Origin of the sequence: Phascolarctobacterium succinatutens YIT 12067 (genome assembly GCF_000188175.1) — a bacterium.
GTDB lineage: Bacteria > Bacillota > Negativicutes > Acidaminococcales > Acidaminococcaceae > Phascolarctobacterium_A > Phascolarctobacterium_A succinatutens.
Map to the genome: position 1 here is coordinate 106 of NZ_GL830879.1, position 47,730 is coordinate 47,835.

Here is a 47,730-nt window from a genome sequence, read left to right on the forward strand (position 1 = left end):
CGTCCCCTAATTTGGGGTTATCTCTGAAATGAAAAACGAGGATTGATTTTTGTGTAAACTTGCAGGGTTTCCGTCCCCTAATTTGGGGTTATCTCTGAAATCCTGTCCCTGCAAGTCCGCCTATCATAAGGTCTGCGCCCGCCATTTGCGGCGCAGGCCTTACCAACAGACCACTTGCCCTAAAAACAACCTGCCTCACACCCTCCAAATCCACTCTGCAAGCGGTGCGGCGCAGTTTCACTCAAAATCTTTCATTCAATGATGTTTTAACTGCCCCCATTCCCAAGGCAGTCTTAATTCCTATACCGCTATAATTAGCATATTCACCCAACATAGCGATAATCCTGTTGCACATCACATTATTTTTCATGCCTAACACATATAAGCCTCTAAATGCCGGTATACGTGCGCCATCTACACTAAAGGAGTGCAAGCTAAGTTTATAATCAGCAACGTATGTTTCCTGCGCCAAGTCTTGTGCTAATCCAAGCGCATCCAGTCTTTCCTTATCAGCAAAGCTGTTCCAACGCTTTATAAGACTGCCAAGCAGAAATTGCGGTTGAGGGAAAATTACATATTGCCCTTCGCTCTTAAAACTGCAGGATGTCAAAAAGCTGCAGCTTAAATATTTTCCTGCTAACGGCTGTGCAAAGCATTTTTCTGCAATTTCAGCATAGCTGGTTTCCTTCAGATATTCCTTGCTCACAAGCTGTACTTCCATCTGTTTTTTCTTCAGATAAACAGTCGCCGGTAGCGAAAATGCTGCTCCCAATAACTCATCATCTGCTTGCTTATTCAGCGCCGTCAAGCGCCAGTAAACACCGGCACGTTCCTTATCAAAATAAAGATACTGGCTATACGGGCGCAAGCTCTGTTGATGCAAAAGCTCTGCATATGTGCTGTCAATATGCTCCATCAGCACGCCGTGCAGCAATGAGCAGGCAGACTGCGTAAGCTTTGCGCCTGTCGGAACAGCTATCCTTATTTCCAATGAACGAATCATACTTTGCGCACCTCTGCAACTCCCATCAGCATCAGCTTGCCATTATAATTTGTACATTTAAGAGTACGCGGTGCAATAACTTTATCGCGCAGTAAATGCTTGTGAGTTTTAAAACTTTTGTCCAACAATACCTTGATAGTATTTTTTGCAGTATCTTTATCCGGAGCCAACATAGCTAAAAGAGTTTTACTCAAAAAGCCTGTATTACCGCCAAGAAACATATTGCCGGCTGCTACACCTTGAAATGCTTCCTGATACTCTTTTTCAAACGCCTGTTGCAGCAAATCTGTCACCGCCGCAAAAAAGCTGTGCGTTGCCTTCAACAAATCGTCAACGGTGTTAATGCCAATGGTACTCATAACAGCCTTTTCAATCTTTACATCAAAGAACAGCTCTGCTTTTGGAAGCATGCATTCCCTAAAAATCGGAAGTTTTTTAGGAGAAGCCTTGCCAAATTTATCAAATCCGCCATCAACTTTTTGTAAAATAGCTGTCTGCATATTCCGGCTAGCATAGGTATCACTAACCTGTAAGCCACGCATTGCGCTGCAGACCGCATTATTACTACGAATATTGCCATCCACCAAACGTAAAGTATGCAAGAATTCATTTTCCAAATCACTGATCAGTTTATTGAAATCTCTATAAGGTTTAAAATAATTGCTGCTAATTTTTTCCTGAATCTGCCGCCAATATTTAACCTTAATATCCTGTCTTTTCTGCAAAAGACTATACAAAATCGCTGTTCTGAACACGCCTTTTATGCTGCTTCCCGGAACATATAGGCTTCCCTCAGGCTGCTGAATATGTCTGTTAATATCATTGAGTGTTTTCTTTTTTTCGTTATCCATCAGATTAACTGTTGCCTGTGCTTCTGAAGTTATAACAGTACGAACATCATCTATATCATATCCCTGCATCTGAAGCCATTCCAACAAGCTCTGTTTATCCCTGAAGTTTGCAAGATAGCTTTCATATTTTTCCAACAGCATATGCTTATAAATAAACATATGCCATTGATGCAGATTTAAGAAAAACACCTTCTGCCTTCTGCTATCATACAAATAATCCTTAGCTCCCAACACTATACCGTCAGAAATATTTATAGGTGTAACTACCTTCAGGCACATTTTTGCTGTTTCAAATTGTTTGCTATTCATTTTTTAACCCCACAAACATTCCTATTCCATCACGGTAAACATCATGTGCTAAACCGTCCACAGTCTGCTGCAGCATTTGTCCGCATAATCTTTCAGGAAAGCATGAGCCTTCCTGCAGCATGTAAATACTATTACGCTTAATATTATCTTTCGCCGCAGATGAGGTAATAAAACCCCCACGCTTAATCAGCTTATAGCGTCCCTGCTTAACCACTGCCAATTCATCAGCCTTGGGACAAACAGGAGCAAGACACATTTGGTACTTACTTTTTTCGTTATACAGCATCAGTGCGATGGCAGTATCATCGTCATAGACACCACCATCATCAAACAGCTCCAATTCATCATCAGCCAGTTCGAATTTACCATAGCCACTGCTACGCTTGCCACCTATGCCACTATAGCCAAGACTAAGCAACAACTCCTTGATCAAAGTAAACTCTTCTTCATGCTCAACACCCAGTATGAAATACAAGCCGGAGTGCTCACTGAATACGTAACTGCCCACATAATATGGAAGCGGTTTTTCCTCACGCAACGCAACTCTTCCGGCAACAAGCGGCGCTGCAAACTCAGGCACAGCAAATTGTCTATCACTGCTACCGGACTCCAGCAAACTATTAATCTGCGAAGCACGTATATATGTTGATTTTTTTTGCTTTTTCAGCTTAGTAGCTAATTGTTTGATTTCCTCAAAGCTTTTTGCGGACTGTTGCTCGTCTTGCTCTAGCTTTAGCAACGGTTTGGGTAAGTAAAAATATAAATCATCATCAACAGTACGACAATAGGGAAATAAGCTGGAAAAAACTATCTTCCCTTCTGCTGTTTTTTTCACTAACGTTTCTACTGCATCACTCCCTTTATTTGCAGCTTCATTACACAAGGCTGCAAATAATGTATCCGCACTGCATTGAAGCGAAAACTTATCCAAACTGCCACCATTGGCAGTGTCACCAAAATGTACCGGTGTCAAAAATTTTAAGGTAAAAATATAATACATCATCATGCATCAATCCTTAAACAAATCCTCATAGGCTGCTAAATCTATATCCAGCTTACCAATAACCCGCAGCTTAATATCATGTAATCTTACCCTGCCATATCCGCGAGAACCATGTCCGCCAAGATAATCGTTAGCCAACAGTTCAAAACCTTCAGCCAAGGTTTCTAAATCTTCTTGTACATCCTGCAGATTTTCAACGTTATACACCAGCTTAAAGTCAAACTCCGCTCCTGCCGGTACACGTTCAATCTGACGTGGATTAGCTACACCACTGGCTCTGTTAATAGTATTTTCGAATTTAACCTCACCAATGTAAGTGTCTGTTTCTATCGCATTGAAATTGTTTTTAGTATCCTCCGTTACAAACAAGTCAAAAAACTGCAGACGAGCCGGCATAGCATAATTTTTGCCGCTGGCACCAAACAAGCGTGCTACAATTTCATTATCATCAGCAACCTTATTTAAAACATAACCATCACAATTTATCTTTGCCAGCAAAGTTCTAATCTTGCCTTTTAAAGAGCTGCCAGGAATAATTGGCGCATGACTAAACGGATCACGGATAAAGGGGCTGTCTACTGCACCAATCGGAGCAAAGTCACTGCTTCCGCCAATATGCATACCTGTCAGTACCTGTAAAATACCTGATAGAACTATTTTTCCCTGCAATGGCTGTTGTTGTCTTTTCTGTTCTTCCATCATTAATCCCTGCCTCCTAAAAACTTATGATATGCAACGAGTGCTTCTACATATTTAGTGAATTTCACAAATCTAGCTAAACTATCACCAATACCATCGATAATAATATTCAGCTTTGAAACTGTCATAAATTGTTTTACAGCGGCTGTTCTTCCGGCCTGATAGAGCAAATTAACCTTTAAAAATTTAATTTCAGCAGTCAATTCTTTAGATAAAGCTTCAGCACCTTTGTTTTTTGCCTTATAAAGGTCAACTTTATTGCGCACAACATTTACTGCTGTCAAAAACTTTCTGATTTGCGAGGTGGTAACATCAATTTTAATATTATCGTATCTATCTTTATATTGCAGCCCTTTAATTGCTTTTTCTGCCTCAGTTACAACATCAAAATTATCAAAATCAAATTGTTGTCCTTTTTTCTGCATATTAGGTCTGCTATTCTGCGCATACCCGGCTTTGACAAGTTGTTCCCGCATATTATTAACCATCATGCATCCTCCTTCGTATCACGAATATAATAAATAATTAAGTCTAGAGCTGTCCGTAACTGTTTTCTGGCATCAGCATCTTTAAACCATTTATACATCTGCTGACTGAATTCATTGTAGCACTGCTGCAACTGTACCGAGGCTTTTTCCGGTTGCATACGTCCAAGCGTATAGGCAAATCTTGCCAGATTCATGTTGTCATCCTTTTCTTCCAGTAAATTCAGCAGTCTATAAAGCATAGCTTTGCCAGTCTTCAATTTATTGTTGTCTACAGTATCTATATTCAGGTGCTGTAACAGAAATTGCAGCTTTTCCTTACAAACCTTGTCGGTAAACGTTGTCCAATCATAGATATGTTCACAGCATAAACAGCTTCCCGCATTTTTCTGTTCCGTTTCAAAGCCAAATAAAGCAATGCTGTTTTTCATTTTGTTGCTGCTCTTAGCTGCACTCTCCAACATACCGGTAATTTCAGCCATCTTGCTTATCGGATATCCATGACTGAACATTGCCAAGCCTGCTGAAAAACTCAATTTGCCATTAGTAAACCTTGTAAAAGCTCGTCTTATATCTACAGCAAGCTCTATAAGCTCATCCCATGCTCCCACAATGAACATATCATCACCGCCGGAATATACAACATGAACTTTTCTCTGCACCGGCTTTTGTAAACCATATAAGCTGAATTGCTGCTGATTAATGTTGTCAAAGCCATTCAGCTCACCTCTGCAAAGCTTACTTACTGCCAATTTAAAGAACATACCTAAATCTCTGGATAAATCAGCATATCTTGACAATGTAGCATATTTTTCCGGTTCTTCTTTACCATAACGGATAAAGCCACCGATAAAAGCGGCACCTAAATTATCTACATCCGCACGTAAAACGCCTAAACGCTTAATACCATGCCCACCATCGCAACATTGTTCAGCTAAATCTTCAAACTCCATAACAGCACCTTTATCATTAGTACTGTAATAATCAGCTAACCATAAGCGAGTCCCGATATTTCTACCTGTCAAAGCTTTATTTTTACTGTAAATACGTACCAGGCTACTGCTGTTTTCTTCCAGCTCCTTTTCATCCATGACAGCTAAAAACAGCGGTTTATTGTAACCAAATAAATCCAGTTCTTCACCAACAGCTTTGCTTAAAACAGCAAAATGTCTATTAGCTTTAAAAAGCTTTTCTCCCAACTGAAATAGCCCTTTGCAAGTCGGACAAATATCACCTGCATCACCATTCGCAATTAATTTTTTACTGGACATATGGCAAACAGCGCATTCTCTGCTGCCATCAAGATTTTTATTATAACTGCTATCACTATCAAAGAGCTTTGCCAAATTTTGAATATCATAGCGACATAGCTTATCTTGATTTAATTTTTTACTTACAGCAGCAAATACATTACGTTGCATGCCTGAATTCTGTAAGTCAGAAGCACTGCAGGGAGCAAAACCCATAGCCATATACAGCTTTGTACCAAATTTTTCCAATAACCATTCATTGCAAGCATTCTGTATTTTCTTCAAATTGTCTTTTGTAGTATCCGTATTAGCAGCTAAAAGATAGAAATGCCCACCGCCTGTATATAACAGATTAGCTCTGCTCAAGCCAAGCTGCTGTAAAATCTCATCAATATAATTCTCCATAAAAATTTCTAAATAGAAAGAGCGACCTCTTAGAGATTTTAAAGCACCCTTACTTGGTACAGTATAAATAAAATCTTGTATTCCAGAAAAATCTCCTGATACAAGTAAAAACGCATCCTGTTTTCTAAATTCACTATTACCGGATTGATCATAGCAGTATTTTTTATAATCTTTAATCTTATTTTCTGAAAAATATTCATACATACAAGAGGCAAGCGCTGCTGTTACCTTAGAATGAATATATAGCGAAATATCACAAACTTCATTTTTATTCGTACTGGATGGTATGTAACTCATAACATCCTCCAAAATGCGCAAAAGTTCGCCATTACTCATATCAAGTACACCGGCACGTTGAAAATTACTTTCCAATACATTTACAAGCTCTTCATACTTGTCATCTGAAGCATAGCACATTTCCGTTGTCGGATAATTAAATTTATCAGAAGGATTCAGCCCACGTAAATAATATTTGCTAACCGGATTACTGGTTTGTTCTCCAAAAATATTAAACACACTTTGCAAGCAAGACTGTGCATCAAAGCCACGGTCAACACCCTCATCTTCACGCTCGCGTCTGTCGGCTGCAGCAGCAATATTATCAGCCTCATATACAATATAGCTAAAATCATCAGCTAAAAGTTTTGCTGTTTTCAAAGCTTTAGCATGGTGTAACCGCAAACAACGTGAAACCTGCTCTGCTTCCAGAGAATTATCCATATACTTTTTTAAAAAATTTGCTCCGGCATTAGAGTGATTCCCCAAACTATGGTCAGCACGCAAACACATCTTTCCTATGTCATGCAACAAGGCAGCCTTAATTAATACATCTATTTCCGCCACTCAAAATCCCCCTTTCGGAAAATCAACTTTATATAACAAACGTAAGAAAAAACTATTTATATAATTCTACAATATTTTTTAAAATCCTTCTAGGAAATTTTGGTGCGCATTCTCTTCATAACGAAAATTTAATACTTTCAGGTGTTTCTTCTATATCTATTAATCTTAGCTCCGACATTTCTCAATCACTCTTCTAATTTGTTTTATCATCCTCACCAATATCCGCATACACTTCTCTTTATATAAAACTCTGCATTTGCTATAACTTTAGTTTTTAAAGTTATTCTTTTATACATTGTTGCATTTGCAGTTGACAAGAAGAATTTTCGCTTTGTAAAATAAATTAAGAGGAGTATTTTTATTTTTATTGCTTTGACGGAGGTGAAGCCATGTTACGAAAATTATCAGCCGTTTTTTTACTCATACTGACCTCACTTGGATTTATAGCAGGCAATGTCAACGCCGCTAATGAGCAAGCAAAGCAAGAGGTTGTTTTCGCCGACGCCGGCTGGGACAGTGTCAAATTTCACAACGCCGTTGCTGGTTTCATCGGCACTCACGCCTATAACATCACGCCTAAGATTATCAGTGGCTCTACACCTATCATCCAGACGGCGCTGCTCCGTGGCGACGTAGATGTGCATATGGAGCTGTGGACCGATAACGTGCCTACCTTTAAAGCTGATATGAAAACCGGCAAGCTGCTCAATCTGGGCATCAACTTTGATGATGATAAGCAGGGCCTTTATGTTCCCCGCTATCTTATTGAGGGTGACGCCAAGCGCGGCATCAAGGCACTCGCTCCGGATTTGAGAACCGTCAAAGACCTGGCACGCTATGCACATCTTTTCACGGATCCTGAAGATCCCTCCAAGGGCCGTCTTTACGGCGCTATCCCCGGCTGGAGCATTGATAAAATACTTTATTTAAAATATGAAGCTTACGGCTTAAACAAAAATTACGTCTACTTCCGTTCCGGCAGCGAGCCGGCGCTGAACAGCGCCTTCCTCGCCGCCTACACTAAGGGCGAACCGATTGTAGGCTACAACTACGAGCCGACATGGCTCACCGGCAAGCTGGACCTCGTTCTGCTGCAGGACGAGCCCTACAACGAAGTCGGCTTTCAGCGCGGCCTGACGGAAGCACGCTCCGTTCCCGTCTGCATCGTTGCCAACAAACAGCTGCAAAGCAAAGCACCGGAGTTTGTTGCCTTCCTGCAAAAATATCACACAACCAGCGCACTCACCGCGGAAGCGTTGGCGCACATTGCAGATACCAAATGCACCTATGACGAGGCTGCCATCTGGTTCATGCAGCGCCACCCCGAGCTGCTTGCACAGTGGCTGCCTGAGGATAAGCTGCAAAGCATCAACAAAGCACTCAAAGGAGATAATGCTGCTGCAGCCAACTGGCTTCTTAGCTTTCCCGAAGAAGTTCAGGTGGACTGGACTAAGCCCATCGACAATTTCGTCAACTACATCAACACCACCTACGCCAGCTTCTTCAATAAGGTGAAGGATATTCTTACCTGGTGTATTCTTTCTATCGAACGATTGCTGAACTTTATTCCCTGGTGGCTGACTATCATCGCTATTGCTGCCTTGGGCAAGGTGCTTACCGGCAAGCTGTCGCGCGGTATTATCTATGGGATAGGACTGTTCGCCATCGGTGCCTTCGGCTACTGGAGCATGATGAACGAAACACTGGCAGTAGTTATTTCCTCGGTTATCATCTCGCTGCTTTTAGGCCTGCCCATCGGCATTCTTGTGTCCACCAGCAGGCTGGCAAACAGCCTGCTGCGTCCTCTGCTTGACGCTATGCAGACTATGCCCACCTTTGTCTATATGATTCCCGCGGTTATGCTGCTCGGTCCCGGCAAGGTGCCTGCTGTTCTTGCTACGGTAGTTTATGCCATTGTGCCTGTAATCCGCTTAACCAGCCACGGTATTCAGCAGGTTGACCCCAACGTTGTCGAAGCCTCCGCTGCCTTCGGCGCTTCGCGTTGGCAAACACTGTTCAAGGTGCAGATTCCGCAGGCCATGCCCACGATTATGACAGGCATCAACCAAACTATGATGATGGCTGTAGCGATGGTTGTAACCTGCGCGATGATTGGTGCCAACGGCCTCGGCATGGAGGTGCTGATTGCCATCAACCGTACCGAATCCGGTCGTGGACTCATCGCCGGTATTTCTATCGTTATTATCGCGATTATCATTGACCGCCTGACGCAAAGTCTGGCTGACAAGAAAAAGGAGGGAAAATAAATGACTGTACCCGTATTACAAGTAAAAAACCTGTACAAGCTGTTTATTCCTCTGGAGCATTCGCAAAACGAGAAAAAAGCTATGGCCATGCTGGAGCAAGGCGCATCCCGCACCGAGGTGCAGGAAGCCACCGGCATCACCGCAGGTCTGATTGATATAAATTTTACGGTCAACAAAGGCGAAGTATTTGTCCTCATCGGTCTTTCCGGCAGCGGCAAATCCACGCTTATCCGTTGCCTGAATATGCTTAACCCACCAACCTCTGGCACAGTTTACCTTGAGGGCGATAACATTACCGATTTCAGCAGCAAACAGCTGCAGGAGCTGCGCCGCACTAAGGTTGCCATGGTGTTCCAGAACTTCGGACTTATCAGCAACCGTAATGTTTTGGAAAACACCTATTATGGTTTGGAAATACGCGGCGTACCGCTGAAGGAACGTACCGAAAAGGCTATGCAGATGCTGGAAATGGTTGCCCTGCAAGGCTGGGAAAAAACTCGCATCAGTGCGCTTTCCGGCGGTATGAAGCAACGCGTCGGCATCGCCCGCGCACTTGCCAACGATCCCGATATCCTGCTGATGGACGAAGCATTTTCCGCGCTCGACCCCTTGGTACGCAACGATTTACAGTTCGAGCTGTTGCGTATTCAGGAAAAAACAGGTAAGACCATTGTTTTTATCACGCATGATATCAACGAAGCCTTCCGTCTGGGAACACACGTCGGCATTTTGCGCGACGGCCGCATGGTGCAAATCGGTACGCCGGAGGAAATGATTACCAATCCCGCAGATGACTATGTGCGCAGCTTTATCAATAATGCCGATTCCAGTAAGATCTTCACTGTACGTAACGTAATGAGTACGCAGACATGTATCGTGCGCAATATCGACGGTGCTGCCGTTGCTCTGCGCAATATGAAAAACAGCGGCGTGTCCAGTGCTTACGTAGTTGACGAACATCTGCGCTTTATCGGTATCATTACCTTGGATAGCGCTATGCAGGTGCTTTCCGGCTATACAACCTTTGATAAAAGCATTCTGCGCAATGTGCCTGTGATAGATAATCTTGATACACCCGTGGCAGATATTATGCCGCTTTCGGCAAGCACGCCCTTCCCTCTGCCTGTAATTGACGATAATAAACTGTTTTGCGGTATTGTCACCAAAGCTTCCGTGATATCCTCCTTTGTCACCAACTGAACTCTCATCCTCCCGCAAACAGCAAAAAAGCTGATGCTCCGGCAGTTCCCTGCCTTAGCATCAGCTTTTTATTTGCATTTATTATTCAACATGTACAACGTTAGTTGCCTGTTCGCCACGGTCGCCCTGGATAACGTCAAATTCTACGTTCCAGCCTTCTTCCAAGGTTTTAAAGCCTTCGCTTTTAATACCGGAGAAGTGAACGAACAAATCCTTGCCGCCTTCTCTTTGGATAAAACCATAGCCCTTTTCTGCATTAAACCATTTAACTTTGCCTGTCATCTGTAGGCCTCCCTAATTACTATTTGAGCCTCTAAAACTCACTTAGCTTATTATAGCCTATATGTACAGGAAAAGCAAATATTTGTCTGAATCTTTATAATTTTATTCTGCAATGCGAGCTTGCCATGTCTGCAGCAAAGCGAGCTTCTGCTCCCGGCGCAGCTTTTTTATGGCACACTCGCGCCGCAAAGCAGCTTCCTTATCCGGCAGCTCTTCGCTGTAGACCAGCTCCAAAGGACCGCGTCCACGCGTATATTTGGCGCCGCGTCCGCTGTTATGCATTGCCAGACGGTGCTCCAGATCATTAGTCCAGCCTGTATATAAGCTGCCGTCCTTGCAGCGCAGCATATATACAAACGCCGCCATTTATTTTACAACCTCTACCTTTTCCATGGTCACAGCTTCGCGCGGACGGTCACGGAAATCAGTCGGTACTACGCCGATCAGGCGAACAACATCCATGCCTTCAACAACTTTGCCGAAAATTGCATGGTGGCCGTTCAGCCAGGGAGTCGGTGCCAGAGTGATGAAGAACTGGCTGCCGCCGGTGTTCGGGCCTGCATTAGCCATGGACAGAATGCCCTCGTCATCATGCTTCAGTCCTTCACCGAATTCGTCTTTAATCTTGTAGCCGGGGCCGCCCATACCGGTACCGGTCGGGTCGCCGCCCTGAATCATAAAGCCGTCGATTACACGGTGGAAAATAATACCGTCGTAGAAGCCTTTTTCTACCAGCTCAATAAAGTTTTTAGTAGTCAGCGGAGCCTTGTCCTCAAACATTTCGGCAACGAAAACACCTTTATTAGTCGTAAATTTAATTTTTCTGTTTTCACTCATTGATATTTACCTCCAGAATAGCTTTAAAATACTTCATGCTTCAGCAGCGCAACAAACAGATAGATACCGCAGCCTGCCGCAGCACCTACAGCCGGCATTAAAGACGGTACGATAGCATTGCCATGCAAAAAGGTCAGACTGAACAGCATCATGCAGAAATAACCCTGCATGGTCTGCAGACGCTTCGGCAACAGACGCTTGCCGTTTTTATCACCCTTGGACTTCACGTAGTCTGCCACGCGGATTTCCGGCAGAAAAAGAATGAAGGCCAGTGCCATGATAATAATATTGCTCATGGACAGCTCATTGGCAACAATATCATACTTCGCAAAAAGCAAGCAAGCCAGAGAAATACCTGCCAGATAAAGACTACGGAAATAGCCTGCCTGAATCTGGCTTTCCAGAATATAGGCAGCACCGGTCAGCAGCGGGAATACCCACAAGCCTTGCAGGCCAAGCCAGGCAGCACTGCCAATCATAATAACGTTATCAATCAGACGATGTCTGTCACCGGAGCTGCGGTTCAGCATACGCAGGATAAAGAGCAGCCACAGCATTACCAGGATATTGCCTTCACCCATAAAATAGGTTGCTACCAACGTCAGACCGCCGCCGATGAAACCGCCGAGCTGACGGTCAGGGTCAAGCTCCAAAGCCAGCATATAGCTGAAGAGGAAGGATAAAGCATAGCCCAAAGCACTTACAACAGCAGCGCCTGAATCCATACCGGTAGAGCATTTCCACAGCGTTACCACAACGGAAATAGCAACAGCGCACATCATAGCAATACGCACCGGCTTTTTGTCAAAGTCAATTGGGCGTCCCAGACCAAGATACTCGCTTATGCCCGTAGGATCGTAAGCGGCAGGCTGATCACCTGCATATTTATTACTTTTTTTCGACATATCATCACACCTTATCTGTAAGATTTTAACTATTTTATTATACCACAAGTGCAGTGTCTAGTCATTATGTAAAACAGATAAAGGTCGGCAGAAAGTCAGAATATAGCAAAAAAGTTTCCCCGACGCACATTCAGTACGCGGGGAAAGCTTTCAGCTCATTATGAAATTTTTATCAGAAATTTTCTGCCAGCTCCGCCAGTGTCAAAGCAAAGGCTGTCGTTCTGGGAACTGCGGTGTTCAAATCTACAGATTCATGGTCGGTATGCTCATCATAGTTTTCTACGCCCAAAGCATCCAGCGTCGGTACGAACTTCGCTGTGCGGTTACCGTCGGTAAGGCCGCCTGCTACCCATTCGTTTACCTCAGCGCCGTATTCCTCTTTGACGATGCGCTTATATACATCAACCATCTTCTGCGCCTGTGCGGTTTTCTGCATCGGTCCGGTAACAATGCCGCCGGTAATTTTAATGCTGGTACCGGGGATAACAACCTTATCTGCCAGTGCCTTAACCTCAGCATCAATGCGCTGTTGTTCTTCAATCGTAAAGCAACGGATATTTACCTCGCAGAAGGCATCACCCGGAATAACGCTGATTTTATCATTAGTAGAACCGATTACACCAACATTTACGGTATTCTGCGGAATGAACTGGCCTGCATCCACAATGCCGCGCGCCTTCAGCGCTGCTGCCGTATAATCCTCCGGATTTCCCGGCATGGGGCTGGCAAGCTTCTGCAGCTCGGTAATCGTGTATGCCAGCTGGTGAATAGCGTTAGCGCAGGATTGAGATGCGTTGCCGTGGTGTCCGCCCTTACCGGTAACCTCAACGCGATATTTGGCATTGCCCTTACGCTGGGTAACAATGCCCCAGTTCGGACGGGCAACGTCCATAATAATCGCAAAGTCGGACTGCTGTGACAGCTCTGCCACGATATCCTCGGCAGTCTTGCTGCCACCCTCCTCTTCACCGTTAGTGTAATAAATAATTTCCTTGAAATTATCAAAGCCTGCAGCCTTCAAGGCTTCCAAGCCATATATAACCTCTACAACAGTAGCCTTGTCATCGCCTACGCCCGGTCCCCAGGCAAAGTTATTTTCGTCAACATGGAACGGACGACGTGCAGCTTCACCCTTTTTAAATACTGTATCAACATGGGCAACAAGCAGAATCGTGTATTTGCCTGTTCCCTTTAAGCGGGAAATCAGGTGGCAGGCTCTGTCATTATATCTGAACTCCGTGGTAGCACCGATAGCTGTCATTTTTTCAGCAACAAATTTATTTGCTGCCTCTGTGCCTTCTCTGTCACCATTACCGGAGTCAATATTTGTCAAGGCTTCCAAATCCTTCACATAATCCTCATAATGCTCGGCAATATACTTTTTTACGGCTTCTCTCATTTTATTACCCCTTTCGTATTTGGAATCATATTTATATTTATTCGTTAGAACGGTTAAAAAATCCTGCCACAGGAGATTTTTTTAAGTTGATAAAGTGAAAAGCAACAGCCATTGCTGACTGCTGCTTAACAAAATACTATATATTATATTAGTGAGTGCCGTCTACGATGGTAATGCCTGCTTCCTGCAGTTCATCGATAATCGCTTTAATCTTGGGACAGAGATGCTTTTCACCATTAGCATCCTTTTTGTGCGTGCAGTGGCTGATATGCAAAGCATCCAGTTCCAACGCCTTCATACGCTCTATCTTCTTGCGGATGCCTTCCTGGTTTTCCAGCATGGAATCACCACAACCATTACATGTCCACATCGCCATCAGGCGCAGCTCTTCATCTCCATACTCTGCAAAGGCTTTGTCCTTTTCATAAAAAGCACGCAAGCAGCCTGCTCCCGCACAGGATGCGGAGGTTTTCAGGCAGCGCAGAATTGCTATTTTCTTCATAATATATTCCTCCAAAAAATAACTTGCAGGCATTGTAAGCCTTGCTGTTCATTTGATTTTATCATTATTGAGGAGGGTTGGCAAGCAAATCATACTTAAACCGTGTGCTTTGTTGCTTGGCGCACACGCCAAAAAGAGGACGGTGCGCACCGTCCTCTTTTCATTTATGCATATGCGATTTTTTGCTTTTCAGCGGTTTGACATAAAGTCAAATTAGAAAGTGAATACCAGCTGGCTCCACAGAGTTTTGAGATCGTTGCTGTTCCATTTGTCTTCCAAGTCATAATATTCAACGGCACCAACGATGTTCTTAGCGAAGGTGTAGTTAGCGCCTACCATATAGCCTTTGAAGCCATGAGTGCCGTATTCACCGTTCATGGTGTGAGCAACAACGGTGGAACGAGCTTGGTCATAGTAGTTAGCATAGATGCCGAAGGAGCCTGCTTTTGCAGCTTTAGCGCCAGCATAGGACAGACCAACAACGATTGCATCGTCGTCATCAGTTACATATTTTTCGCTGGATTTCATGTAGTTAGCAGACAGATTCAGGTTTTTAGCAACGTCAAATGCTACGCCAACATTCCAAATTTTGTTGTCATCAAGGTCAACACTTTCAACCAATTCAGCTTTATCGTTAACGTATTCGTAACCGTTAAGAGCAGCATCTTGGAATACAGTATAACCAGCGGTTGCAGTTACAACGCCGAATTTAGCGTCAACTTTTGCACCATATACATTGTCATATTCTACTTCAATTTTGTCAATTTTAGGTGTATCAGCCAAAACTTTACCTTGGTTGGTCGGTTTAGCATAGAAACCAGTTACTTTAACGTCTTTGCCATAGGAAGCAACGATGCCGTCAGCACGGGTATCATACAGGTTACCAGCAACCAGGTTCAGAGGCAGACGACCAGCTTCAACAGCTACGCCACCGATTTTACCATCAACATAAGCACGTTGGAATTTGGTGTCTTCATCGCCAGCATTGTTGGTGAAGTCTTGGTTGTTTTCCAGCATACCGGTGTAAGACCAGTCATCGTTTACTTGGCCTTTTACCCAGATACGGGAACGCAGTTTGTTGGAGAAGCCATCAATGTCGCCATCTTTTTCAGCATAGCTGTAACGGATGTTACCGGTGATTTTAACGTTGTCAGCTTTTTTCTCCAAGTTAGCAACGCGAACACCCAGGTTGTCCAGTTCGTCAGCGAATTCAGCAGCCAGTTTGTCAACGTTAGCGCCTTTTGCCATTGCTTTAGCAACGATTTGAGCCATTTCATAACGGGTCATCAGCTTGTCGCCACCGAAGGTGGAGTCGCCGTAGCCTTCGATTACGCCAGCAGCAGCCAGTTTGTTGATGCTGTCATAAGCCCAGTGGCCAGCAGGAACGTCAGAGAAGGGGTTAGCAGCGTAAGCGGAAGCGGTTACGCCAAGAGCCATTGCCATTGCGAGAACTAAAGATTTTTTCATTTTCTTTTCCTCCCTTAGGAAATCCGGCAGTATAGTCGACTGCCAATTTTTATTTTTACAAATCACCCTAAGGGAAACTTCAGTAAAGTCTGTGCAAGAGTTGCCTTGTTTCCTCTGTACTTCTTTACCGTCATCCACCGTGGGCAATTTATAAACGCATTCATTGCAGCAAGAGGAGGAAATGCAGATTACAAAATCCTTAGTACTGTCATAAAGCAATCTGCAAACTCTTACTGTTTAGTTTATTATAATACAGATGTCCCCCCCCGTCAAGACTTATTGTCTGAAAAAATTTTCAATTTTATTGCACTTGACGGGCGTAGTGAAGAGAAGAATAATGAATCATTTTGTTACTCAAAAACTCACAGATATTTCTATAAAAAAACTGCAGGCAGAACTTCTGCCCACAGCTTAAAAAACATATTAATCTCTTTTCACCCGTGAATTGATTACATCAATAACAACAGTTCCATACAAGCCATGTGCATCATAAAACTTGATTTTCCCCTGCTGTACATGGTACTTTTGCAGCTGCTCCAGCGAAAAATACAGCTCAGCACTCACTGACATCTGTCCCTTGTACTGCTTTATCATCTCATCAGGCGCCAGCTTTTTCCACAAGCCTTTTTTGCTGCTGCGCGACAGCAACATCTGCAGGCCTTCGCCCTCGCAGCGCAGCTGCGCTTGCTTATCCTCCGGTAGCAAGCGTAAATATAAGGTATAGATATTAGGCTGCAGCAAATATTTCAGCTCGCCCTCCTTGCCCAGGTCTATTTGGCAATGCACCTCCTGCCCCCGTGCCAGCTTGGCACGGAAATAGTGCTTGTCGTAATTATTTTCACTGCGGAAAAACACCAGACCTACCATTACTGCCGCCATCAAAAGAAAGGCAACTACACGCTTCAACATTTGCTTATTCATGCTGCATCACCTCGCCATGATAACGTTTGTAAATTGCCTTGCCTGCCAAAAGCAGTAAAGCAACAATTCCCGGCGCGCAATTCAAGCTGCAGCTGCCGCAAATCCCTGTACAGCCGGCTCCCTGCGTGGTAATGCCGCTTACAGGAATTCCCATTGCCGCAATAAAATTTATCAGCTTATTTTTCATACGCGTTTCCTCCCGTAGCTGATAGCCTGCACCGGGCAAGCATGCTGACATACACCGCAGCAGATGCAGTTATGTTGGTTAATCTGCGCTTTGCCTTCAGCAAGCTCAGCGGATTCCATAGGGCATTTCTTTTCGCATAAGCCACAACCTATGCATTGGTTTTTGTCTACACGCATGCGCAGTACAAACGGCAGCTTGCAGCCTATGGCATGCATCAATCCCTGCGCAGCACCTACCGGGCACAAAAAATTGCAGAAGCCGCGACCACCTTTTGTGAAGATACCAAAGACGAGCACCCACATAATTGCTGTCAGCAGCAGACTGGATGTCAGCGAAATAAAGTAACCTCGTGTATAATAGTTGGCCAGTAAATCGAACAAAAAGAAATTGCAATAGGAGCATGCCAGAATGCCACCGAAAAAGGGCACAAGGCAAAAGCCTGCCAGCATTCCGTAACGAATAGGTGCAATTTCTGTATAACGATGCCAGCTGATTTGAAATTTTGACGGCATCAGCTTCGACAGATATTCGGTAAACGCACCCGCCGGGCACAACCTGCCGCAAAAAACAGGCCCCAGGAAGAAGGCTGCTGCCAATAGCAGTAATGTGCTCAGCATGCTTATCGGTGTCAGTCGCCAGATTATTCCGTCCAACACATGCTCTATCGGAATACGAAAGCAAAGGCCGTGAATACTTTGCGGCTGCCAGCTTCCGTAAAGCAAATAGAACAGGCAGCGCTGAAAGAGCGCCACCGGCGCATAAAACAGTACAAAGCCAAGAGCGTAACCGGTTAAACGTTTAAGGTTATATAACATAGGCAATCACCTCGATAACAAATAGGGATAGGGTAACTCAAACACCCTATCCCTATTTTAAGCTATTGAAAAACGTTAAGCAAGTAATTAGAAGTCAAAGTCGACGCCTAAGATCCAGCTTCTACCAGCTGCTTTATACCATTGCCAGTAATCGCGATCGAAAATATTATTAACAGCAAAGCTAAGTGTAGCATTTTTCATAAATTTGTAATTTATGCCAGCATCAGCAGTAAAGAATGCATCATCTGAATATAACTTACCAGAAATCTGACCATCATAAGTTCGACTACTTACATACTGTCCATCAATATACGCACTAACATCACCATAGTTGTACTTTAAGCCAGCTTTTAGAATTTGTTTTGGAATTGAATATAACTTTGACCCGGTAGTATCATCAGTAGCATTTTGTAATGTTAAATTTGCAAATGTACTAAACTTATCATCCATTTTATAGTCAAGCATTAATTCAATTCCTTGACGTTTTACACTGCTGAGATTCATATACTGCTTCTTGCCATTATCAAGATAATCATAATCAATTAAGTCTTTTGATTTTGCTTGATAAACACTTAAACTACTATAAAGCTTCGGGCTAAACTGTTTCTTTAAGCCTACTTCTACAGTATCTGTAGTTTCAGGTTTCAAATCAGGATTAGCTTCAAAAGAACTATTGCTTCTGTATAATTGATAAAGCGTTGGTGGATTAAAAGAGTGTCCGTAAGAAGCATAATAAGTTGTGTCATCATCAGGCATATATCTAAAAGCAACTTTAGGACTCAATTCTGTATATTTCTCTGTTGGTCTTTCGATATTGTCTTTACCATGTTCATTATAATATCCATCTTTCTTTTGATAATAGTCAACACGCAATCCCAAATCCAAAGAATAAACATCGCTCAACTTGATTGCATCTTGAACAAACAACGCTCCAACTAAATTTGTTCCGCCCATTGTATAGTACAAATAGTTGGCACTGTCTTTATCTCCCCAATGTTCTAAATATTTCTGCGAATAGTCCATTGAGCCCTTTTCAATGTCAAAACCAACTACAATATTATTTTTGCTTCCTTCCCACACTTTTTGGAAATCTGCCTTATAGGTTTTGTTAGGATAATTTGTATCATACCCTCCACCTTGACCAGCAAGGTCATCACCTGTAGCATAGCCAAAATCTTTAACATTTGTAACACCAAGTTTGAAATCAATCTTATTAGCGGTATCTTTATACGCCAAAGCATGTCTGTCCGTAGTACGACGTCCATCATAATCGGTAAAATCATACTCATTGAAATCTAAATATTTGCCATTAGGTAAAAGTACACTGCCTTCAAACATTTTATTACCTTGAGAATCTTTAATAAATGTCTCAGGATCTGTAGCAAAATACTTGTACTTGTCATGCGTATATCTATAAGTCAAAGATTGAGCATCATTAAATTTGTATTGTAACTTAAAATTATATGTATCATCTTCACTTCTGCCACCACCAGGGTTACCCAAAATATACATATCTCTGCCATTGCTGTGTTGATTTAATATAGCGCCAGTACCAATTTTATCAGGATTACCTGGTTTGTCTTTCGCATTATAAGCATATTTATAAATCAGTTTTTTATAATGACCATCAGTCTCTTTATTCTCATACCCAAGTCCCATAGACCACTTATCTGAAAGCTTTTTACTTAAGTTAATTCCCTGCTTTTTAGTCTTATCAGAACCATATTTAGCATAAGCATGTACGTGATCTTTATCCGGGCTCTTACCAATGATATTAATTACACCACCAACAGCATGACCACCATAAAGAGATGAAGCAGCTCCTTGCAATACTTCAATCTTTTTTACATCATCAATAGCAATTACGCTCCAATCGGCTTTGCCATTAAAACCATCATTAAGCGGCATGCCATCATATAATACCAAAATATCAGCTTCGCCAAAGCCACGCATTTGAATACCATTTGCTGTATCGGACATACCTCCGGGCCTGCCGTCATAAATACCAGCTACCTCTTTTAATGCGTCGGTGATGGTCAAAATATTCTTCTTTTTTATATCATCCGCAGTAATAACACTGACAACAGAAGCAACCTTAATATTGCTTTCTTCTGTTCTAGTAGCAGTAACAACCATTTCATCTAATTGATAATCACCAATTTCTTCTGCAAATACCGTTGTTCCTCCTATGAACAAATTACCGCAAATCAATGCGCTCATCAACAACCCTTTTCTACTCAGATTATTCACAGATATACCTCCATTCACTAATCAAAAAATCAGATAATACATAAATCAGCCCAAACAACAAATCAGATTAAGTCTTAATATGCATTTCCTCTTTTATATGTTATAATACTGTGTATAGCAGCTAGACAGTCAAGGGGGAAATGCTAAAAATGTCAAAAAATATACAAAATTACTTTACGACCGGTGAATTATCACAGCTTTGCAAAATTCCCCGCAAGACTTTGCTTTATTATGATAAGCTGGGATTGATTACGCCAGAGCTTGTCGACGAAAACGGTTACCGCTATTACAAGCGCAGCCAGTTGTTTTTATTGCAGCTGATTCTTACGCTACGCCGGCTGGATGTGCCGATTGCACGCATCAAGGATTATCTTGCTAACCGTTCGCCGCAAAACTATCGTGATTTATTTAATGAGCGCATAGATTTCTTCACGCAGGAAATAGCTCGTCTGCAAGCCATGAAAACGGAGCTGCAAAGCGAATTAAGCAAGCTTGACCATATTGCGGACATTACTTTGGATAAAATTATGCTTGTCCATGAGCAGGCACATTATCTTTATCTTAGCAGCATTGCCGAAGAAAATGAATGCTTCAAAAAGCGTTCTACCCATATTGCCCAAATGTTTACCAATCTGCAAAACGATATTACCTTAACAACCAACGGCTTTGGCTATATTTATGATGCGGAAATTCTGCAGGATTTTGCAACAAAGCATCTGAAGCATTATTTTTATACGCTTCATGACAAGCTCCCTACCCCGCATTGTTATCAAAAGCCCGCAGGCGATTATCTGACGCTTTATTTTCAGGGTGTCTACATGTTTAACAACAAAAAGTATCTGCAAATGCTGGCAGAATATTGCAGGGAACATCAGCTCACACCAATATCACCGCTTTATGTCACCTCGCTGTGTGATTACTGGCTGACAGGTGATACCGATAAGTATATTTACAAGCTGGAGCTGCAGATAAAATAGCATATCCAAGGCACGCAAAAACCCCGTGGCAGACGCCACGGGGTTTTCTAATCATCAAAGCACTGAGCAGGCTTTGCTCTTTTTTATTTTTACAGCCTTAAGCTAAAATCAGCCTAAGGTTACGGCATCACTGTTCAGCATTGGAATAGGCTTGCCGTTTTTATTATTGCGGTACAGTCTAAGACGCTCAATATCGGCCATCTCAACAGGCAGCGCCAAACCATACTGCTCATTCAGTGCATTCAGCAAATCTACTGCCTTCATGCTTCCTGTCGGCGTAATTTTACAGTCAAAGCTGAAGATTGTTTCCGTTTCGGTCTGTTCCGCAGTAAGCTGCGGGATGTAAAACTTAACGTCAATTTCCTTGAACTTGGCCTTCGTCTTGGGTGCAGCTTTTTTGAACAGCAGCTCCGGCGCCGCATTGAACTCCGCAACAGCAGCGCTCACGTCTTTGCTATAAGGCAGCGTTATGCGATAGCTTGCACCTGCCGCCTGACTCATCAGGGCAGCGTGATGCGTATCAACAGCATCGGCAGCCAGCACGCGAATACCGCGCGGCAAAGCAGCATCAAGAGCCAACGCAGCCTTTTCTATCTCCATCGGCTCGGCAAGCTCGATTTCTACGAACTCTGTATAGCTTACAACGCCTACACCCAGCGCAGAAGCCAGACTGAACTTCAAATGCGGATTAAAGCCTTCGGAATAGGCAGCAGGCAGCTTGGCACGGCGGATTGCGCGGCCGATGGTGCGCACATATTCCAGATGGGAGATAAAGCGGATATCCTTATCCTTGGTAATTTGCATACGCAGTTTCATTATGCCTGTACCTCCCCATTGTTTTGATACTCTTCTTTATAGTCAACGATTTTTACGCCCAATGCCTGGCAAACACCGCAGCCGGTACAGCTTGCGCGACGGCAGTCATGCGTAAGCTGCTGAGCGTAAGCCTTACGCCATTCGTTCCACAGGAAACGGCGGCTGACACCCGGAGAGATATGCTCCCACGGGAAAGCCTCCTGCTCACCGCGCTCACGTGCAGCGTAAAAGTCTTTATCAAGACCGGCATCGCTGATAGCCTCCAGCCAACGCTCGTAGGAGAAGCAATCACTCCAGCCATCAAAACGCGCTCCCTTTTGCCATGCCAGCAGCAGTGCCTTGCCTACACGGCGGTCACCGCGGGCGAAAACAGCCTCAATCGTACCGGTTTTGGCATCATGGTAGTTTAAGGTGATATTCTTATATTTTTTGATTTCATCCTTCAGCAGGAACTGCTTACGGCGAATTTCTTCCAAATCATTCTGCGCAAACCATTGGAAAGCAGTGTACGGCTTAGGTACGAAGGACGAAGCACTTACGGTAACCTTGCAACCACGCTTACCGGTAATCTGGAAATATTTATACTGTACCTTGCGTGCCAAATCAGCAATCGCCAGTACATCCTCATCGGTTTCATAGGGCAGACCGATCATAAAGTACAGCTTAACGCTGTTCCAGCCGGATTCAAACGCCGCACCGACAGCATTCATCAAATCCTCTTCGGTAACGCCCTTGTTGATAACGTCACGCATCTTCTGGCTGCCTGCCTCCGGAGCAAAGGTCAGACCGCTCTTACGCACTGCCTGTACCTCTTTAGCAATAGCAACACAGAAGCTGTCGATACGCAGAGAAGGCAGAGAAACGCTAACGCGTTCATCTTTAAATTCGCCAATCATCTTATGTACGAGCGGAGCCAGGCAGGAATAATCGGCACTGGACAGAGATACCAGACTGATTTCGTTATAACCGGTATTATCTACCAGCTTACGCGACAGGTCCATCAGCACCTCCGGCTTACGCTCACGCACCGGACGATAAACCATACCTGCATGGCAGAAACGGCAGCCACGGCTGCAGCCACGGAAAACCTCCAGCATGATGCGGTCATGAACGATTTCACCGAAAGGAACAATCGGAGAGGTCGGGAAATCTACGCTGTTCATATCCTCCATAACACGCTTTTGGATAACAGCAGGAATATCCTCGCGCAGCGGCTTAATTGCCTTAAAGGTGCCGTCCTCATTATATTCTGCTTCATAGAAGGAAGGTACATAAATACCCTTGATTTTTACCACACGCTGCAGAAATTCTTGTCTGCCGCCGGGTTTGCCTTCACGCTTCCACTCCTTGTAGCAACGCATTACCTCGATCAAAACCTCTTCGCCTTCACCGATAACAGCAAAATCGAAGAAATCAGCCAAAGGCTCAGGGTTGTACACACAGGGGCCGCCTACAATAACAAAGGGGTCTGCATCAGTACGGTCCTTAGCCAGCAGCGGCACGCCACCCAAATCAAGCATATTTAAGATATTGGTATAGGAAAGCTCGTATTGCAAAGTAAAACCTACAATATCACATTCCCTCAAAGCCTTTTTGGTTTCCAGAGTGCAAAGCACAATTTCACGCTCACGCATCTTCGCCTCCAGGTCAATCCAGGGCGCGTAAACACGTTCTGCGGCAATTCCTTCTTCCTTGTTCAGCAAATGGTATAAAATTTTAAATCCAAGATAACTCATACCTACTTCGTATACATCCGGGAAGGCCAGAGCAATAGTTGCCTCTACTTCTTCAGCAGGCTTAACAATGCTGGCGAACTCGCCGCCAGTGTAGCGAGCAGGCTTTTGCACGCTGCTTAAAATATCAATAGTTAAATCCTTTTTCAAATTCATATTCTCCTCTATATTTAATGATTGAAGGGTTTATTCAAAACAGTTTTCGTCAATATTTATCTGATATGATGCTTTAGCGTCGACCGCTCCCTCTAGTTTTTTATAAAAAGGTTGACGAGAAAGTATCAGAGGCGAAGCGACGGCGACGACGGCGTACTAAACGTACTCCTAGGAGTCGTTGCTAAGCATATGGCACTTTAGCGTCGACCGATTCCTATAATATTTTATAAAAAGGTTGATATCATCATCCTTAGAACTGTAAGTTCTGTTTTTTCACCTTAATATTCAACAAAATCGCCACCAACATCAGGTTCGTCGTCAGCGAGCTGACGCCATAGCTCAAAAATGGCAGCGGTACGCCGGTTACAGGCATAATACCTGCAGTCATACCAATGTTGACCATAACATGGAACATAAACATAGACGTTACACCGGTTGCCAAAAGCATGCCGAAGGTGTCATCTGCATCAAGCGCAATCGCAATACCTCGCCAGATGATAATCATATACATAGAAATGATAAACACCGTTCCGATAAAGCCAAACTCTTCACCGGCAACAGCAAAAATAAAGTCCGTATGGTTTTCCGGCAAAAAGTTCAACTGGCTCTGCGTTCCGGCCAACCAGCCTTTGCCAAGAAATCCGCCGCTGCCGATAGCAATTTTAGACTGAATAACATGATAACCGCTGCCGAAAGGATCAAGCTCCGGATTCAGAAAAACACGAATACGGTTCTTCTGATAATCCTTCAGAATCATCCAAAAGGCCGGCATCAAAGCCACAAAAGCCAGTCCCATGCGGAAGAACCATTTATACTTGAAGCCGCTGACAAAAATCATACCTATAAGGATAGCAATAAAGGTCAGCGAGGTTCCTAAGTCCGGTTGACGCATAACAAGTATAAACGGCACCAGAATATATGCAAAAACCGGCAGGTAATCCTTAAATTCCTCCAACCATTCAATTCGCTTATCCATAAAGGTAGCTAAGCAGATAATGAGAAAAACCTTAGCAAATTCACTGGGCTGAAAGGACATAGAGCCTATTTGAATCCAGCGCTGTGCGCCCAATTGACTTTGTCCTACAAACATTACCGCTAAAAGCAGTATGATATTAATTATATACAGCTTGGTGGCATAATTTTTGAGAACACGGTAATCAAAAGCCAACGATACAGTAACAATAGCCAAGCCAAAGACCATAAACATACTTTGGCGCTGCACATGCCAGGCCTTACCGGTGCTGACAGCAAAGGAATGGGTAGCACTGTCGATAAGTCCCAAGCCACAGCCCATAAGAATCAGCACAGCAGTAATCAGCCACCAGTCAAGATTTTTCAGGATACGTTTTAAATCCACAATGTACTCCTTCCTGCATTATTGGATGGTGTCCTTTTTCGGGGCAGCCTTATCAGGGCGGGGCATATAACCCTTTTCCTGGAAAAATTCTTCAAATGCTTTATAAACAATAGGACCTGCCGCAACAGAGCCGAAGCCGCCCTGTTCCACAATGCAGACTACAACAAGCTCAGGGTCATCTACCGGACCATAGGCTACAAACAAACCATGGTCACGTCCATGAGAGTTTTCGGCAGTACCGGTTTTACCGGCAATTGGCTTAGGCAGGCCGGCAAAGTACGATGCCGTACCACCCTCCTGCGTAGTAGCACTCATGCCCATGCGGATATAGTCAATTGTCTGCTGTGACACATCAATATGCTTACCTTCAGCACGTTTAGGCTTTTCAAAAAGACTGCCATCACTGTTTATAATACTGTCAACCAGATATGGCTGATACTTAGTACCGCCATTAGCAACAATACTCAGCATAACAGAAAGCTGAATCGGTGTCGTCAGGTTGAAGCCCTGACCGATAGCAGCGTTGAAGGTATCGCCTAAGCGCCAGTCCTCATCCCAAATTTCACGCTTTACTTTTTTAGAGGCAACAAGGCCTTTGCTTTCGCCTTCCAGGTCAATACCGGTGCGTTCGCCAAAGCCAAAGATATGCGCATATTTTTCAATATTATCAATGCCGACGCGATAACCAAGCTCGTAAAAATAAACGTTATCACTCATCGCCAACGCTTTGATAAATGTCAGCCATCCTAAAACCTCGCCGCCGGCGTTACCCATAGTAGGAACCATCGGATGAAAACCACCGTCGAAAATAGGCTCGTTCAAGCCAACCTTTTTCAGTTCAAAGGCAGCACTGCCGGTAACAATCTTAAAGGTAGAACCAGGCGGATATTCACCGGTAATAACCTTGTTATTCATCGGGTAATTGGGATCGTTATTAATAGAATTCCAATTCTTTGAGGAAATGCCATGCACAAACCAGTTGGGGTCATAGCCTGGACGGCTTACCATCGCCCTTACCGCACCGTTACGCGGATCGATGGCTACTACCGCCGCTGCTCTCGCTCCGGGAGCAATACCGGAGCTGCGCAGGAAAGCAAGATGCTTATCGGTAAAAGTTTCCAGCTCCTTTTGCAGCTCGTAATCAATCGTCAGCTTCAGATTTTTGCCAGGAACAGGCTGAACGGAATCGTAATGCTTAACAACATTGCCGGCAACGTCAACCTCCTCCATAAAGGCGCCATCCTCACCGCGCAGATATTTATCATAGCTTTTTTCCAGTCCGCCCTTACCAACAAGACTTCCCTGACTAATATTCTTAAACAGTCCCTGCTCAATTTCATAGGAGCTTACCTCGCCTACGTAACCCAAAGCATGTACAGCAAGCTCATGATATGGATAATTACGGATAGGCTGCACCGAAAGCATAACCTCCGGCATATAGCGGCGCTGTTCTTCTATTTTCGTTACCATCTGCTGATCAAGATTATTTTTCAGCATAATCGGTTCATAAAAATTTTCACTCGCCTTAATTTTAGCGTTAATTTCTTCTACAGGCATCTGCAGCAAATTACTGAGGCGCTGCAGTGTTTCCGGTTTATAGCTGGACTGCTTCTGTAATACTACGGCATAACCGGGCAAATTATTTACCAGCTCTTTGCCTTCGCTATCATAAATAATTCCACGCGGAGCAAGAATACGCGACTGGCGCAGCCTGTTACCGTCAGATTGCTTAGCGTAGTAATCACCGCGCCACAGCTGCAAATAAACCATTCGTCCCAGCAGCACAGCAAATAATACCAGACACACAACCAGCAAGGTGTGCAATCTGGTTATCCGGTTTCTATCTTCCATAGGCTACGTCTGTCTCCTTTCCTGCTTCCTGGTTAATAAGATATATCTTCTTTTCTGATCCATTCATAAATCATCTTCATTATAACTACAACAGGCCATACCAACAGCGCATTGCCTATAATATAGCCCAGGGAATCCCATAAATATGCAAAAAAGATGCTCCAGCGTCCGCCACTGCGCAAAAGTTCCAGCCACCAGTAAACAAAACGCAGGATAAAGGTAATCGTAGCAATTGCGCTCATATGATAAAGATAATTATCCTTAAACACCTTTTCCTTTGTCAGGCCAACTATATAACCTACACAGATACGACTAAGAATATGGAAGCCAAAAACACCCACCGTCATTGCATCCTGCAGCAGTCCGGTGATACCGCCGACTACCGCACCAGCTTTTTCGCCGCGCAGTATCGCATAAGCATATACCGCCAAAAGCAGCAAATCACAGGAAAGCCAGCCCGTATAATACACAGACATCGAACCCTGCAGCAGCATTAAGAACAGAAACAGGACGGGCCAAATCAGTCTCCTCATTTTGCCTGTCCTCCCTGTAATACGATTTTCGCTTCCGGCGTAAAGCCAACAATAACCAATACCTGTTCAACATCTGCAATATCAGCAGCAGGTACAATATCTGCTTCCTGCAGCAGACCTACACTATCCATATGAGTAGCAGTAACCTTACCGATAAGAATATCCGCAGGATGGCTGCCGCTGTAACCGCTGGTAACGATAATATCACCCTCACGCAGGCTTGCTTCGCGGTAAATATGCTCCAACAGCAGCTTATCCTTGCCGCTGACACCGCCGGCTACACCGACAGCACGTGAATCAGCGCGCAATACCCTAGCCCCTACACGACAGCGCGGAGAGGTGAGCAAAAGTACACGGGCATAATCATCATATACCTCGTCAACCACGCCTACCAAGCCGCCGTTTACTACAGCCATATCAGGTGCCAGGCCTCTGTCCTTACCGGCAGCGATATATATGCAGTCACGTAAATCGCCGAAGCTGCGGGCAATTACCTTTGCTGCTACAACCTTCTGCGATTTATGCTGCTCCTTATACTCCAACAAGCCTCTCAGTTGCCTGTTTTCTGCATACATCGAAGCCATCTGGATATTGGCATTACGCAGCTCAATATTTTCTTGTTTCAGCTTTGCATTTTCGCTCTGCATTACTGTCAATGCCTTCCAATAGCCACGCACGCCATCACCGGCATTGCCTAACCTGGTCAGCATACTTTCTACCGGCAGCACTACTGCTGCCACCGCTCTGTTGACCAAAGGAAAACGGCTTCTGCCTGCTACGGCCATCGCCAGCATGGAAAACAGGACCAGAATGAACAAAGCTACCAACATAACCTTCTTATTCATGCTGCATTCCTACTTATTTAGAGGTCATAAAGCCTTTGCGGTAAATATCAATATTTTCTACAGCAATACCGGTGCCGAGAGCAACACAGTTCAAAGCTTCATCGGACACGAATACCGGCATACCGGTTTCCTGAGAAATCAGTCTGTCCAGATTGCGCAGCATAGAGCTGCCGCCTGTCATAACAATGCCACGATCCATAATATCAGCGGACAGTTCAGGCGGTGTACGCTCCAATGTGTTACGAACAGCGTCCACAATCATGCTTACAGGCTCGTTAACAGCCTCGCATACATGGTTGGCATTAACCTCTATACTCTTAGGCAGACCGCTGAGCAGGTCGCGGCCGCGAACTTCCATAACAGCAGGCTCATCAACCTTCATTGCGGTACCGATTTCAATTTTAATATTTTCTGCTGTACGCTCACCGATAAACATATTAAAGGCTTTGCGGATATAACGTACAATAGCACTGTCGATAGCATCGCCGCCGCAGCGTACGCTCTTGCTGACAACAATGCCGCCCAGAGAAATTACGGCAACCTCACAGGTGCCGCCGCCGATATCAACAACCATGCTGCCGGTTGCTTCCTGTACAGGCAGGCCTGCACCGATTGCTGCCGCCATCGGTTCTTCAATCAAGTAAGCCTCACGCGCACCTGCTTCAATAGTAGCATCAACAACAGCACGCTTTTCTACTTCGGTAACACCGGAAGGCACACCAACCAGAATGCGCGGACGTACAAAGGTACGGTTGCCCATAGCCTGCTTAATAAAATATTTCAGCATAGACTGAGTAATTTCATAGTCGGCAATAACGCCATCCTTCATCGGACGGATAGCGACAATGTTACCGGGAGTACGGCCGATCATTCTCTTGGCCTCCGCACCGATTGCCAGTACCTCGTTAGTATCCTTTTCAACAGCTACTACCGACGGCTCGCGGATAATAATACCCTTATCCTTGCAATGCACCAGCGTATTTGCAGTGCCCAGATCTATACCCATGTCATCCGACATATTGTTAAAAATACTGATATTAGGGAAAGTAAACTTCATTTCCGACTATCCTCCTAAACTTCTAATGCTCCATCTTCCTGAAAGCTGTAATAAGCACCGTCCCCGATAATCAGATGGTCCAGAAGAGGAATCCCCAACGTTTGTCCTGCCGCCAGCAAAACAGCTGTCAGCTGCCTGTCCTCAATGCTTGGCTGTGGATCACCAGAAGGATGATTATGTGCCACGCAGATAGAGGCTGCATGCTGCAGAATCGCCGGCAGAAATACCTCACGCGGATGCACCACCGAGTTGGTCAGCGAACCCTCTGATACCAGCTCTGTGCCTATTACTTTATTCTTACTGTTTAACAAAATTACCAAAAATTGTTCCTTTGTGGCATAACGCAGGCGTGGCATCAAAAATGCCGCACCATCCTGCGGACAGCCAAAACGGATTTTATCCAAAGGGCGGGCCGACGCAATACGTCTGCCTATTTCCAGAGCTGCCAAAACTGTTGCTGCCTTGGCCTGCCCCATACCCTTGATTTGCATAAGCTCATTTAAGTCCCTCACTCCCGCCAGACGCCTGTACAGACCTCCGTCAGCCGTGAGCTCCTTAGCAATCTCCAACGCTGATTTTCGAGCAGTGCCTGTGCGCAGCAATATTGCCAGCAGCTCCGCATCCGTCAGCGCTTCCACCCCACGCAGAAAAAGCTTTTCCCGTGGTCTGTCCTCTAAGGGAAGATTTTTAATACTCTCTTTGTTTGTTGTTTTGTCGATACTACTAAAATCACTGCAAAAATCGCAGGTCCTGCTTACTGCAGGATTAGTCACTCTTCATAGCTCCTCATACTCCCAATCTTTGCATCATTAAGTACAACAATGACAACGGCAGACCTACAACATTGTTATAGCAGCCATTGATTTTTTCCACCAGGACAGCACCTCTGCCCTGAATGCCATAGGCTCCTGCCTTATCCATAGGCTCGCCTGTAGCAATATAAGCATCTATTTCTTCAGCAGTCAGCTGACGAAAGCTTACGTCAGTAACGCACACCTTGGACAGCTGCTGTCCCTTATAGCGCACAGCAACGCCTGTTATCACCTGATGTGTACGTCCGGACAAGCACTGCAGCATAGCCTTGGCAGCTGCTGCATCCTGCGGCTTGCCCAAAATAACATTATCAATTACTACGATTGTATCTGCAGCAATTACAGGAAGCTCATCTCCCATCTTTGCTGCTACAGCGGCGCATTTGCCGGCTGCATTATACAAAGCAACCTCCTGCGCCTGGCTGGCAGTTCCGCTGCCTTCGGCAAAATCCGCCGGACAAACCAACGGAGTAATACCTATTTGTTGCAGCAGCGCCTGTCTGCGCGGAGAGGCTGATGCCAAAATAACCTTCATGCTTCAGCCTATTCCTTTTGACCCATATCAATAACAATCTTCGGCTGCTGGATTTCAAAAATAACAGCCTGCTTGCCTTCGCGTACCGCATCACGTTTAAAAATACGTGCATAGTTTACGGTTACCAAAAGCCACAAAACAATACAGACGGCAATAAACGGCAATTCATCCATATGAAAGAACGTAGCCATACTGTGTCCGCAGGCAACACCTGCAAGAATGCCTGCTACCGGCAGACCGTAAATAACCAGCTTAGCCTTGCGTTGGTCAAAATCGCGGTATTCCGCACCTACTACATCGCCGGCCTTAGCACCTACCGGGTTCCAGCAATCTATGTATTTAGGCAGGCCTGTCAGTTCGCTTTCAGCTTTATCAACCTTTACCTCAGCGCGCTCGCCCTGCTTTTTAACAACAATACCTCTAATTTCTGCCATTGAAGCAAATCCTTCCTCTTATAAAACTTTTAGCTTAATATGCATGTACGAAAATATACCAGTAACCGACGCCGAAAACTACGCCGTAAATTGCCAGGAAAACAAGAACGCCTTGCCAGCATACAGGATAACCGAAGTTAATATCCTCACCGAAAATACCACGGCGGTTAAAGAAGGTATATTTTTTACGTTTTCTGAACCAGGCCAATTTGTTATCGGGGCCAACCAGCTTGGCAATCAGATAAATGTAAATAAAAGAACCAAAAAATATTTGCATAACGCGGGCGCAGACTACCACCGGTTCTACGTTAGCTATTGTTTCCATCTGTAAAAGCCTCCTATACCAAAACAATCATCAATTAAAGCTGAATGAATTTATCCGGCATTTCCTTACGCAGTACACGGACAAACTCATCACTGGATTTAAACAGCAAACCCGCCAGCTTATTTTTCTTGCCTTCGGTAAATACCAGCAAGCGCTGCGGATTTTCATCAAGTGAATTATAGCGATGGATGTAATGCTTAATCGCTGTTTTACGGAAAAAGCTCTTTACATATTTATCGGTAAAGCTTTCTGTACGGGTCAGGTCAACAACATAACTGCGTTTAATAAAGCCTAAGCCGTGGCTGATTACCTCAAGCTTCATATCCTTATAGAGTATCAGAGTATAGCCAAAGGCTACACGCCAAATCCACAGAGCCAAAAGCACTGTATCCATACCCCAGCCCAGCATATCAAAGCGTCTATGTTCCTGCAGCCAGGTCCATTCATGCCAATAAAGGCTCGCAATCATCAGCAAGGCAATCACTGCAAAGATTTTTCTTTGCGTACTTGTTCCAGATTCTTCACGATACAATTCTTCCAAAAGAGTTCCCTCCAGCTTTCTAAATTGTGCAGTAGCAACAAAGCAATCTTATCCAATTAATTATATCAAATTTTACACTTAAAGCATATACCTCAGGCAATAAAAATCGGTGCAAAAATGTGAATTTTACCTGCATCAGACAGCTTTCCTGCAAAAGCAAAACACCGCTTCGCCGGCTTACGCCATTGAAGCGGGTTTCAGTAAGTATTATGCTTTATTAAAATATAGCATCTGATATTACGTCAGCCTTAAGTAACATCTGTCATCCCTGAGGTTTTTCATTGCTAACCATTCAGCAACACCGTTACATATGAGCTTATTTGCGCACCTGACCGTTACCGTTAATCAGATACTTCGTACTCGTAAGCTCCGGCAGCGCCATAGGTCCGCGGGCATGCAGCTTTTGTGTGCTGATGCCGATTTCCGCACCGAAGCCGAATTCGTTGCCGTCGGTAAAACGGGTAGAAGCATTGACGTAAACAGCAGCAGCATCCACGGTATATTGGAAAAGCTGTGCCGCCTGATAATTATTCGTAACAATACATTCGCTGTGACCGGTGCCGTATTTGGCAATATGTGCCATAGCCTCCTCAATGCTGTCCACAATCTTGACGGAAAGACGCAAATCGCCGTATTCCGTAGACCAGTCTTCTTCAGTTACCGGATGCACCTGACCGCTGTACTCCTGCACAGCCTCGTCACCGCATATTTCTACGGCGGAGGAATTATACATCATCAGCATCATCGGCAGGAATTTATCCGCAATATCCTTATGCACCAGCAATGTTTCCATTGCATTGCATACGGAAGGACGCTGCACCTTGGCATTGAAGGCAATCTTCATAGCCATCTCCACGTCGGCATCCTTGTCAACATAGGTATGGCATACGCCCGCACCTGTTTCGATAACCGGCACGCTGGCATTACGCACTACCGCCTGAATCAGGCCGGCACCGCCGCGAGGAATAACCACGTCCACCAAGCCGTTCATATGGATTAAATCCTGCACAGCCTGTCTGTCACTGGTATCAATAAACTGAATAGAGTCCGCAGGAATGCCTGCACCCTCCGCAGCCTGCGCCAAAATCGCAGCAACAGTTTTATTGGACTCCATCGCCTCACTGCCGCCCTTAAGGATAACAGCATTGCCGGACTTCAGGCACAGGCCTGCGGCATCCGCCGTAACGTTGGGACGTGCCTCGTAAATAATACCGATAACGCCCAGGGGAACGCGAATTTTGGTAATATGCAGACCGTTAGGCAGAGTTTTGCCGTCAATAACATTCCCCACAGGGTCAGCCAGGCCTGCTACCTGACGCAGGCCGTCAGCCATACCGCTGATGCGCTCGGCAGTCAGCTTCAGACGGTCCAGCATTGAGCTTTTCATGCCCTTGGCTGCAGCAGCAGTCATATCACGCTCATTCGCAGCCAAAATTTCAGACTGTTGTGCCTCCAGCGCAGCAGCCATCGCCAAAAGTGCCGCATTCTTAACTGCGGTAGAAGTAACGGCAAGCTTTGCTGCAGCCTGCTTTGCAGCCTGCGCCTTAGCCTTCACCAATTCATACGTTGCCATAATCTTCACCCTGCCTTATAAAATAACCAGGTCATCGCGGTGGATAACCTCATCAAAATTTTTATGTCCCAGAATATTTGCAATCTCGCCGGAATTGCAGCCCTTAATCTGCTCCAGCTCGGCAGAAGAATAATGCACTAAACCACGCGCCAGCTCGTGCGCATCCTTATCGATAACGCTCACCGTACTGCCCGGCAAAAATTCACCCTGCACGGCAAACACGCCTGCCGGCAGAATACTGCAGCCGCCGGCCTTGCGAATAGCCTTGGCGCAGCCATCATCCACAACAATACTGCCGGCGATTTTGGCACCAAAGGCCAGCCAGCGCTTGCGGAACTGCAGACGGTTTTCACGGCTCACGAACAAGGTTCCCAGTTCTTCACCCTGCAGTACACGGGTAATGGCATTCTTTTCGGTACCGCTGGCAATTACCAGATGAATGCCGCTGCTTGTCGCAGCCTTGGCAGCCTGAATTTTAGTCGCCATACCGCCTGTACCGCGGGCAGAGCCGACACCGCCGGCACTTGCCTCAATCTCTGGAGTAATTTCCGCAACTTCGGGCACAATAACAGCGTCCGGATGCGTTTGCGGATTAGCGGTATACAGGCCGTCCACATCCGAAAGAATGATAACAAGGTCAGCATCCACAATGCCTGCAACAAGAGCAGACATATTATCGTTATCGCCGATTTTCAGCTCGTCGAGCGCCACAACGTCATTTTCGTTGACGATAGGGATAACACGCTGACGCATCAGCTCCATAAAGGTATTACGCGTATTTGTATAACGATGGCGGTCAATGGCCTCTGTTTTGGTAATCAGCACCTGCGCCACAATCTGACCGTAATCGGCAAAGAATTTTTCGTAGGTGTGCATCAGAACGCCCTGACCTACGGCAGCAGCGGCCTGCTTGCCGGGAATAGTTTTGGGTTTTCCGGGCAAACCCATACGGTCCACGCCCACAGCCACGGCACCGCTGGTAACCAGAATCATTTCCTTGCCCTGATTCTGCAAATCGCTGATTTCGCGCGCCAGACGGTCAATCTGACTAAAATTGCGCTTGCCATTGGCATAGGTAATCGTACTCGTACCAACCTTAATAACAATACGCTTAGCCTTTTTTAAAGCCTCACGGCTTGCTTCATTATTCAACATTTCCCCTCACCTGCAGTTCTAGTTTTTATTTTTTGCGTTATCCGCAATACATAGCTTTCTCCAAGGACACATAGGATGTATCAGTTACTAAATACAGTTTACAACGGCATACTCCCTAAGGACGCATAGAATGTATCAGATGCTAAATGAAGCCGACGACGACGTACTGCATTGTACGTCTAGGAGGCTTCATGACGCAGATGGTGCATTATCTGCGTCCTTATACGTCGAGGAATTTTCATGACGCTCGACGGTGCATTATATGCGTACTCACTACTCTTTGTAGTCGAAAACCATATCCCTAATACGCACACTCTGACCTTCCTGTACGCCTCTCTCCTTCAGCGCCTCATCAATACCAAGACGTTTCCAGATCAGCTGGAAGCGGTAAAGTGCCTCGTCATTATCAAAGTTAGTCATGGCAACAAGACGCTCGATATTCTTGCCGCGAACCTCCCAGTCGGTATCGTTGCCGACAACAATTTCATAGCTGTCCGGATCAATCTCGTCGAAGCGTGCCAGGTCTTCTTCATCCTCCTCAGGAACATACTGCAGCAGCAGGTCGTAAGCCTTAAACATCAGCTCACGCAAGCCTTCGCCGGTAGCAGCACTTGCCTTGCAGATTTCGTAGCCTTTAGCTTCAACGTATTCCTTTAAGCGCTCAAAGTTTTCCTGAGCTTCCGGCAGGTCCATTTTATTGGCAACAACCAATTGCTTGCGGCGTGCCAGACGCTCGCTGTATTCTGCCAGCTCTGTATTGATTTTATCAAAGTCCTCAATCGGATTACGTCCGTCAACGCCTGCCACATCAACAATATGCAGCAGTACCTTAGTACGTTCTACGTGACGCAGGAAGTCATGACCAAGGCCTACACCCTCATGTGCACCTTCAATCAAACCGGGGATATCCGCCAGTACAAAGCTGCGCTCCTCATCCAGACGTACCACGCCCAAAACCGGGGACAGCGTTGTAAAATGGTAGGCAGCAATTTCGGGGCGGGCAGCGCTCACCTGTGCGATAATGCTGGACTTGCCTACGCTGGGATAGCCTACAAGGCCAACGTCGGCCAGCAGCTTCAGCTCCAGCTTCAGCCAACGGGTTTCACCGGGTTCGCCCTTTTCGGCAAAGGTCGGTGCACGGTTGGTGCTGGTAACATAGCAGGCATTGCCCTTGCCGCCGCGGCCGCCTTTAGCAGCCGTATAGGTCTGGCCGTCCTCAACAAGGTCTGCCATAACGGCGCCGGTTGCATCATCACGTACCAAAGTACCCATCGGAACCTTCACGAAAACAGTATCGGCGCGTACACCGGTGCAGTTTTTAGTACCACCCTGACCGCCGCGCTTAGCAACATATTTTCTCTTGTAACGGAAGTCAATCAGGGTATTGAGATTTTTGTCCGCAATCAGGACAACGTCACCGCCGCGACCGCCGTTACCGCCGTTCGGCCCACCCTTTTCTACAAATTTTTCTCTGCGGAAGCTGCTCATGCCGTCGCCGCCATCGCCTGCTTCTACATAAATTCTCGCTCTGTCAATAAACATTTTGTTTTCTCCTGTATCTTAAATTTAGCTGTTGCTAGGTATATTTATCTATATTATAGCTTATCTTGCAGGGAAAGTGCAACGTGGGAAAAAGCAAATCCGCAGAAAAGCTTTGAGTTTGCGAAGATTTCACTTCTGATTTATATGACGCAGATGGTGCATTGCTGTAGCCGTTACCTATTTCAAGGCTACAGCTAATAAAAAATGTGCCTGCAGCTATTTTTTATATACACAAAAGCTGCAAGCACGTTTATAAAAGGAAAGGAGAATCTTATAGCTTACTTACGCAAAAATTTATCAACCGCATGTGCGGCACCACGCCCTTCGGCAATAGCCCACACTACCAGACTCTGTCCGCGACGCGCGTCACCGGCTGCGAAAACACCGGGTACGCTGGTCGCATAGCTGCTGTCATCAGCCGCTATGCTGCCGTTAGGTGCCTTCGCCAACTTGAATTCCTCAAACAGTCGCTCTTCGCTGCCCACAAAGCCCATAGACAGGAGCACCAGCTGTGCAGACACCCTCGCAGGGAGCCGGGCAGACATGAGATGTAAATTCCGGGAAATTATTGGTTTTATTCAGACGGGCATAGGCATAATCATCCATCCCGTGATAAACAAGATCATTAAATTCCGGCATCAGATTGTGCAGCGGACAGCCTGAAACCATGCGGTTAATCATTACACCGCTATGGCAAAAGGGACCGCCGCAATCCATACAGCGCGCTGCCTGGCAGCACAGTGCTTCCTTATGCGGCAGGCTGCTCGTCTTAATCTCCTGCCAATCCTTAATTCTTTCTTCGGGGGCACGCAAAGCAAGCTCCACACGCTTGTAATCCATAAATCCGGTAGGCTTACCCATTATGACTTCACCTCCTCAAATACCTTCAGGGTGGCAGCATCCGCGCTCATTCCCTGCTGCAGATACTCATTAAGCTTCTGCGTAACAATCTTATATTCTTTAGGAATAACCTTGACAAATTTATCCTGATATTCATCCCAGTTATCCAATATCTCTAAAGCCAGCTTACTGCCGGTATGCTCTGCATGCTGCAGCAACATTTTCTTTACCGTCAGGCTGTCGCCGATTTCCTCCAGCTTTTCCAACAGCACTATTTCCTTATTGCAGTAGGTTGCAAAATCTCCCTGCATATCCAAAACATAGGCTGTACCACCGCTCATGCCGGCAGCAAAATTGCGTCCTGTACGTCCCAAAATAACTACCGTACCACCGGTCATATATTCACAGCCATGGTCACCAACACCCTCAACAACAGCGTTCACGCCGCTATTACGGATGCAGAAGCGTTCACCGGCAGTACCGCTGATAAGTACAACATCGGCGCAGGCCTTAACTACGCCGGCAGCAATTGTACCGACACCAACCTCACTTACCAGCTTAACGCTGATGCGGGCACGGGGATTAGCATTCTTCAGGTCGTGAATCAGCTCAGCCAAATCTTCAATAAAATAGATATCATGATGAGGCGGAGGAGAAATCAAACCAATCCCTGCCGTCGTACCGCGGCATTCGGCAATCCACGGATAAACCTTGCCGCCCGGAAGCTGTCCACCTTCACCCGGCTTAACACCCTGTGCAATTTTAATCTGAATTTCGTCCGCATTGACAAGGTAATTGCTGGTTACGTCAAAACGTCCGCTGGCAACCTGCTTAATTGCACTGCGCTTGCTATCACCATTAGGCAGCGCTGCAAAACGGTTGGGATTCTCGCCGCCTTCGCCGGTATTGCTCTTGCCGCCTATACGGTTCATGGCAATCGCCAGACATTCATGTGCTTCCTGACTTAAAGAGCCGTAGCTCATAGCACCTGTCTTGAAGCGATGACAAATGCTTTCTACAGATTCTACCTCATCAATATTCACCGGCAGACGCTACGGCGTAAAGGTCAGCATACTGCGAAGATTCTGGTTGGCAAAGGCACTGCCGCGCAGCTGCTTGCTGAACGCCTTAAAGAGCTTATAATCACCGGTCTTGCAGGCCTGCTGCAGCTTAACAATCGTTTCCGGATTAAGCATATGCTGCTCGCCGCCGTTACGCCATTGATAATGAGAACCTGATTCATAGCTGAAAGGATCAATGTTTTGCTCAGCAAAGGCAGGCTCATGACGCATAGCAACCTCTTTAGCAATCTCATCCAGGCCGATGCCTTCAAGACGCGACGGAGTTCCGGTGAAATATTCTTCAATAACGGCACTGCTGATACCGATAGCTTCAAAAATCTGAGCACCACGATAAGACTGTACAGTAGAAATACCCATCTTCGACAGGATTTTAGCAATGCCGTGAGTGCAGGCGCTGATATAATTTTCAGCAGCCTTTTCAAAGCTGATATCCAGCATTCCGTCAGCACACATATGCTCCAGGCTTTCAAAAGCAAGATACGGATTAATACCACTAACGCCATAGCCTAAAAGCAACGCCATATGGTGCACCTCGCGCGGCTCAGCAGATTCTATGATAATAGAAGCGCGCAAACGTGTACCGTTTTTAATCAGATGATGATGCATGCCTGCACCTGCCAGCAAGGCAGGAACCGCTGCCATATCTTTAGTAATGCCGCGGTCGGATAATATCAAAATGCACTTGCCTTCCGCAATATATTTATCAGCAGCAGCAAAGATTGCATCCAACGCCTGCTTTAAGCCGGCGCCGCCATCAGCAACCTTGTAAAGCATAGGAATTGTTGCTGCCTCGAAATCAGGAATATTCTTCAGCTTAGCAAGCTCAATATTGCTTAATACCGGAGATTCGGCAGAAATCTGGCGGCAGCTTTCCGGCTGCGGGTTAATCAGATTCAGTTCCGGACCGATACCGCTGGTTGTATCCGCGAAAACCTCCTCATGAATGGCATCAATCGGCTGATTTGTTACCTGCACAAAGAGCTGTTTAAAGTAGTTATATAAAAGCTGCGGCTTTTCGCTGAGTACTGCTTCGCGCATTCTTTGACAAAAAAGTTATGCGGAATCTGCAGCAGTACACCGGCACTGTCACCGGAGTTCATATCTGCTCCCTGACCGCCGCGATGATCCATGTTATGCAAAACCACCAAAGCCTGTCGTAAAATTTTATTAGACTTCTTGCCCTTAATATTGGCAACTACGCCAACACCGCAGGCATCGTGTTCAAACCAAGGATCATACAATCCCTGTTTTTTGGGCAGCGAAGTATTCATAATAAATTCCCCTCTCAAAGCATTTTATCAATAAATCTATTAGCAGTTCCGTTAGTGTTTCTGTTAAAGACCACCACAACGACTGTAATTTTAATTATAATACCACGTTATTACGATCACAAATTATATATATATTTATTTACATGACAAAAGTTCTGCAAAAGGCAATTTTCTGAAAGAAGCATTTTTTTACCCCTACACTCCTTTGCACTTCAGCAATACTTTTTTCCATTTCAGTTGCACATCAAATGTTTTTCTAGGCATTTTTTTATTTTCACACTTGACAAACCGTGAAATTGTTGCGATAATGTGAAGAACACAGCGATGTGTATATTTTAATTTCAAAAACAAAAATGCAATGAGCGGGAAAATTTACCTGCCCCAGCATCCAGAGAGACGGCGTATGGTGCAAGCCGCCAGCAAGCAGGCAAAGAAGCTCACCCGCGAGCAGCTTCTCTGAACCAAGTAGGAGCAGACGTTTCCAGCACGTTACGCTGCCGATTCGCTAATCGGGAAAATTAAGTACAACTTAGGGTGGTACCGCGAAAAAACTTCGCCCCTATCTGCAAGCGCAGATAGGGGCTATTTTATTTCATAGTACACTCTTTCTAACTTAAAAAATTTACAGGCTGTCTAGAGGAGCGTCAGATGCGAAGAAGCGCGACGACGGCGTACATACTAGTACTCCTAGAAGCGCTTCTGAAGCAGATGTCCCCTTATAGGCAGCCCCTAAAGAAAGAAGGACTATCTTATGGGAATGACAATGACGCAAAAAATCTTAGCCAAGCACGCTCACCGCGACAGCGTAAGTGCCGGCGACCTGCTTGTTTCTCAAGTAGATTTAGTATTAGCTAATGATATCACCGGTCCTCCGGCTATCAACGAATTTGAAAAAATCGGTAAACCAGTATTTGATAAAAACAAAATTGCTCTGGTTCCGGACCATTTCTCCCCCTGCAAGGATATCAAATCCGCAACCATGTGCAAGCGTATGCGTGACTTCGCCCGCAAGCACGAAATCAAAAACTACTTTGAAGTAGGCCAGATGGGTATCGAGCATGCACTGCTGCCGGATAAAGGCCTTGTTGCTCCCGGCGAAATCATCATCGGCGCCGATTCCCACACTTGTACCTACGGTGCACTCAATGCTCTGAGCACCGGTATGGGCCAGACTGATATCGGCTGCGCTATGGCCAGCGGTACCTCCTGGTTCAAGGTTCCACAGGCTATCAAGGTTAACATGACCGGCAAACTGCCGAAATACGTTAAAGGCAAGGACATCATCCTGACCATCATCGGTATGATTGGCGTTGACGGCGCCCGTTACCAATCTTTGGAATTCACCGGCGAAGGCGTCAGCGAGCTTTCGATGGCCGACCGTCTGACTATCTGCAACATGGCTATTGAGGCCGGCGGCAAAAACGGCATTTTCCCCGTTGATGAAAAGACCATCGAATTCTTAAAGGAACGCGGCGTAACCCGTGAATGGGAAGCAGTTACTGCGGACGAAGATGCTGAATATGCCCGCGTACTCGATATTAAGCTCGACGAGCTTGTTCCCGTTGTTGCTTATCCGCATCTGCCGGAAAACACTCATCCTGCTAAGGAAGGTCATGCAATCAAAATCGACCAGGTTGTCATCGGTTCCTGTACCAACGGCCGTCTGGAGGATCTTGAACAGGCTGCCGAAATTCTCAAAGGCCACAAGGTTTGCGACCATGTGCGTATGATTATCATCCCGGCAACCCAACAGATTTATCAGGAGGCTATGCACCGCGGTTATATTGATACCTTTATTGATGCCGGCGCTGCCGTTTCCACTCCGACCTGCGGTCCCTGCCTTGGCGGTTACATGGGCATCCTCGCAGCAGGCGAACGAGCTGTTTCCACCACCAACCGTAACTTCCGCGGCCGCATGGGTCATGTCGACAGCGAAGTTTATCTGGCAAGCCCCTATACCGCTGCAGCCAGTGCCATTACCGGTTATATCACCAGCCCTGAGGAGGTAGTAAAATGAGCAAAGTTTGGCTTTACGGCGACCACATCGATACAGACGTTATTATCCCGGCAAGATATCTGAACATTGCCGATTTCAAAGAATTAGCAGAGCATGCAATGGAGGATGCGAAAGAAAACCTGGAAATTAACTTCGCCGCCAACGTACAGCCCGGAGATTACATCGTTGCCGGCAAAAACTTCGGCTGCGGTTCTTCCCGCGAGCATGCCCCGGTAGTATTAAAGGTTAAGGGTATCAAATGCATCGTAGCAGACAGCTTTGCCCGCATCTTCTATCGCAATGCGATTAACATCGGCCTGCCGGTGCTGGAAATAGGCGCCGACGTTGAAAAGATTGAACCCGGCGATGAAATTGACGTTGATGTCAACAAGGGTGAAATCAAAATCCTCAATAAAAATATTACGATCAAAACAAAACCGCTGCCGGAATTTATCCAACATATCGCAGACTGTGGCGGCCTGATTAATTATATTAAAGGAGAAAACAAATAATGAAGATTTGCTTACTGCCCGGTGACGGCATTGGTGTAGAAATAGTTGATGCAGCTGTAGAGGTTCTCGACGCTGCTGCCAAAAAATACGGCTTTGAAATTGAATATGACAAGCAGCTCATCGGCGGCTGCGCAATCGACGCAACCGGCGTTCCCCTGCCGGAAGCAACCATCGCCAGCGCTAAGGCTGCTGACGCTGTGCTGCTCGGTGCTGTCGGCGGACCAAAATGGGATAATGTTGCCCCGGACATCCGCCCGGAGAAAGGCCTGCTTGGTATCCGCAAGGCTTTGGGCCTGTACTGCAACTTGCGCCCGATGACCGTTTCCAAATTCACCGCGCATCTTTCTCCGCTGAAAACGGAACGTGCCGAAGGTGCCGATCTTTTAATCGTACGTGAGCTTACCGGCGGCATCTACTTCGGTGAGCACAACGAAGCGCACCTCAACGCTGACGGCGTTGAGGAAGCAAGCGACGTTGAGCTATATACCCGTCCGGAGGTAGAACGCATTGCCCGTTTTGCTTTTGAAGCTGCCAAAAAACGCCGCGGTAAAGTAACCAGTGTTGATAAAGCCAACGTATTGGGCTCCAGCCGTATGTGGCGTAAAATTGTTGCCGAAATGCAGGCTAAGGATTATCCTGAAGTCGAGCTGAACAACTTCTATGTTGACAACTGCGCTATGCAGTTAGTGCTGAATCCGAAGCAGTTCGACGTTATTTTGACTAATAATATCTTTGGCGATATCCTCAGTGATGAAGCCAGCACAATCGCAGGCAGCATCGGCCTGCTTCCGAGCGCCAGCCTCGGCGACGGCACCGGTATGTACGAGCCTATCCACGGCAGTGCGCCTGATATTGCCGGCCAAGGCATTGCTAACCCGCTGGCAACCATTCTCAGTGTTGCTATGATGTTGCGTTACTCCCTGAACCAAAACGAAGCAGCAGACGCTATGGAAGCAGCTGTTGACGCAGTTATGGAGCAAGGCTACCGCACGCCTGACCTTTATGCAGAAGGTCTGAAGAAGGTTTCTACCTCTGAAATAGGACATCTTGTTGCACAGGAACTGCTTAAATAACCATTCCCGGTATAACGCCATCCCCTCAGCGTTAACCAAAGCCTTTCTACCCGTAAGCTTTCCGTTTGGGGCTTACGGGTAAAATTTCCAACACTTAGCATTATTATATTTTGATTTTTTTGTTTTTTGGATTTTCTTATGATCGTTGTGGTGTATTATGATGCAAATTTCAACCAAGAATATTGATTCCGTGTATACTAATAATGCTTCAAGCGATGCTGCGGCCTTCCGCCAAGGCTTGCACGATGGTATCCCCATAGGATTGGGGTATTTTGCCGTAGCCTTTTCTCTGGGAATTATTTACCGCACATCCGGGCTTTCTGTATTCCAAGGCTTTCTGACAAGCCTGCTCAACAACACTTCAGCCGGTGAATTCGCCGCCATTACCCTCATAGGTCAAAACGCCAGCTATACCGAAATAGCACTTGTAACACTTATCGCCAATGCACGCTACATGCTGATGAGCTGCGCTCTTAGCCAAAGGCTCAGCAGTGCACAAGGCTTTATACATCGTCTGGCTATGGCCTTCGCTGTAACGGATGAGCTTTTTGGTATCGCCATCTCCCGTCCGGGGGTTTTGAATCCATACTATTACTATGGCGGTATGGCCGTAGCAATTCCTGGATGGTCGATTGGCACAGCCTGCGGCATTGTCGCCGGTGCGGCACTGCCAGAACGCATTGTCAGCGCACTGAGTGTAGCACTGTTTGGCATGTTCCTTGCTATCATCATGCCCCCTGCACGCGAAAGCCGTATCATTTTAACTGTTGTAATCACAAGCTTCATCGCCAGCTTCGCAGCAACATACATGGAGCCGTTGGCGCAGCTTACCGGCGGTACACGTACCATTATCCTCACTGTAGTCATCGCAGCGGCTGCAGCCTGGTTCAGGCCGGTACAGTCCCAGCAAAAGGAGGATTAGCAGATGGAACACAATATTTATATTTATATTGCAGTCATGGCAATTGTTACCTACGCTATCCGCGTGCTTCCGCTAACACTCATTCGTAAGGAAATCAAAAATCCCTTCATCCGTTCCTTTTTATATTATGTCCCATACACGACGCTCGCAGTAATGACCTTTCCTGCTATCCTGCAGGAAACACAAACACCTGCTGCAGGTGCTCTTGCCCTCGGCGTCGGCGTTGCCACCGCCTGGCGCGGCATGAGCCTTTTTCATGTGGCTTGCTGCTGCTGCGCAGTAGTGTTTATCGTAGAATTTATCATGGTGCCGTAAGGCACAAAAAAAGCCGCCGGCTCAGGAGATTTTTCTCCAATCCGGCGGCTTTTTGTGCTTCTATAAATTAACGTGCATTTAATCCCAATTCATTAATCAAGGCACGCTGCAACAAATTTGAAAAATTAATATCGTTATCAATTGCCAGATTATTAAGCCATGCAGGAATCGAGAGCGTCTTCTTTACAGCCTTCGCATTATACTTTTTATCATAAGCAAGCTTATCAAAAGCAACCATCATCACAAACTGACTGCCTTCCAGGTTGATTTCATTGGGTTTTGATGCCTGAGGATATTCTTCAGGCTTTTTACCTTCCAACATCAGGCCAATCACTTCCTGCACCATCTCCAAAGCTTCTTCCAAAGAATCTCCTTGAGTATTGCAGCCGGGAATATCCGGAACATAAACAGAAACGCCTACTTCCTCAGGTTCAAAAATTACGGGATAAAAATATTTTTTAGACATGATGCGCTCCTTTCTTCTCCTTATCGTTTTAATCAAGCCTGCTTTAAAATAGCCTGTTCTAAGCCTTTCTTTAATTCTTTAGTATGCAAAGGTACAGCAACAGTTATATTCCGCTGTGGATTAAAATATTTTTGATGAGAACCATTATTGCTCTTAACATAAACAAAACCATTTTGTAAAAGCAATCTGATCATTTCTTTAGGGGTTAGTGGCATAAACGCAACCTCCTTTAATTTATTATACTACGTAATATTACGTATGTAAAGAAATGCACGCTGCAACAAAAAAGTCTTCGCACACATACGAATAGGCACGAAGACCAAAATATTTTATAAAATTTTTATCTCACAGCAGCCAGTGGAACATACCGAAATAAGAGAAGATACACAAAACAGAAACACCCAGTGCAGAAACACCGAACATTTTCATAAAAAGATTCTGCTGCTGCTTCTGATTGGCATTGGCAGCCGAAGCATAAGCTGCCAGCGCCAACGCACCGCCTGTAGAAAGCGGACTGATGGCAGCGACATGCGAAATCGTTGTAATAGAAGAAGCCAGCTCCAGCTCATTCACACCGCCAAGCTGCTGAGCAACATGCGGCACTGTCGGCAGCAGCGTAGGCATAACAACACCGCTGCTTGAGCTGAACCAGCTCATAATACCGGAAGTAAGTCCCATAACAGCGGCAGCACTTTTAGCGCTCATCAGAGAAACAAGTATATCAGAAAGCACCTTAATACCGCCGAGATCTATAATCAGCTGCATCAAAACACCCACACCGGTAATCAACAGCAGCGTATTCCAAGGAATATGTTTAATCGCCTTCGTCTCATCTGAAACACGCAAAAAGGATAATACGGCTGCAACAGCAAAGCTGACCAGTCCTACGTTAATTCGCAAAAGCATAACCATAAGCACCATCACTACAATACCGGCAATAGTCGTCAGCTGCTTTTTGTTAAAGCAGGGAACTTCTTTTTTCTGCCCCACAGCAGCAGAACGCAGCTTATAACCACCCAATAAAATGTAGACAATAACAGCATAAATAGTAAAGGAAAGAATGCCATTCATAAGAAAATCATTTTCAATACCTGTCAGGCCAAACTCTGCGCACAGATTCGCACCGATAATGCCGGTAGCAGCAAGCGGTGATAAACCACCGGCGCAAGAGCCCAAAACAGTTAAGGTTGAAAGCAGCACAGGACTGATTTTCATTTCTGCTGCCAAGGACATGGAAAAAACCATCATTATAGCCATAGTCGGTACAGAGCCGGGGCCAAGCGCGGCAAGAATAATCGAGAACACATAGATAATGACAGGTATAAGATAAACACGCTTACCTGCCAAGGAAATTACCTTCTGCGCCAACAAATCAAGACTGCCGTTAATCTGTGCCAGACTGAACAAATAGGTTACACCCAAAAGCATCAGGAACAAAGAAGCATTGAAGCCTTTAATAATTTCCGCATCACTGATGCCTGCCATACGTCCCAAAAGCAAGGCAAAAGCTATGCACAAAAGACCCGTATTCATTTTACGGATAAAACCAAGCATTATCGCCAGCAGTAAAAAAACCAAGGATAACAGAGCCATCGGAAACCTCCAAAAAATTTATTTGATAGTGTATTTGAGAGTGTAACAAAGTACAGTTTACAAGGGACTACACAGGGTAACGGTCTGACGGGAGGATTACCGCCCGTCAGATTTTCCATGTAATGTTCAAGCTGTCGCTTGTGGCGGCAACGGTGGTAATCATCAAATCCACCACCCGCCGCTTGTCGTCAAAGGATACATCGTCCCATGTGTCGAGGTAGCCGGAAATCTGGTTGACCTGTCCCGGGCTGATGGTTTCCACCGTCAGCTCGGCTATCTGCTTCACAAGTTCCTGCTTGCGCCCGTCCAGTTCCGCTATCTTCACATTCACATAGGAGAGCAGGACATTGTTCGCGCCCGTCAGACTGTCCACCAGCTTTTCAATCTCGCTGTCCACATGGAGAAGCTCTACTTGCAGGGCGGCGATTTTGGGATTGGCCTTTGCCGCTTTCTTCCTGCCCGTCAGCGTCTTGTGCTTTTCCAGCTTCTTCACCATCTGCTGGTAAACCACCGCTTCCAGTTCGGAAGTGATGATTTTCCCACAGCCCGGACAGCTTTTATTGTCCAGCCGTTTCGTACAGCGGAGATATTGCCTGCCGGACGGATTGAAGATACTCATAAGCGCATATCCGCAGTTCCCGCACTTGATTTTCCCCGCCAGCCATGTGTGGGTGGCTTTTCGGGCGGACTGGATTTTCATGTTGTTCATCAGCTTCTTGCGGCAAGCCAGCCATATATCCGCCGGAACAATGCCCTCATGGGGAGCCAGCACCAGCATTTGGTCTTTCAAGTCGTTTTTCTTGCTGGGCTTCACATCCCGCCCCTGATACAGATAACAGCCGTTTGTCCCCGTAAAGTCGGCGGCGTCATTGACAATAACCGTACCCTGACTTTTGAAAAATTCGTACACATCCAAGTCCGCCTGCACATAGACGGGATTGCGGAGCATTTGCGCCAGCGTGGGGCGTATCAGTTCCTTGCCGTAGAACAAAATCCCCTGTTCCGCAAAGTACCGGGTAATGTCCCCGTAAGAGGTTGTGGGCTGGGCGTACATCTCAAATATCAGCCGGATATTGGCCGCTTCGTCCGGGTTTACCACCAGCTTCTTTGTGTTGATACCGTCCATTTTGATAGGCTCGGTGTGGAAGCCGTAGGGGGCTTTCCCGCCCATCTTGAAGCCCCGCTGACTGCGGGAGTAGTAAGCGTCCGTCACCCGCTTCTGTATCGTTTCCCGTTCAAGCTGGGCGAACACAATACAGATATTCAGCATAGCCCGCCCCATCGGGGTAGAGGTATCAAACTTTTCCGTAGAGGACACAAATTCCACATCGTACTGCTGGAACAGTTCCATCATGTTTGCGAAATCCAAAATGGAACGGCTGATACGGTCAAGTTTGTAAACAATGACCTTTGCAATCAAGCCCCGCTTAATATCCCGCACCAGTTCCTGAAACTTCGGGCGGTCTGTGTTCTTGCCGCTGTACTCTTTGTCTGTGTATTCCTTGCAGTTCCCGCCTTTCAATTCGTATTTGCAAAAC

At 45.7% G+C, this 47,730-nt stretch carries 46 protein-coding genes, 2 pseudogenes and 1 other annotated feature; of the genes and pseudogenes, 8 read left to right on the forward strand and 40 right to left on the reverse strand.

The annotated features are described in order from the left end of the window. Positions 1 to 241: 241 nt before the first annotated feature. Genes cas6 through cas10 form a run of 6 tightly spaced genes read right to left on the reverse strand, consistent with a single transcriptional unit; the run spans position 242 to position 6,848 of the window. Positions 242 to 1,003: a CRISPR system precrRNA processing endoribonuclease RAMP protein Cas6 gene (cas6, locus tag HMPREF9443_RS04320; protein ID WP_009145297.1), complete on the reverse strand. Its 762-nt coding sequence runs from the start codon at positions 1,001 to 1,003 to the stop codon at positions 242 to 244. Continuing rightward, positions 1,000 to 2,163, reverse strand: coding sequence for a type III-A CRISPR-associated RAMP protein Csm5 (gene csm5, locus HMPREF9443_RS04325; RefSeq protein WP_009145298.1), 1,164 nt, complete (start codon positions 2,161 to 2,163; stop codon positions 1,000 to 1,002). The genes cas6 and csm5 overlap by 4 nt, the downstream gene beginning before the upstream one ends. Then, entirely contained in the window at positions 2,156 to 3,169 is a 1,014-nt protein-coding gene (gene csm4, locus HMPREF9443_RS04330) for a type III-A CRISPR-associated RAMP protein Csm4 (protein ID WP_009145299.1), read from the reverse strand. The genes csm5 and csm4 overlap by 8 nt, the downstream gene beginning before the upstream one ends. Before the next feature lie 3 nt (positions 3,170 to 3,172). Then, on the reverse strand, positions 3,173 to 3,868 hold the full coding sequence (gene csm3 / locus HMPREF9443_RS04335) for a type III-A CRISPR-associated RAMP protein Csm3 (protein WP_009145300.1): 696 nt from the start codon (positions 3,866 to 3,868) through the stop codon (positions 3,173 to 3,175). Then, positions 3,868 to 4,356 carry a type III-A CRISPR-associated protein Csm2 gene (csm2, locus tag HMPREF9443_RS04340; RefSeq protein WP_009145301.1) on the reverse strand — a complete coding sequence of 163 codons (489 nt, stop codon included), beginning with the start codon at positions 4,354 to 4,356 and terminating at the stop codon, positions 3,868 to 3,870. The genes csm3 and csm2 overlap by 1 nt, the downstream gene beginning before the upstream one ends. Further along, positions 4,353 to 6,848 (reverse strand): type III-A CRISPR-associated protein Cas10/Csm1, encoded by a 2,496-nt coding sequence (cas10, locus tag HMPREF9443_RS04345; RefSeq protein WP_009145302.1) that lies wholly within the window; start codon positions 6,846 to 6,848, stop codon positions 4,353 to 4,355. The genes csm2 and cas10 overlap by 4 nt, the downstream gene beginning before the upstream one ends. A gap of 389 nt (positions 6,849 to 7,237) precedes the next feature. On the opposite strand from cas10, the gene HMPREF9443_RS04350 reads away from it, so the two are divergent. Together HMPREF9443_RS04350 and HMPREF9443_RS04355 are read left to right on the forward strand one after the other, a co-directional pair. Beyond that, a complete protein-coding gene (locus HMPREF9443_RS04350) occupies positions 7,238 to 9,115 on the forward strand; it encodes a glycine betaine ABC transporter substrate-binding protein (protein ID WP_009145303.1) in 1,878 nt (625 codons plus the stop codon). Further along, entirely contained in the window at positions 9,116 to 10,315 is a 1,200-nt protein-coding gene (locus HMPREF9443_RS04355; protein ID WP_009145304.1) for a quaternary amine ABC transporter ATP-binding protein, read from the forward strand. 81 nt (positions 10,316 to 10,396) lie between these two features. On the opposite strand, the gene HMPREF9443_RS04360 is transcribed toward HMPREF9443_RS04355, so the two are convergent. The 11 genes from HMPREF9443_RS04360 to HMPREF9443_RS04410 form a co-directional block, all read right to left on the reverse strand. Continuing rightward, on the reverse strand, positions 10,397 to 10,597 hold the full coding sequence (locus HMPREF9443_RS04360) for a cold shock domain-containing protein (protein ID WP_009145305.1): 201 nt from the start codon (positions 10,595 to 10,597) through the stop codon (positions 10,397 to 10,399). Positions 10,598 to 10,699: 102 nt separating this feature from the next. Continuing rightward, positions 10,700 to 10,963: a GIY-YIG nuclease family protein gene (locus HMPREF9443_RS04365; protein WP_009145306.1), complete on the reverse strand. Its 264-nt coding sequence runs from the start codon at positions 10,961 to 10,963 to the stop codon at positions 10,700 to 10,702. Beyond that, on the reverse strand, positions 10,964 to 11,434 hold the full coding sequence (locus HMPREF9443_RS04370) for a peptidylprolyl isomerase (RefSeq protein WP_009145307.1): 471 nt from the start codon (positions 11,432 to 11,434) through the stop codon (positions 10,964 to 10,966). It lies immediately after the preceding gene. Positions 11,435 to 11,457: 23 nt separating this feature from the next. Then, a complete protein-coding gene (locus HMPREF9443_RS04375; RefSeq protein ID WP_009145308.1) occupies positions 11,458 to 12,339 on the reverse strand; it encodes a hypothetical protein in 882 nt (293 codons plus the stop codon). Between the two features lie 172 nt (positions 12,340 to 12,511). Further along, positions 12,512 to 13,738, reverse strand: coding sequence for a M20/M25/M40 family metallo-hydrolase (locus HMPREF9443_RS04380; RefSeq protein ID WP_009145309.1), 1,227 nt, complete (start codon positions 13,736 to 13,738; stop codon positions 12,512 to 12,514). A gap of 148 nt (positions 13,739 to 13,886) precedes the next feature. Then, positions 13,887 to 14,240: a CGGC domain-containing protein gene (locus HMPREF9443_RS04385; RefSeq protein ID WP_040565039.1), complete on the reverse strand. Its 354-nt coding sequence runs from the start codon at positions 14,238 to 14,240 to the stop codon at positions 13,887 to 13,889. A gap of 213 nt (positions 14,241 to 14,453) precedes the next feature. Continuing rightward, a complete protein-coding gene (locus HMPREF9443_RS04390) occupies positions 14,454 to 15,707 on the reverse strand; it encodes an S-layer homology domain-containing protein (RefSeq protein ID WP_040565040.1) in 1,254 nt (417 codons plus the stop codon). 423 nt (positions 15,708 to 16,130) lie between these two features. After that, positions 16,131 to 16,628 (reverse strand): hypothetical protein, encoded by a 498-nt coding sequence (locus HMPREF9443_RS04395; protein WP_009145312.1) that lies wholly within the window; start codon positions 16,626 to 16,628, stop codon positions 16,131 to 16,133. Continuing rightward, entirely contained in the window at positions 16,621 to 16,815 is a 195-nt protein-coding gene (locus HMPREF9443_RS04400) for a hypothetical protein (protein ID WP_009145313.1), read from the reverse strand. Before HMPREF9443_RS04400 ends, HMPREF9443_RS04395 begins: the two co-directional genes overlap by 8 nt. Beyond that, complete coding sequence (locus HMPREF9443_RS04405; RefSeq protein ID WP_009145314.1) at positions 16,812 to 17,630, reverse strand: 4Fe-4S binding protein; 819 nt, start codon at positions 17,628 to 17,630, stop codon at positions 16,812 to 16,814. Before HMPREF9443_RS04405 ends, HMPREF9443_RS04400 begins: the two co-directional genes overlap by 4 nt. 87 nt (positions 17,631 to 17,717) lie before the next feature. Beyond that, complete coding sequence (locus tag HMPREF9443_RS04410; RefSeq protein WP_222859549.1) at positions 17,718 to 19,880, reverse strand: TonB-dependent receptor; 2,163 nt, start codon at positions 19,878 to 19,880, stop codon at positions 17,718 to 17,720. A gap of 149 nt (positions 19,881 to 20,029) precedes the next feature. Here HMPREF9443_RS04410 and HMPREF9443_RS04415 point away from each other — a divergent pair, with 149 nt between their 5' ends. Beyond that, positions 20,030 to 20,857 carry a MerR family transcriptional regulator gene (locus HMPREF9443_RS04415; protein WP_040565041.1) on the forward strand — a complete coding sequence of 276 codons (828 nt, stop codon included), beginning with the start codon at positions 20,030 to 20,032 and terminating at the stop codon, positions 20,855 to 20,857. A 108-nt stretch (positions 20,858 to 20,965) separates the two neighbouring features. Here the strand turns inward: HMPREF9443_RS04415 and HMPREF9443_RS04420 are convergent, their stop codons facing one another. The 19 genes and pseudogenes from HMPREF9443_RS04420 to HMPREF9443_RS04505 form a co-directional block, all read right to left on the reverse strand. Beyond that, positions 20,966 to 21,673, reverse strand: a complete 708-nt coding sequence (locus HMPREF9443_RS04420; RefSeq protein WP_009145317.1) for a TIGR03936 family radical SAM-associated protein — start codon at positions 21,671 to 21,673, stop codon at positions 20,966 to 20,968. Then, a complete protein-coding gene (locus HMPREF9443_RS04425) occupies positions 21,673 to 23,562 on the reverse strand; it encodes a TIGR03960 family B12-binding radical SAM protein (RefSeq protein ID WP_009145318.1) in 1,890 nt (629 codons plus the stop codon). Before HMPREF9443_RS04425 ends, HMPREF9443_RS04420 begins: the two co-directional genes overlap by 1 nt. A gap of 250 nt (positions 23,563 to 23,812) precedes the next feature. Continuing rightward, a complete protein-coding gene (gene rodA / locus HMPREF9443_RS04430; RefSeq protein ID WP_009145319.1) occupies positions 23,813 to 24,919 on the reverse strand; it encodes a rod shape-determining protein RodA in 1,107 nt (368 codons plus the stop codon). An 18-nt stretch (positions 24,920 to 24,937) separates the two neighbouring features. Continuing rightward, a complete protein-coding gene (gene mrdA / locus HMPREF9443_RS04435) occupies positions 24,938 to 26,770 on the reverse strand; it encodes a penicillin-binding protein 2 (RefSeq protein ID WP_009145320.1) in 1,833 nt (610 codons plus the stop codon). A gap of 32 nt (positions 26,771 to 26,802) precedes the next feature. Continuing rightward, positions 26,803 to 27,303 carry a rod shape-determining protein MreD gene (gene mreD, locus HMPREF9443_RS04440; RefSeq protein ID WP_009145321.1) on the reverse strand — a complete coding sequence of 167 codons (501 nt, stop codon included), beginning with the start codon at positions 27,301 to 27,303 and terminating at the stop codon, positions 26,803 to 26,805. After that, positions 27,300 to 28,148 (reverse strand): rod shape-determining protein MreC, encoded by an 849-nt coding sequence (gene mreC / locus HMPREF9443_RS04445; RefSeq protein WP_009145322.1) that lies wholly within the window; start codon positions 28,146 to 28,148, stop codon positions 27,300 to 27,302. Before mreC ends, mreD begins: the two co-directional genes overlap by 4 nt. A gap of 13 nt (positions 28,149 to 28,161) precedes the next feature. Beyond that, positions 28,162 to 29,205, reverse strand: a complete 1,044-nt coding sequence (locus HMPREF9443_RS04450) for a rod shape-determining protein (RefSeq protein ID WP_009145323.1) — start codon at positions 29,203 to 29,205, stop codon at positions 28,162 to 28,164. 14 nt (positions 29,206 to 29,219) lie between these two features. After that, positions 29,220 to 29,978: a RadC family protein gene (gene radC, locus HMPREF9443_RS04455; protein WP_009145324.1), complete on the reverse strand. Its 759-nt coding sequence runs from the start codon at positions 29,976 to 29,978 to the stop codon at positions 29,220 to 29,222. A gap of 13 nt (positions 29,979 to 29,991) precedes the next feature. Then, the gene (locus HMPREF9443_RS04460) at positions 29,992 to 30,552 is read right to left on the reverse strand and encodes a Maf family protein (protein WP_009145325.1); all 561 of its coding nucleotides are present in this window, start codon (positions 30,550 to 30,552) and stop codon (positions 29,992 to 29,994) included. 8 nt (positions 30,553 to 30,560) lie between these two features. Beyond that, the gene (locus HMPREF9443_RS04465) at positions 30,561 to 30,986 is read right to left on the reverse strand and encodes a SoxR reducing system RseC family protein (protein WP_009145326.1); all 426 of its coding nucleotides are present in this window, start codon (positions 30,984 to 30,986) and stop codon (positions 30,561 to 30,563) included. 34 nt (positions 30,987 to 31,020) lie between these two features. After that, positions 31,021 to 31,311, reverse strand: a complete 291-nt coding sequence (locus HMPREF9443_RS04470; protein ID WP_009145327.1) for a hypothetical protein — start codon at positions 31,309 to 31,311, stop codon at positions 31,021 to 31,023. A gap of 34 nt (positions 31,312 to 31,345) precedes the next feature. After that, the gene (locus tag HMPREF9443_RS04475; RefSeq protein WP_009145328.1) at positions 31,346 to 31,852 is read right to left on the reverse strand and encodes a hypothetical protein; all 507 of its coding nucleotides are present in this window, start codon (positions 31,850 to 31,852) and stop codon (positions 31,346 to 31,348) included. Between the two features lie 316 nt (positions 31,853 to 32,168). Then, positions 32,169 to 33,425: a glutamate-5-semialdehyde dehydrogenase gene (locus tag HMPREF9443_RS04480; protein ID WP_009145330.1), complete on the reverse strand. Its 1,257-nt coding sequence runs from the start codon at positions 33,423 to 33,425 to the stop codon at positions 32,169 to 32,171. Between the two features lie 15 nt (positions 33,426 to 33,440). Beyond that, the gene (gene proB, locus HMPREF9443_RS04485) at positions 33,441 to 34,580 is read right to left on the reverse strand and encodes a glutamate 5-kinase (protein ID WP_009145331.1); all 1,140 of its coding nucleotides are present in this window, start codon (positions 34,578 to 34,580) and stop codon (positions 33,441 to 33,443) included. Positions 34,581 to 34,853: 273 nt separating this feature from the next. After that, positions 34,854 to 36,122 (reverse strand): GTPase ObgE, encoded by a 1,269-nt coding sequence (gene obgE / locus HMPREF9443_RS04490; RefSeq protein ID WP_009145332.1) that lies wholly within the window; start codon positions 36,120 to 36,122, stop codon positions 34,854 to 34,856. A 278-nt stretch (positions 36,123 to 36,400) separates the two neighbouring features. After that, positions 36,401 to 36,607 carry a hypothetical protein gene (locus tag HMPREF9443_RS10310; protein ID WP_230197145.1) on the reverse strand — a complete coding sequence of 69 codons (207 nt, stop codon included), beginning with the start codon at positions 36,605 to 36,607 and terminating at the stop codon, positions 36,401 to 36,403. Between the two features lie 19 nt (positions 36,608 to 36,626). Next, a pseudogene (locus tag HMPREF9443_RS04495) lies at positions 36,627 to 36,983 on the reverse strand (glutamate synthase); the annotation flags it as partial. Next, a pseudogene (locus HMPREF9443_RS11190) lies at positions 36,983 to 39,073 on the reverse strand (glutamate synthase central domain-containing protein); the annotation flags it as partial. The pseudogenes HMPREF9443_RS04495 and HMPREF9443_RS11190, both read right to left, overlap by 1 nt. Further along, positions 39,010 to 39,315: a glutamine amidotransferase gene (locus HMPREF9443_RS04505; protein ID WP_009145337.1), complete on the reverse strand. Its 306-nt coding sequence runs from the start codon at positions 39,313 to 39,315 to the stop codon at positions 39,010 to 39,012. The pseudogene HMPREF9443_RS11190 and the gene HMPREF9443_RS04505, both read right to left, overlap by 64 nt. Before the next feature lie 349 nt (positions 39,316 to 39,664). After that, positions 39,665 to 39,879, forward strand: a binding site (T-box leader). A 187-nt stretch (positions 39,880 to 40,066) separates the two neighbouring features. On the opposite strand from HMPREF9443_RS04505, the gene leuC reads away from it, so the two are divergent. The 5 genes from leuC (at position 40,067) to HMPREF9443_RS04530 (ending at position 44,133) form a co-directional block, all read left to right on the forward strand. Beyond that, positions 40,067 to 41,332 (forward strand): 3-isopropylmalate dehydratase large subunit, encoded by a 1,266-nt coding sequence (leuC, locus tag HMPREF9443_RS04510; protein WP_009145338.1) that lies wholly within the window; start codon positions 40,067 to 40,069, stop codon positions 41,330 to 41,332. After that, the gene (locus tag HMPREF9443_RS04515; protein ID WP_009145339.1) at positions 41,329 to 41,823 is read left to right on the forward strand and encodes a 3-isopropylmalate dehydratase small subunit; all 495 of its coding nucleotides are present in this window, start codon (positions 41,329 to 41,331) and stop codon (positions 41,821 to 41,823) included. Before leuC ends, HMPREF9443_RS04515 begins: the two co-directional genes overlap by 4 nt. Further along, entirely contained in the window at positions 41,823 to 42,896 is a 1,074-nt protein-coding gene (gene leuB, locus HMPREF9443_RS04520) for a 3-isopropylmalate dehydrogenase (protein WP_009145340.1), read from the forward strand. The genes HMPREF9443_RS04515 and leuB overlap by 1 nt, the downstream gene beginning before the upstream one ends. A 157-nt stretch (positions 42,897 to 43,053) precedes the next feature. Continuing rightward, on the forward strand, positions 43,054 to 43,818 hold the full coding sequence (locus tag HMPREF9443_RS04525; RefSeq protein WP_009145341.1) for an AzlC family ABC transporter permease: 765 nt from the start codon (positions 43,054 to 43,056) through the stop codon (positions 43,816 to 43,818). 3 nt (positions 43,819 to 43,821) lie between these two features. After that, the gene (locus HMPREF9443_RS04530) at positions 43,822 to 44,133 is read left to right on the forward strand and encodes an AzlD domain-containing protein (RefSeq protein WP_009145342.1); all 312 of its coding nucleotides are present in this window, start codon (positions 43,822 to 43,824) and stop codon (positions 44,131 to 44,133) included. Between the two features lie 67 nt (positions 44,134 to 44,200). Here HMPREF9443_RS04530 and HMPREF9443_RS04535 read toward each other — a convergent pair whose 3' ends face one another. The 4 genes from HMPREF9443_RS04535 to HMPREF9443_RS04550 all read right to left on the reverse strand — a co-directional run. Next, positions 44,201 to 44,599 (reverse strand): type II toxin-antitoxin system HicB family antitoxin, encoded by a 399-nt coding sequence (locus HMPREF9443_RS04535; protein ID WP_040565044.1) that lies wholly within the window; start codon positions 44,597 to 44,599, stop codon positions 44,201 to 44,203. A gap of 32 nt (positions 44,600 to 44,631) precedes the next feature. Further along, on the reverse strand, positions 44,632 to 44,814 hold the full coding sequence (locus HMPREF9443_RS04540; RefSeq protein ID WP_009145344.1) for a type II toxin-antitoxin system HicA family toxin: 183 nt from the start codon (positions 44,812 to 44,814) through the stop codon (positions 44,632 to 44,634). Between the two features lie 130 nt (positions 44,815 to 44,944). Continuing rightward, a complete protein-coding gene (locus HMPREF9443_RS04545) occupies positions 44,945 to 46,192 on the reverse strand; it encodes an SLC13 family permease (RefSeq protein ID WP_009145345.1) in 1,248 nt (415 codons plus the stop codon). 106 nt (positions 46,193 to 46,298) lie between these two features. Next, the coding region (locus HMPREF9443_RS04550; protein ID WP_230197146.1) for a recombinase family protein at positions 46,299 to 47,730 on the reverse strand (1,432 nt) is incomplete at its 5' end.

Bases quoted from the DNA above. Each gene is read 5' to 3' on its own strand.
- HMPREF9443_RS04450 (WP_009145323.1), bottom strand. From the start codon at position 29,205: ATGAAGTTTACTTTCCCTAATATCAGTATTTTTAACAATATGTCGGAT.
- csm3 (WP_009145300.1), bottom strand. From the start codon at position 3,868: ATGATGGAAGAACAGAAAAGACAACAACAGCCATTGCAGGGAAAAATA.
- leuB (WP_009145340.1), top strand. From the start codon at position 41,823: ATGAAGATTTGCTTACTGCCCGGTGACGGCATTGGTGTAGAAATAGTT.
- HMPREF9443_RS04525 (WP_009145341.1), top strand. From the start codon at position 43,054: ATGATGCAAATTTCAACCAAGAATATTGATTCCGTGTATACTAATAAT.
- cas6 (WP_009145297.1), bottom strand. From the start codon at position 1,003: ATGATTCGTTCATTGGAAATAAGGATAGCTGTTCCGACAGGCGCAAAG.
- HMPREF9443_RS04515 (WP_009145339.1), top strand. From the start codon at position 41,329: ATGAGCAAAGTTTGGCTTTACGGCGACCACATCGATACAGACGTTATT.
- obgE (WP_009145332.1), bottom strand. From the start codon at position 36,122: ATGTTTATTGACAGAGCGAGAATTTATGTAGAAGCAGGCGATGGCGGC.
- HMPREF9443_RS04425 (WP_009145318.1), bottom strand. From the start codon at position 23,562: ATGAATTTGAAAAAGGATTTAACTATTGATATTTTAAGCAGCGTGCAA.
- HMPREF9443_RS04465 (WP_009145326.1), bottom strand. From the start codon at position 30,986: ATGGCAGAAATTAGAGGTATTGTTGTTAAAAAGCAGGGCGAGCGCGCT.
- HMPREF9443_RS04530 (WP_009145342.1), top strand. From the start codon at position 43,822: ATGGAACACAATATTTATATTTATATTGCAGTCATGGCAATTGTTACC.
- csm4 (WP_009145299.1), bottom strand. From the start codon at position 3,169: ATGATGATGTATTATATTTTTACCTTAAAATTTTTGACACCGGTACAT.
- HMPREF9443_RS04405 (WP_009145314.1), bottom strand. From the start codon at position 17,630: ATGTTATATAACCTTAAACGTTTAACCGGTTACGCTCTTGGCTTTGTA.
- HMPREF9443_RS04365 (WP_009145306.1), bottom strand. From the start codon at position 10,963: ATGGCGGCGTTTGTATATATGCTGCGCTGCAAGGACGGCAGCTTATAT.
- HMPREF9443_RS04415 (WP_040565041.1), top strand. From the start codon at position 20,030: ATGTCAAAAAATATACAAAATTACTTTACGACCGGTGAATTATCACAG.
- HMPREF9443_RS04535 (WP_040565044.1), bottom strand. From the start codon at position 44,599: ATGTCTAAAAAATATTTTTATCCCGTAATTTTTGAACCTGAGGAAGTA.
- leuC (WP_009145338.1), top strand. From the start codon at position 40,067: ATGGGAATGACAATGACGCAAAAAATCTTAGCCAAGCACGCTCACCGC.
- HMPREF9443_RS04370 (WP_009145307.1), bottom strand. From the start codon at position 11,434: ATGAGTGAAAACAGAAAAATTAAATTTACGACTAATAAAGGTGTTTTC.
- HMPREF9443_RS04505 (WP_009145337.1), bottom strand. From the start codon at position 39,315: ATGAATACTTCGCTGCCCAAAAAACAGGGATTGTATGATCCTTGGTTT.
- HMPREF9443_RS04375 (WP_009145308.1), bottom strand. From the start codon at position 12,339: ATGTCGAAAAAAAGTAATAAATATGCAGGTGATCAGCCTGCCGCTTAC.
- HMPREF9443_RS04460 (WP_009145325.1), bottom strand. From the start codon at position 30,552: ATGAAGGTTATTTTGGCATCAGCCTCTCCGCGCAGACAGGCGCTGCTG.
- HMPREF9443_RS04360 (WP_009145305.1), bottom strand. From the start codon at position 10,597: ATGACAGGCAAAGTTAAATGGTTTAATGCAGAAAAGGGCTATGGTTTT.
- HMPREF9443_RS04350 (WP_009145303.1), top strand. From the start codon at position 7,238: ATGTTACGAAAATTATCAGCCGTTTTTTTACTCATACTGACCTCACTT.
- HMPREF9443_RS04390 (WP_040565040.1), bottom strand. From the start codon at position 15,707: ATGAAAAAATCTTTAGTTCTCGCAATGGCAATGGCTCTTGGCGTAACC.
- csm2 (WP_009145301.1), bottom strand. From the start codon at position 4,356: ATGATGGTTAATAATATGCGGGAACAACTTGTCAAAGCCGGGTATGCG.
- mreD (WP_009145321.1), bottom strand. From the start codon at position 27,303: ATGAGGAGACTGATTTGGCCCGTCCTGTTTCTGTTCTTAATGCTGCTG.
- HMPREF9443_RS04395 (WP_009145312.1), bottom strand. From the start codon at position 16,628: ATGAATAAGCAAATGTTGAAGCGTGTAGTTGCCTTTCTTTTGATGGCG.
- HMPREF9443_RS04540 (WP_009145344.1), bottom strand. From the start codon at position 44,814: ATGCCACTAACCCCTAAAGAAATGATCAGATTGCTTTTACAAAATGGT.
- mrdA (WP_009145320.1), bottom strand. From the start codon at position 26,770: ATGGAAGATAGAAACCGGATAACCAGATTGCACACCTTGCTGGTTGTG.
- HMPREF9443_RS04380 (WP_009145309.1), bottom strand. From the start codon at position 13,738: ATGAGAGAAGCCGTAAAAAAGTATATTGCCGAGCATTATGAGGATTAT.
- HMPREF9443_RS04355 (WP_009145304.1), top strand. From the start codon at position 9,116: ATGACTGTACCCGTATTACAAGTAAAAAACCTGTACAAGCTGTTTATT.
- HMPREF9443_RS04420 (WP_009145317.1), bottom strand. From the start codon at position 21,673: ATGAAACTGCGTATGCAAATTACCAAGGATAAGGATATCCGCTTTATC.
- HMPREF9443_RS04480 (WP_009145330.1), bottom strand. From the start codon at position 33,425: ATGGCAACGTATGAATTGGTGAAGGCTAAGGCGCAGGCTGCAAAGCAG.
- csm5 (WP_009145298.1), bottom strand. From the start codon at position 2,163: ATGAATAGCAAACAATTTGAAACAGCAAAAATGTGCCTGAAGGTAGTT.
- HMPREF9443_RS04385 (WP_040565039.1), bottom strand. From the start codon at position 14,240: ATGAAGAAAATAGCAATTCTGCGCTGCCTGAAAACCTCCGCATCCTGT.
- mreC (WP_009145322.1), bottom strand. From the start codon at position 28,148: ATGAATAAGAAGGTTATGTTGGTAGCTTTGTTCATTCTGGTCCTGTTT.
- HMPREF9443_RS04470 (WP_009145327.1), bottom strand. From the start codon at position 31,311: ATGGAAACAATAGCTAACGTAGAACCGGTGGTAGTCTGCGCCCGCGTT.
- HMPREF9443_RS04400 (WP_009145313.1), bottom strand. From the start codon at position 16,815: ATGAAAAATAAGCTGATAAATTTTATTGCGGCAATGGGAATTCCTGTA.
- proB (WP_009145331.1), bottom strand. From the start codon at position 34,580: ATGTTGAATAATGAAGCAAGCCGTGAGGCTTTAAAAAAGGCTAAGCGT.
- HMPREF9443_RS04545 (WP_009145345.1), bottom strand. From the start codon at position 46,192: ATGGCTCTGTTATCCTTGGTTTTTTTACTGCTGGCGATAATGCTTGGT.